Raw genomic sequence first — 45807 nt, forward strand, 5'->3', positions numbered from 1 at the left:
CTGACCCGAAATCGTGCCCCTGAATCGTGAGCAAGGTTGTGACACTGTTCGTGAGCAGAGCTATGACATCGTGTGTGAGCAAAGCTCTGACACATCACACTCACGCTTGGCGGTACCCGCGAGTGGCTCCTGCTGGATATCGGAGCAAAATGTTTTGGCCATGAAGCCAGCTTACCCACTACTGCCTGGTAGCCCCCTTCCCCGCCTTTGATAAGTGTTTTCTTTTCACAACAATGTGATTACAAGTGCCGTCACAGCTCGCAATCTGAGGTGGATAACATTAACTTGGAGTTTATGACATTCCTTCCCCATCGCACTACCGTTTCGGCCGTGGCCGTAACCGTTACCTGTGCGCTGGCACTGGGCGCATGCACTTCCAACCAACCAGTCTTCTCAGGTGACACCAAGCTTGCCACCGCCGGCAATTCCGGAACTAAAACCCCAGATGTAGGACCCACGTCTTTTGATGACGCCGACGTGGAGAGAAAGACGCAGCGCGCACAAGCCCCCTCGCAGCTTCTAGTCACCAGTGTCCGGGTGGAAGAGCAAGAGGCCCTTGAACGTGTGATCTTCGATTTTGTGGGCACTGGCACCCCGGGGTGGTTTATTGATTACACCGAAAACCCCTCTCAACAGGGTTCTGGTAACTCCATAGAGTTTCACGGGGACGTAGCCCTCAACGTCAACATTGACGGCACGGTGCTACCCTTTGAACTCAACGAGCCCGAACCGAACATTGGTACCGTAGAAGGCTTGGGAGGCCTAGTCAAGGAAGTCATTTCCTCCGGCACCTTCGAAGGGCGCTCCCAGTTCATCATCGGCCTGGACAGCTCCCGCCCTTACTCCGTGCAGTTTCAGACCAACCCCTCGCGTTTGGTGATAGATATCCTCAACACCACTCAGAAGTAGGCGGCTTCCACCGCCCATCCCCCTGCGCTCCACTGAAGCAACCATGCTCGCTGAACCTGTTCTCCCGGTGCCTGTCCCACCAGTTGCATTCGCGCCACACGAGGCTGCAGTGAATTTTCCTCCCACCAGCGCTCATCCACCGGCCAGGGACCTGCCCACCCCGCCACCAGGTAAGTATGCGCCCCCCACTTAATGGCGTAGGGCTCCCCGCTAAGCAGTGCTTCCGCATTTACCTTCACCGGAGTACCATCTCTGTCCACCACATGGATCCGGGATGCGGGGTGTCCCAAGCCGCCACCCAACCGCGCCGGCAACGGTGCTGGGATACGCCCCGGCCAGCTGCCTTCCGGAACCGGGTCACGCTGTTCGCCAAAGGGGACTAACTCTATTCTTTCTTCAACCCCCCGGCCACCGGCGGACCGCGGGGCCACCACCTTTTCCATGCCTAGCTGGGATTGCACGCGGGCAATAACCCGGCGCGCCTGTTCCTCATTCGCGCCGTTGTCCCACAGCCCGGCCGCACCTGGTGGGCTGATCTCCACCGGAATTAGTTGCAGTTCCGCGATGGCGCTGCCCTCCCCCGCATGGGCTTGCGCGCGTGATAGCCAACCATCCAGCTGCCAGCGCACCCGGTCAGCCGTGGCGTGCTCACTCAGTGCCTCCCGGGTGCGCCAGGTGCGCTCAATCTGAGTACCGTCGACTAATTCTGCGGCCACGGTCAGCCTTAAACAGACCATTCCTGCGGCGGCTAACGTGGCGTGCAGCTGGGCGGCTAGCTGGCGCGCTGCGAACGCGGCCGCGTCCACCCGTTCAATAGGGTCTTCGGGCCGCAACGCCACCGCAAACTGGGTCCCGGGAAGCTCCGGCGCCACCCGCCTATCTGGGGCGGCAGTAGCTATCCGGTGCGCTAGCATGCCCGGCGCGCCAAAGCGGGTGGTCACCTGGGCTGCGGGCAACACCGCTAAGTCTCCCAAGCTCCGTATGCCTAACCGGAAACACTGCTCCACAAACTCCTGCGGGCACCCCAATGCTGTTTCTGCCGCCAGCACGCTGACAGGGCAGCTGGAGAGAAATTCCGGTGATTTCCCGGCCGGTACCAGGTTGCCGTGCCCCTGCCGCGCCGCAATGATCGCGGTGGCCAACTCATCTGCAGCGCCTATTTGTACGTCCACCCCGGCACGGGCGGTGGCGTCCATCATCATTTCCAGCGCTTTGTGCTCACTGCCGTGAAAGCGGCCGGCCGCACCCGCGTCAACCACGGCTAGCCCGGGACGCAACACTTCCACCGATGAGGCTACGTCATCTAAGGATTCTGAAAGAGCGGAAAACACCGCCCCGTCACGGTCCGGGTTATGGTCCATAATCTCCATATCCGGGCACACGGCTTGAGCTTGCCTAATCCGCATACCCCTGCGGACCCCTTGCGCACGCGCCTGCGCGCTGCACGCCACCACTCGATAAGAGTGCACCACGGCAACAGCGTCAGGCTCTTGCCCGCCGCCGTCTCCGCGGCCTTCCAACCACACGGCCTGCACCGGCCAATCGGGAAACCACAAGGCGGCGATTGTCATGCCAACTCCAGCCGGCGGGTAGTGCCCAGGGTGAGTGTTCCTTGCTGCGGCTGGCCGGATTTGGTACGAACCCCCACCGCAATATCGATGCCCTTAATACGCCCTGTCCCGCGTCCAATCCCCCGGTAGGTAGTAACCTCCCCGGACACCTTGACCGCTGTACCCGGCAGGTGCGGACCCACCGTGACCAAGGCGGCGTTGCCACCGCGCAGTTTAGCCATCACTGGGCGGGCCTTAGTGGGGCTCAGCGTATTTGCCGCCCCATGGTGGATGACCAGGTCCATGCCTTCCAGCAATACGCAGGTGATATCCCAGGGGCGCGCGCCGGGATCTGGAACCGCCACCACTTTTGACAGATCCCCTTCTTCCGCCACGTGTGCCAGTGATAGCTCTACCCACCCCACCACGGCCACGTACCCGCCAGCCGCGCTGATCTTGGCAACCAGGTCTGCCGCCAGCGCCGGACAGTCTGAAAGTTCGGTAACCTGACGGCGGGCCAGTCCCCCGCCGGGAAGCAACCGGCCAAGCGTGCCGGGCAACTCCACCACGTCCACTTCCGGGGCAGGCGGGGCGCTATCCGCAGGAGAAGCGCCTTCTACCTGCGCGATTTGCGCACGCAAAGCAGCGACGCGGCCAGCCACATCACTTTGAAGAACGCTTGTTTGATTCACATCTCTATTATCAACCCCAGGAGGACATTAGGCAAACACACGTTCTAAACCCCCAAGAGGGGGTGACCCGGAAAGCGTCAGCTCCCCCCGCCGAAAAGATCCCGGCCAACCGTCCCGACAGGGGTGTATTCTTTTAAATAAAGAATTATTACATAGACCTTCTACCAACCTAGCTCCTGGAAATTGGAAACCGTAACGCATGACCGTTAATAAAAAAATTATAGCAATGGCCCTTTCGGCAGTACTAGCACTCGGTGCGTGCGGCAAGTCAGACGAGTTCACTTTCAACCACGGTGACACCCTCACTGTCACGGCTGACAACCTGGAGGATAGCATCACGGCCTCCGGCCAGGTGGTTGCCAAACAAGAGGTGACATTAACCGCCACACTCAACGGCCCCATCTCCCACCTGGATGCCAAGGTGGGTCAGCGCGTGCAGGCCGGCCAACATCTAGCCACCATTGATGTCAGCGCCACCCAGCGCGACCTGGAGGCACAAAAGGCCGCGAACGCCGCCCAAGAGGTAGGCACCTTGAACCAGGTTGAGGCCGGCAACCAGCAGCTTAGTTATCTACGGGAGCAGCTCAACAGGGGGCTACACCCGGGGATAAACGGAGCACAGGCTGGTTTGCGCCAAGCACAGGACGCATTTGACGCCGCCCAGGCAGAGACCAACTTCGGTGGTGATGAGGAAATCACCCAAGCCCGCGCCGCGCTTGAGCAGGCGCGTGCCGAAGTTGACCGAGCTAACTCCGCTGCACTGCAGAGCGGAATTACTACCTTAAATTCCACCGCCACACCCGGAGTTGACCCGTCTACTTATGCGGTGTCCTTGTTGCAGTGGTCCGACTCCCAGCAAGGTGTCCACAAGGCGTGGGAGGGCGTTGAAAAAGCCGAAGCCGCGCTGCACCGAGCCATACTGCGCCAAGACAAGGCGGCCGCTGACAAAGAGCGCGCAGCCCAGGCAGCGTGGGCTAACTTGGCAGATGCCAAGCGCAATCTCGAGGCCGCAGAACTAGCAGCCAACCAGGAAGTTAACACGCTAGCCAAGTCCGTTCAAGACACCCTGGAGCAGGCGGCAGCCACCCGCGTCAGTGAAGAATCCGCGCAACGCCGGTTGGAGCTGGAGATGGGCAACGCAGAGATCCACAGTCCCATCAGCGGGCTGATTACCAGCGTAGAAGCCAAACAAGGCCAGGCCGCCACCGGCACCATCGCTACGATTGCCGACGACTCCCAGAAACTTATCAAAGTCCTAGTGCGGGAATCTGACCTACACAAAGTTCAGCTGGGAAATGACGTCATCTTCACTTCCGAAACCGCGCCAGGTAAGGAATTTAACGGCAAAGTGGAATTCATCAGCCCGGTCGCCGCTGCGCCGCCAAAGCAGGACCAATTTCAATCAGCGCCTACCAAAACGGAATTTAGCGTAGATATTTTGGTTACCGGGCCGTCCGAGGAACTTCGTTTGGGCTCTAGCGCCAAAGCAAAAATCATCACCTCCAGGGCGGAAAATGCGTTGACCGTTCCGCACTCAGCTATCTACGACCAGGACGGTAAATCCTACGTACTGATAGTTGACAAGGGCGTAATCACGCAACGGGAAATCACCAAGGGCCAAACCACGGAATTTTATGTCGAGGTTGCCACGGGCATTGAGCCCGGGAACGAAGTAATCGTGCAGGCAGATGCTCACCGCCACAACATAGGCCAGAAAGTTACCGTAGCGCCTCAACCAGGATCATTTGAGGGGGAACAGTGACCTTGATTGAGATGCGCGGGATCGTTAAAAAGTTCGGCCCCGTCACCGTCCTGCCAGGCAGCGACCTGGAAGTGGAGGAAGGTGAGTTTCTAGCCATTGAGGGCCAGTCCGGCTCCGGAAAGTCCACGTTGATGAATATCATTGGATTACTAGACCGGCCAACATCCGGCAGCTATTTCCTGGGAGGGGAAGACATGCTGGAGTCTAGTGATGATGAGCTGGCACGGCTGCGCGCAGACAACATTGGGTTTGTGTTTCAAAACTTCAATCTGATTGGTCGCATCACGGCGCAGAAAAACGTAGAGATGCCCATGATTTACGCTGGCGTCTCCGCGTCCGAACGCTCCCGGCGTGCCGCCGAACTACTAGAGATGATGGGGCTTAGTTCACACCGGGACCACCTCCCTAACGAACTTTCGGGCGGCCAAAAGCAGCGCGTGGCCATCGCGCGCGCACTGGCCAACTCCCCGGAAATCATCCTGGCGGATGAACCCACCGGCGCTTTGGACTCTACTACCGGGCGTGTGGTGATGGATCTGTTCCACTCGCTAAACCGCGATCATGGAAAGACCGTAGTGTTTATTACCCACAACCCGAACCTGGCTGCCGAGTGTTCACGCAAAGTAGTCATGGTAGATGGGGCAATCCTATGAGCATTAATGAATCCATCCGCATGGCCCTCGGCTCACTGTATACCAACAAAATGCGCTCCTTACTCACGCTCTTGGGCGTCATCATAGGTATTGCCGCCGTAATTTCCATTTTGACGCTGGGTCATGCTGTGCGCGGCTCCATTCAGGAAGACCTCAATAGGTTAGGGGCGAATAACTTCAACGTCAGCGTGGTCAACCGGCCCAATAGCCTGGAAGAACAAGACGATTTCACGTACATGGGCGGCCCCGGGCCCTTAGATGAGGCCGATATGATCACCCCAGAAATGCTGGATGGGGTCAAAGCGGTATTAGGGCCCCAAATAAGTGGTGTGATAATTGGCGGGGAGAGTATTCACCCAGTAAAAATTGATGGTTCCAGGGCTTTCGTGCAACCAACCAACCCGGATTTTGTGACCTTGTCCGAGTATTCGATCGAGGCCGGACGCAGCCTCTCCGAGGAAGACATTAAGGCCAGACGCCATGTGGCGCTGCTCCCCGTGTCTTTGGCGGTAGAGCTTTTCTCCTCCCCTGGGGACGCTATCTCCAAGGTTATTACCATTGAACCAGAAAGCACTGGCGCGGTGGACCTACAAATCATTGGCGTTTTTGAAAAGGTTAAATCTTCAGCCCTCACAGGAAACTACGAAACCACCGAACTCCTGGTTCCTTACTCGCTCGAAGCTATTCTCTCCGATGAATCCGGTTCCGGCAACGCTTTTCGCTCTGTAAGCATCAGTGCTAACTCCGACTACGATAAGCAATCCGTGGGCACCGTTTTGCAGAAAACCTTTGACGCCATTTACCAAGACAACCCCGATTTCGAGATCAAGATCGATGACTACTCCCGGGAGCTGGCAACTTTCAACGAAACCGTAACGGTGATCTCCGCCGTTGTCGCCGCAATCGGCGGTATCTCCCTCCTGGTGGGCGGAATCGGCGTTATGAACATCATGCTCATCACTGTGTCGGAACGCACCCGTGAAATCGGTGTGCGCAAAGCTCTGGGGGCTAGGCGCCGGGATATCCGCCTCCAGTTCATCGTCGAGGCCGTGGTGGTATGCATGGTGGGCGGGATCATCGGCGTCATCCTGGGCTCGGCCGGCGGTATGGTTGGCGCGGTCCTAGCCGGCGGCTTCGTCTTCCCACCGTGGTACGCAATCGTCATCGCCATGGGTTTCTCACTGGTTATTGGCGTATCCTTTGGCTACTACCCTGCCGGCAAGGCGGCCAAGCTGGACCCGATTGAAGCTTTGCGCTACGAGTAAGAATTGCACTCCGAGTAAACATCACAATTGGACTCCAGATTCACGGCACCTGATGCCTGCAAAGAAAAGCCGCCCGCACCTTATCTTCAGGCGCGGGCGGCTTTTTACACGGTGGAATTTACTCCCACTCAATGGTTCCAGGTGGCTTGGAGGTAACATCCAGCACCACGCGGTTGACGTCTTTAACCTCATTGGTAATGCGGGTGGAGATCTTCTCCAGCACGTCATAGGGCAGGCGGGTCCAGTCAGCGGTCATGGCGTCCTCGGAAGACACTGGACGCAGCACGATGGGATGGCCGTAGGTGCGGCCATCGCCCTGCACGCCCACGGAGCGCACGTCCGCCAGCAAGACCACCGGGCACTGCCAGATGTCCTGGTCCAGGCCGGCATTGGTCAGCTCGGTGCGGGCAATAAGATCTGCCTGGCGCAGGATGTCCAGGCGCTCGGCGGTTACCTCACCGATAATGCGGATGCCCAGGCCGGGGCCCGGGAAGGGCTGGCGTCCCACGATTTCCTCGGGCAAGCCCAGCTCGCGGCCCACAGCGCGGACCTCGTCCTTAAACAGCAGGCGCAGGGGCTCAACCAGCTCGAACTCCACGTCATCCGGCAAGCCACCCACGTTGTGGTGGGACTTAATGTTGGCAGCGCCATCACCGCCACCGGATTCCACCACGTCCGGATACAAGGTGCCTTGCACCAGGAAGGCAGCGTCTTCACCGTCAAGGGCCTGGTCCACGGCGCGCTCAAAGGAGCGGATGAACTCCGCGCCAATGGCCTTGCGCTTGGCCTCTGGGTCAGTCACGCCGGCTAGCTTGGCCAGGAAGGCCTCGCGTTCATCGGCAGTAATGAGCTTGGCACCAGTAGATGCCACAAAATCCTGCTCCACCTGCTCGCGCTCACCGGCGCGCAGCAGACCATGATCCACGAACACGCACGTGAGGCGGTCGCCGATAGCGCGCTGCACCAGTGCGGCGGCCACAGCGGAATCCACGCCACCGGACAGGCCGCAGATGGCGCGGCCGTCTTCACCAATCTGCTGGCGAACATCTTCGATGAGCTGCTCCGCGATGTTATCAGCGGTCCAGTTCTGCTCCAGCCCGGCAACCTCGGTAAGGAAACGGGTGAGCACCTCCTGGCCGTGCGGGGAATGCAGAACCTCCGGGTGGTACTGCACGCCGGCCATGCGCTTTTCCACGCACTCCATGGCGGCCACGGGGGCACCGGCGGTAGACGCGGTCACCTCAAAGCCTTCCGGGGCCTTGGCCACGGAATCACCATGCGACATCCACACCTTGTGGGTGTCCGCAAAGCCCTTGTGCAGCACGCCGCCAGAGACCTTAAGATCAGTGCGGCCGTACTCACGCTCACCGGTTTCCGCCACGGTGCCACCAAGCACGTGGTTCATGGCCTGGAAACCATAACAGATGCCAAAAACGGGAATGCCCAGCTCAAGCAGCTCCGGCTTGAGCGTAGGGGCGCCATCGGCATAGACGGAAGAAGGGCCGCCGGAGAGCACTAGCGCTGCCGGGTTCTTGGCCTTGATATCCTCCACAGTAGCGGAGTTGGGGACAACCTCGGAGTAGATGTTGGCCTCACGCACGCGACGCGCGATGAGCTGGGCGTACTGGGCACCAAAGTCCACAACCAGGACTGGACGGGGATGGGTATTGTTTTGACTAGTCACGCGCTACAGTTTAACGCATGAAACGCCTTTTTCCCCTCCTTGCCCTCCCCCTGGTAGCCTGCACTGGTCCGCAAGCCGTATCCAGCTCCCAAATGGTGGCAACTTTAGACGAGCACGCACGCACCGAGGTCTCTACCACCGTGGATGAATTCTTGGGCGAAGGCTGGGAGGAAGTCCGTATTGATTGCACAGACGGAGCCAACGGCTTTGAAGCCAAAGGGGAGCAAGGCAAGATTCAGGAGATGCCCATGGCCGCCTGGCAGATGGACGTATGCACGCACGAGCTTCCGCAAGGCTGGTTAGACGCAAACACCCGCCTGCTCTTTAAAAAGAACGGCGGGTGGGAGCTGGTGGAGGTTATTGAACGCTAAGCCCGACCTTCTGGAAGGCCTTCAAGTTGGTATAGCCGCACTTGGCCATGGCACGTTTCAATGCACCCACCAGGTTGAGCTGACCGAAGGACTCCGTGGAGGGACCAAACAGCACCTGCTCAAGCGGAACTTGTTGCTCCCTAGCAACGTGCTCAAAGTGCCCGCGCGGGAAACGCGGGTGCGCAGCCACGGAGGGCCAGAACCAGCCCTTGCCGCCAGCTTCTTCAGCAGACGCTAGCAGCAGACCGACCATGACGGCGTCGGCACCGCAGGCAATTGCCTTGATGATATCGGCAGAGAAATCGAAAGCGGCATCCGCGATAACGTGCACGTAACGCCCGCCGGTCTCATCGAGGTAGTCACGGCGCGCGGCGGCCACGTCAGCAATAGCTGTGGCCAGCGGAGTGTCAATACCCACGGTGACCTCGTTGGTAGTGAAACCGGAGCCAACGATAACCCCGGCTGCGCCCGCGCGCATGAGGTGCAGCGCGGTGGTGTAATCCGTCACGCCACCGGCAATCACCGGGACTTCCAAGGAGCCAATGAAATCTTTCAGATTCAGGGGTTCACCGTCCGCAGAGACATACTCAGCCGAAAGGAGCGTGCCCTGGATAAACAGGATCTCCGCGCCGGCTTTGATGACAACCGGAGCAAGATCACGGGCGTGCTGCGGGGACACCCGCACGGCCACGGTGCACCCGGAGTCGCGGACCTGGGCTATGCGCTCAGAAAGTAGTTCGTGATCAAGCTCAGCGGCGTGCAGCTTCTGCAGGACGGAGAGGTCCTCCGGATCCGCGTAGACCTTCTCCAGTGCGCCCTCAAGATCCGCATGCCGGCCCCACAGACCCTCCGCATTAATGACTCCCAGGCCACCCTGCTTGCCCATCTCAATCACAAACTCCGGCGTAGCCAGGGCGTCGGTGGGGTGAGAGGCCAGTGGGATATCAAAGCTATAGGCGTCAATATTCCAGGTGGTGTCCACATCTTTTGAGGAACGGGTACGGCGGTTAGGAACCAGGGAGATTTCCCGCAGCCCATAACCACGGCGGGCCTCACGGCCGATTCCGATTTCAACGTAGTCGCGCATAATTTTCCTTAAGCTTTAGTTAGCGGTAGTTAGGTGCTTCAACAATCTGCTGCAAGTGGTGCGGGTGGGACTCCTTGAGCCCCGCCGCAGTAATCTGCACGAAACGCTTGGTCTTAAGCTCAGCCAGGTTGGCCGCGCCGGTGTAGCCCATGGACGCACGCAGGCCGCCCACAATCTGGTGAGTAATTTTGTCCAAGTCCCCACGGAAAGGCACGCGGCCTTCCACGCCTTCTGGAACCAACTTTTCCTCACTGCGAACATCCGCCTGGAAATAGCGGTCCTTAGAATAAGAACGCTTCTCCCCTGACAGCCCGCGGCCTTGCATGGCCCCCATAGACCCCATGCCACGGTAGCGCTTGTACTGCTTGCCCTGGACCACCACGGTTTCACCGGGGGATTCGGTGGTGCCGGCAAACATGGAGCCCAACATGACGGAGTCAGCGCCGGCAGCCAAAGCCTTTGCCACGTCACCGGAGTACTGCATACCGCCGTCTGCGATGATGGGAACGCCCGCCGGTCCAGCCACGGCTGCGGCCTCCATGATGGCGGTGATCTGCGGAGCGCCCACGCCGGCCACCACACGGGTAGTGCAAATGGAGCCGGGGCCAATACCTACCTTGATGGCGTCCGCGCCGGCTTCAATCATGGCACGCGCGGCCTCACGGGTGGCCAAGTTGCCGCCCACCACGTCTACGTCGAATGCCTTCTTCACGCGGCTGACCATCTCCAGCACCCGGTTGTTGTGTGCGTGCGCGGAGTCCACGACCAGCACATCTACGCCGGCGTCAACCAACTGGCCGGCGCGTGCAAAGGACTCATCCCCGGTACCAATACCAGCGGCAACCAACAACCGGCCCTTGTCATCTTTGGACGCGTCCGGGAACTGCTTAGTCTTAACAAAATCCTTGACGGTAATCAGGCCCACCAATTTGTTGTTGGCGTCAACGATGGGAAGCTTTTCCACCTTGTTGGTGCTCAGCAGCTCCAGCGCCTCATCCTTAGACACGCCCTCACGGGCCACGACCAGGGGCATGGGAGTCATAATCTCGGATACCTTCCGGGAGTAGTCCTCTTCAAAGCGCATATCGCGGTTAGTGCAAATACCCAACAGCGTGCCGTCGTCCGCCACGATAGGCAGGCCCGAAATCCGGAAACGTGCGCACAGCCCGTCCACCTCCGCAATGGTCATATCCGGGCGCGCGGTCACGGGGTCGTGAACCATCCCGGATTCAGAGCGCTTGACAATTTCCACCTGCTGCGCCTGGTCATCGGCGGAGAGGTTACGGTGCAACACACCAATACCTCCCTGACGCGCCATGGCAACCGCCATGCGGGCCTCCGTGACCGTGTCCATAGCTGCGGATACCAGGGGCATACCGAGGCGAATGTTGCGAGTGAACTGCGCAGAGGTGTCAACGTCAGAAGGAACAATGTTAGACTCAGCCGGCAGCAGCAGGACGTCATCAAACGTCAATCCCTGCAGCAGGACCTTGCTGGGGTCATCTCCACCGGTGAATACGCGATTATCGGGCTTGCTGTCGGTCATGGAAAAAATCTCCTTGGCGCTTTTGATTTATAAACGTGGGTGCTGGTAATGAACACAACCTTAGCCCTTTTTCCGCGCATTCGGGAATTGCTTAAAACCCGCATTCCCCCTACTGTCTATAACGTGGATTTCTTCGCTAATATGCCCCGCGATCCTTTCGCCGATGATCCGAACGACCCCGCCTCTTTCCTGGAGGAAGATGAGCAGGCCGTTCCGCTTACCCCGGAAGAACGCGCATCTATGGAAGCCGAGCTGCGCTTGGTAGGCGAATTTGCCCGCGCCCTCAAACCCCGCGGGATTGACGGAATCTTTTTCCTCTGCGACGACTGCGAGGAAGAACACTTCTACGAGTGGGAGATTTTGGGCAACAACATGCGCGCAGCCCTCAACAATGAGCTGGCCCCAGTGCATGAGCCCGGGGCCCACCCAGACCCCACCCGCTACGTTCCTTGGGACTACGCCCTGGGCTACCTAGACGGCATGGAAAGCCGTTAGAACCACCTTTAAAATCCTACGCCCGATTGTGCCTAGGTCTCCCGAGCTGCGCTCTGGTGCGCTTTGAGCGCAAACGTGACTAACCAATGGGTGGACATGAAATCCCCCTCCACAATCTCTGCCTCCGCAGCACCTATGAGCCGGGGTATGCACGCGTAAATCCGCTCCCTGCGCTCCGGCTCCACTGCCGGCGCCAACTCCCCCAGCATCCAGGCGCGGGAGAGCATGAGGCCAAAAAGGTGGACCAGCGTGCCGTCGGTGCGGTCCCGCGCGGCGGGGACGTTGAGCAAAGGGTCACCGGCCAAGCCTAGGCCGGGCAGGAACTCTAGCAGCCACTCCCCGAACTCGGGCTTCGTAAGCACGCGTTTCATCAACAGCGCTTCACAAAGGCCTCCGGAAAGAAAATCCGTACCCGAGGGTTCCCAGCCCACGGGATAGTTGCGGTCCGCGAGGAACCACCGCCGCGCGCAGCGGGTTACTTCCTCCAGCACGTCCGGGCGCCCGAGCTCCCGTGCGGAATCTGTAATGAGCGCCAGGCCAAAGGCTGTGTTGGTGTGCAACCCATAGCGCACGGGATAGGAAAGGCGGGGCAACCAGTCCACAAGGCTGGCCTCCACCGTGTCCAGTAACGGCTCTAGGCGCGCGGCCAAGGGCGCGGTCGCAGCAGTTGTGGTGCATTGCGCGGCTAACTGAAACAACCACGCCCAACCATAGGGCCGCTCAAAGCCGGGGTGGCGGCGCAGGTAATCTGCTTCCACCGCAATATTTTCAGCGGATAACCTACCCGAAATCACGCGTTGTAGCTGCACCTTGGTGGACTCATCGACACCGGGATGAGCGGCGAGCACAAGACCGGACCACATCATGTGAACTGCGGAGTGCCAGTCCAGGCACCCCCAAAAAGCCGGGTGCAGGCGGGAGGGCGTGACATCACAATCCCCAGGCCCGGTTGACATGTGGCCAGTCACCGCCGGGAATTCCCGGCTCAAACCGGCCAGTACCGCCTCAGCCCACGGCTGCGGTTGAAACATGGACACTTATCTACTCCCTGGGGTTAGAGAGGCGCTAGTCTTGCTCACCTGGGGAGGTGGCAGCCGGGACACTAGCCGGCGCGGGCGCCACCGCCACCGGGCTGGAAGGCACGGTCTGCGGGGTGGCTGCGTATTCGGTACCGCTGCCCACAGCGGCTCCCACTAGCGTTTCAACAACGGAAGGCACAACCCCCGACGCAGGGGGTTCTGGCGCGCTGACCTCTGGAACGGTACTTTCGGGTGCCGCAGGAGCTGGCGGTTCCGGTGCCGGCACTGGCGGTTCTGAAAGCTGCTCGGGGGCAAAGTTGAGGGTCGGAGCGGGAATTTCCACTGCGGGATTTTGCGGCTGCGGGGCCGGCGCTGAAGCGCTGGGAGGCAACTGTCCAGCCGTTACCGTCACGGTCACCGTTGTGGTGGTGGTACGCAGCTGGGTGACCGTTTCCTCAGCCTGCTGCAACCGAGCAATATCCCTAGGGGTTGCGGCGCTTAGTTGCTTGCGGGCTTGTGAGATCAGTTTACGGGCACCATCAATATCCCCTTTAGCGGTGCGGTCTTCCAGCTCTTCCAACGTGCTGGCCAACTCCACCACGCGGTGGTCATCAGAGCCAAACACGGCGTTGCGGACCGGGTAGAGAGGGGACTGCGGGCCAGCGGAATTGACCACTGCGCCGGCACCGGCAACCAGCACCACACCGGCGGCCACTCCAACCAGCCCGGAAACCAGCGGGCTAAGCCCACGGTGTGTGCGCCTGCCGGCCACGTTTATGGAAAATACTGGTGCTGCGCCGGCCGCAGGTTCTTGGCCTTCTTGCTCCGCGTCTACAACCAGTGGTGCCGGTGGCATGGGGGCCTCTACTTCTTCACGAAGCTCTAGGAAAAGCTGGGCTAGCGGATCCTCACCATTACTGGGGTCGTGGCCACGCGAGAGTTCAGTGAGAAACGCGTCATCTTCGATGAGCGGGGCTAGGTGTTCGGCGCTGATCGCGGTGGTGGGTTCTTCCCGGTGTTTTCCCATGGTACTCACTCCTTTCCAGTTCTAGTTTGGTTTTTCCCAGTTACTGCTTTGCGCAGTTGGGCTAGCGCGCGGTGTTGGGCAACGCGGACAGCGCCCGGGGTTGAGCCCACAATCGCTGCTGTTTCCTCAGCACTTAGCCCGTTAAACACTCTCAGAATGACAATGTCACGGGCCTTATCGTTTAAATTATCGAGCAAAGCACGGACTTCGTTACTACCGGCTGCAATCACCGCCTGTTCCTCCGGCGTAGCCTCAGTATCCGGCGTCTCGGGCAAGTCCTCCGCAGGTGAGCTGTAGTCCCTTCCCATAGCCCGGTGGGCGTCTGTAACCTTGTTAAACGCTATGCCGTAGACGTAGGCCATAAACGGCCTACCGGTGTCTTTAAACCCGCCAATTGAGGTGGCAACCGCTAGGCAAATCTCCTGCGCCACGTCCTCGGGTGTGGGTTGGCGGTACCCGCCAATCCGCGCGCGCGAATAACGGAGAACCTGCGGGTGAATCAGCCGCATGATTTCCCCAATGGCGTGACTATCACCGTCCACGCCCCGTGGCACTAGCTCTGCTAGCTGCTTATCCAAGTCATTCACGAAAAGATTGGGTCCTTAACAAAAGTCTTACTTCCAACACGCCTGCTAGCGCATGCCGAAATTTTTTATTGTTCTATCCTTGCACACATCCCCCGCCATTCCCACTTTGCCATCCTAGCCCCACCGGGCGCCGCACGCGCCCCGGGAAAGTTCACCTACCGTTAATCTTGATGGGTTTGTGCAGTTCAACGCGAGGAATCGCTTTCTTCCAGGCCATCGTGGGGAAAAAATCAATCTGCCGTTAACCCACCGTTTATCTCAATCGGTGAAACTGTAAGGCGGTGTGAAAACATATGCAGCTGTTTATCCAAGTGAAAGAGAGCCTCCGTGTCCTTGCTTCATCTACTTCCCGGCCCCAATGCTGACGTGTGGGATTGGCAGCTCCAGGGAGCGTGTCGTGGAAAGGCGTCAGAAGTCTTTTACCATCCAGACGGTGAACGCGGCCGTGCCCGCGCCTTGCGCGAGCGCCGCGCGAAAGCCATCTGCCAAACGTGCCCAGTGATTGAAAGCTGCCGCGAACACGCACTCAACTCCGCTGAACCCTACGGCGTATGGGGCGGCATGAGCGAGTCCGAGCGCATGTTGGTGCTTCGCAGCAATAGCTACCGCCGCACCCAAATCACAGCAAGCGGGCAAACCGCGCACCAGCCTCAGCCAAAGCCCCAGACTGCGGCCAAAACCAAAGCCAAAGTTAACGCTTAACACGCTATCCCGGCCGGCAGTTTCCGCAGCCGGCAAAGGGGAACCAGGCTCCACAGGCCGCCACGGTCTGGGCCAATCCGGGCGCTAAGCCCACCGCGCACGGGAAACTCTCCGCAACGGCCCACAAAAATACTTCATCCCGCCCCTACCGGTTGGCAGAGGGCGGGACGCAGTGTGTGAGTTACTTAGTGAGCGTGACCGTGGCCGGCATGGCCAGCTTCTTCCTCAGCTGGCTTTTCCACCACGGAGGCTTCCGTGGTCAAAATCATGCGAGCAACGGAGGTGGCGTTAACCACCGCAGAGTGGGTCACCTTCACAGGGTCAATGATCCCCTGCTCAATCAAGTTGCCGTACTCCAAAGTGGCGGCGTTGAAGCCTTCACCGTTGGGAAGCTCAGCAATCTTGGACACCACTACGGCACCATCCAGGCCGGCGTTCTGGGCAATCCAGTAAGCCGGGCGGGTAAGGGCGCGGGCTACGGAAAGCACGCCAATCTTGGCTTCGCCTTCAAACTGCTCAGCAAATTCCTCGAGCTCGCGGGAAATCTGGACCAAGGCGGAGCCGCCACCGGCAATGACGCCTTCCTCAACAGCGGCACGCGCCGCGTTGATGGCGTCTTCTACGCGCAGCTTGCGCTCGTTGACCTCAGTTTCCGTGGCCGCGCCAACGCGGATAACCGCAACGCCACCCGAAAGCTTAGCCAAGCGTTCCTCAAGCTTTTCCCTGTCCCAGGTGGAGTCGGTGCGCTCGATATCGCGGCGGATCTGGTTGCGGCGTTCTTCGACGGCTTCGGCGGTGCCGGCGCCGTCTACCAACACGGTGTCATCCTTGGTCACGGTCACGCGGCGGGCGGAACCTAGAACCTCAAGGCCGGACTCGTTAAGATTGACGCCTACCTCTGGGTCAATGACAGTAGCGCCTGTGACCACGGCCAGGTCATCCATGAAACCCTTACGGCGTTCGCCAAAGTACGGGGACTTCACGGCTACAACCTTCAGGGTCTTGCGGATGGCGTTGACTACCAAAGCCTGCAGGGGTTCGCCTTCAATGTCTTCAGCAATAATCAGCGTTGGCTTCCCGGATTCCGCAATCTTTTCCAACAGCGGCAAGAAGTCAGGCAGGGAGGAAATTTTGTTGCGAACCAGCAGGATGGAGGGATTGTCCAAGACCGCGTGGTTGGTTTCCTCTTCAGTAGCGAAGTACGGCGAAAGGTAGCCCTTTTCAAAGGAAATACCCTCAGTGACATCAACGGTGGAGTCAATGGACTGGGACTCCTCCACGGTGACTACGCCGTCTTTGCCAACCTTGTCCATGGCGCCGGCAACCATGTCACCAACCTCTGGATCACGGGAGGAGACGGTAGCAACCTGCGCGATGTCACGGTTGGACGCCACCGGCTTGGCGCGGTTTTTCAGTTCCTCCACGGCCTTTTCAGCGGCGGCGGCAATGCCGCGATTGAGCTCTACCGGGTTAGCGCCGGCCGCCACGTTGCGCAGTCCCTCGAATACCAGGGCCTGTGCCAGCAGCGTGGCGGTGGTGGTGCCGTCACCGGCAATGTCATTGGTCTTGACTGCCACGGACTTGACCAGCTGGGCACCCAGGTTTTCAAAAGGGTCTTCCAGGTCAATTTCGCGGGCAATGGTTACGCCGTCGTTAGTAACGGCGGGAGCGCCGTAGGGCTTGTCAAGCACCACGTTGCGGCCACGTGGGCCCAGGGTGACCTTGACCGCGTCAGCCAGCATATCTACGCCACACTGAATGCCCTCACGGGCTTCTTGGTCGAATGCAATGAGTTTTGCCATTGGTGGCTAATCTCCCTTACTTTTCAACGACTGCAAGTAGGTCACGCGCGGACAGCAGTAGGTACTCCTGGCCGTCGTACTTCAGCTCGGTGCCGCCGTACTTGGAAAAGACCACGGTGTCACCTTCTTTGACGCCTACTGGGGTGGTCTCACCTTTGTCGTTGGTGCGGCCGGGGCCCACAGCAATAACCTTGGCTTCCTGCGGCTTTTCCTTGGCGGAGTCAGGAATTACCAGGCCGGAGGCGGTGGTGGTTTCTGCTTCCACGATCTGAACTAGAACCTTGTCTTCAAGTGGCTTGATTGTTGCCATTGGAATACTCCTCATGAATTGTTTCGAGTTGAATGTGCCGGTTGCTTCTTGAGCCAGCACAGCCGTCGTCGCGGGTGAACAACTGTGAGTTAAGACAACCTGCCTAGCACTCTACCCGTGCGAGTGCTAATGACTCAACACCTGGTGTTCGCCTGTCGCGAACACCACGGCCAAGGCCTACTATTTTCCCACCGCCAGCTCTGTGAACGGCGGGTTTAGCCAACTTTGTCCGTGTTGAGCACGGCGGCGCGCCACAGCGTGTACTCCTCGGGGTTGTCCTCAATATAGTTGCCCACCGCCCGGATGGCGCGGTCCACCACGTCGATAATCTTCTGGAAGTCCGCCTCCTGGTCTGCCTGGGCGTGGACAAAAATGACCGGGCCGGCAATTGCCCGGATGGGGTCTTGCAGGAAGGCTGGGTTTCCCGTGTCCGCTTGGTTACGGGCGAGAGATGCCACCGGGTTGGGCTCCGCGCGCTCGGCGCGAGCGTTGGCGTTATACAGCGCGGCGTAAGTGGATCCGTCTTCCTGGAAGGCCACGGAAACGTGCCCTTCGGTGGTTCCGCCTAGGAATTGATTAGCCTGTTCAATCTCAAATTCGATTACGCGGTGGGTGAGGTCTGGATTGACCAGGTATCCGGTTGTCACGGGATAGGACCTTTCTAGAAGAGTGCAAAGAACACCCCTTAGTGTTATCCACGCGGTGGACTCCCGCACCCTGGGGAGCTAAGAATTCACGCATCCTTTACCGGCGGTTCAGTTTGCCCCACCGGCGGGCGCTATTAGACCAGCGGAGTTTCCACTTCCAGGCTCGTGTCCGTGCCGGCGCGAAGGCTGGTGGCCGCGGCACCCTCGTGGATAAGCTGCGCGGCCACAGCAGCTATCATCACGCCGTTATCAGTACACAGCCGCAGCGGCGGCACGCGCAGTTCAATACCGGCGGCCTGGCAGCGCTTCGCGGCCAGCTCGCGAAGCCGGGAATTGGCGGCCACTCCGCCACCCAGTAGCAACACCTTGGCCCCGGTGTCCGCGCAGGCCATAACCGCTTTAGCGGTCAACACATCAGCCACCGCCTCCTGGAAGGAAGCGCACAAATCCGCCACGTCCACGCTGCGGCCTTCGCGCTCAGCTTTTTCCACGTAGCGGGCCACAGAGGTCTTCAATCCGGAGAAGGAAAAATCATAGCGGTGCGGACCCCGCAGGTCCTCTTTGCGGCTCATTCCCCGCGGAAAGTCGATAGTGGGTGTGCCTTTGGCCGCCATGCGGTCAATCACGGGCCCGCCGGGGTAGCCCAGGCCCAGCAACCGGGAGATTTTATCGTAGGCCTCACCGGCGGCGTCATCAAGGGTTGAGCCCAGCTCTTTCATGGGTTTGCCCACCGCGTGGACTTCAAGGAGCTGCGTGTGGCCGCCGGAGACCAGCAGCGCCACTGCGTGCGGTAGCGCCTGCCCCATCAAGTTGGCCACGGCCACATGCCCGCCCAGGTGATTCACGCCATAGAAGGGCACGCCCCACGCACTCGCAAAGGCTTTAGCTGCCGAAACCCCCACCAGTAGCGCCCCAGCCAAGCCCGGGCCGATTGTCACGGCCACTGCATCTGGCTTGCCGATACCGGCTTCCTGCAGCGCGGCCGCCATTACCTGCGGCATGGCCTCCAAATGTGCGCGGGAGGCGATTTCTGGAACCACGCCGCCAAAGCGGGCGTGCTGCTCCATGGAGGAAGCCACCTGGTTGGCCAGGACCTCCATGTTGCCTTCCGCGTCTAGTTCGATGATGCCCACTGCGGTTTCATCGCAAGAAGACTCAATACCTAGAACAATCATGATTTTCCTTCCCGTTTCATCACGTGGGCGTCAGCCCCGGAGGGCTGGTAGTAATTGCGGCGCAGGCCAATTTTTTCAAAGCCGTAGGCCTCGTACATTTTTATAGCGGGACTGTTTCCCACCCGAACTTCGAGGAATACTGGTGCCTTCTTGATATCCGCGATATGGCAGATGTTATCCATCATGGCGCGGCCCACCCCCTGGCGCTGGGCCGCTGGATCCACCCCAATGGTAAGTATTTCAAACTCCGGGTCCGCCGCAGGGCCCATCATGGCCAGGCCCGCGTAGCCCACAAGCTGGCCGTCTTTTTCATAGCCAAAGTAAAAAGTGTGCGGCTGGGGGAAATCCGCCAGGAATACTTCCTCGCTCCACGGGGTCTCCCCCGGAAAGAGCACCTTCTCGAGCTCCGCGCAGCGCGCCGCGTCTTTGGCTCCAAGCTCGCGCAGCATTTACTTGTCCCACGTCAGCGCGGGAGATACCGGCTTGGCCTTGGGCGGCACGGCGTCCGGGCGGCGCAGATACAGCGGCACCAGTGGCTCCGGCTGTTGGTCCAGGGCGGCGCAGGCCACCAACCCCGCTGCGCGCGGGCTAATCTCGGTGCGGGGAAGCCCCGCCAGGTGCTCCGGCGGCTCAATGTGCGCGGGGAAGACCACAGCTTGGGCCTGTTGCTTCAACTCCGCCGGTTTGGTGACATCCGGACCGGAAACGCGCCGGCCGTCGCGGTAGGTTGCCCAGTAGACCTCTTTGCGGCGGGCGTCGGTGGCCACCAGCAACTCCCCCTGGCTGCCGTGCGCAATGGCGTCCAGTGAACACACCCCATGGACTGGGATCTCCAGTGCCACGCCCAACGCCTGCGCGGTGGACATGCCCACCCGCAAACCCGTGAACGGGCCCGGGCCGCAACCAACCACTACCGCGTCAAGCGCGGCGTAGTTCAGCCCGGCCACTGCAAGGAGTTCCTCGATGGTGGGGATAAGCAGCTCATTGTGGGCGCGCGTTCCCACAATGACCTTGTCTACCGTGTCATCCGGGCCAACCAGACCGGTGACCAGGTCTTGAGTGGAGGTGTCAATGGCCAGAACGTGCATTAGCCTGCCAGTACCCAGCCGCCGTCTTCGGTCTTGAGCAGCGGAATCATCTGCCGGCTGTCAAAGCTTGGGACCGGCTGGCCGGAGCAAAGATCCAGCTCGTGGCGGTCGAAGTGCTCAGCATACGTCTGACCGGCATCTTTACGCACCAACAGGTAGTTATCATTGTCCTCGACGGTGCCTTCAATGCCCAGATCCGCGGCGTTAATAGACAGCGCCTGGGAGATGTCATCAGCTTCTACGCCCGGGCAGACAATAAAAGCGGTAGACCATTCATCGCCATAGACATCAGCTGGGGAAATTGCGGTAGCACGCAGGTTCTGCGTGGAGATTGTCTCCAATTTGGCCAGCAGGGAGCCGTTGACTGGGTTAGCGGCGCGGCCGGAGGCCACAGCCACCATGCCGGCCAAAGCTAAGGCGAAGGCAACGATGACGACGGTGGTGATGAGTTTACCGATTTTATTCACGGGTTTTTCTGCTCCTTGTTGAGTGCGGAAAGAAATAAGTCTTTTGGGGTTTGACAGTTAAGACTGTACCCTCCCCGCCAGCTAGAAACACTTTGCGGTGCTACTGTTGTCAGTTTCGGTGATTAAAGCTCCACGCAAACACCCGGGCGTCCGCGCAGCTTCCGGCTTCCCTATCTATGCGCACCAGCAGGTAATCCTGCTCTAACTGTTCTGCCAAGCCGGCCCCCCATTCCGCCACCACCACGGCCTGGTCAAGCTCCGTGTCCAGATCCAGCGCATCCAACTCCCCCAGGGGGTCCGTGCCGCTATCTAGCAGCCGGTAGGCGTCCATGTGGATAAGCGCCGGGCCGCCCACGGTGGAGCGGTGTTCCCGGGCAATGATAAACGTAGGCGATGTCACCCGGCCTTTGACCTGCATTCCGCGGGCTATCCCCTGGGTGAAGGTGGTCTTGCCCGCGCCCAGCGGGCCGTCCAGGATGACTACGTCACCGGTTTCTAGCGCGCGGCCTAACTCCTCCCCCAGCTGGTGCGTGGCGGGAAGGTCAGGGCACTCGCGCTGCCCGGCGCGGGGGAAGGTATCAAGCACGGCTGTCTCCTATATATTTCCGTTGGGTTCGCCCGGTGGGGCGGCAGACAATTTCATAATTAATGGTTCCGGATACGTTGGCAAGTTCGGTGGCGCTCATGCCACCTTTCCCGAAGATGACGGCGGTATCGAAGGCGCGCACGGCGTGCGGGTTGGTGCCCAGGTCCACCACTATCTGGTCCATGCACACCCGGCCTACCTGTTCATAGAGCTTTCCGCCGATGCCCACTTTCAGCGCCCCCTGCACCCCCCGCGGCAGGCCGTCGGCGTAACCCACTGGCACGTTGGCCACAAAACCGTCCGCAGCGGCGCAGTGGGTGAGCCCGTAAGAAGTGCCTTCCCCTGCCTTGAGGGGCTTGACGGCCACCACGCGCGAGCGCCAGGTCATGGCTGGTTCCAACCCGTGTTCTAGCCCCTCAATGGGTTCCAGCCCGTAGCAGCCAAGCCCCACCCGCACCATCTGGAAGTGCAGATCCGGGCGGGTGAGGGTGGCAGCGGTGTTAGCCAGGTGGTTTATCGCGCAGTTCAGCCCGGCTGCGCGTGCGCTTTCAACCGCCGCCGCAAACTCCCGGGCCTGCACGTCGTTGTGCGGGTTACCCGGCTCATCTGCGCAGGCCAAATGGCTCATGATTCCCAGCACCGCCACGTTCGGGGCGTCGCGGAGGAGACCGAATACTTCCGGCCACTCCTCCCGGTCCAACCCGGCGCGGTGCATGCCGGTTTCTACCTTGATGTAGACGCGAATCGGGAAACCGGTGCGGGAGACGGCCTTAGCCTGCGCCAGCGAGGACACGGCCAGGTCTATACCGGGTGTGAGTTCTTCCTCCGGGGACCAGATCCATGCCAGGACCGGCAGGCTGGTGCGCCCGGATTCCTTCACAGCGCGGGCTTCTGCCAGCGTGGCCACTCCCAAGGCGTCTGCGCCGGCGGCCTCCATTACTGGCACCAGTTCCCTCACACCGTGCCCGTAGGCGTCCGCCTTCACCACGCACATCAGCTGTGTGCCAGGCGAAAGGCTAGCCTTGATAGCCGCCACGTTGCGGGCGACGGCAGAGGTGTCAATAACGGTTTCGAGCATGTCCTTATTCTGCCACGGAGACCAGTCCAGGGGCTTAAACTTTCTGTGCTAAGGACGCAACATGTGTTGCTAGGTGCTCGACTTCTAGGATCTTGATCCCGAGGTTGGCCCAGGGGCTTTGATAGGTGGACAGTAGTTCCAGGTTGTGCTCTAAGGTGTGCGCCGGGTCCTGCGCCGGGGTGGTAAGCACCACGGGCACGTCTTTAGAAATCACCAGACGGGCCTTTGCAACTTTTAGTTCCGCACCATCTTCCCGAAATTCTTGCATCCGGTAAGTGAATACCTGAAGACTCTCGGAAAGCTGGCTACGGCTTTGAGTATCTAGGGACAGCACGCGGTTGAGGTCCAGGACTTGGTCTTCTTTCACCACGCCCACATCAAATTTCTGCTCGGCCCAATCGCTGAGGATTAATCTAGGCTCGGAGACCAGAAATTGCCGAAGCCTAGCCTCGCCGCGATAGCAGTTCTTAACGGTCGCCCTCACGCGTTCGGGTTGCGCCCTGCTTTCCCCGGGGAAGATCAACTTGTCAAAAAGGAAGTCAGCCGCTTCTTCCAAACTGTTTGCCGAGACTACATTCGGAGGGTCAATGAGAACCAGGTTATTCCACCGTTCGACGGCCAGGTTGAGAAGCTCGCGAGGTGAAGGCTTAATCTGCAAATCCAGGGTGGGCTCTTCATTAGCGGCGTCCTGCAGCATTTTTTTTAATTGAGCGATTTGAATTTGTGCACCCCGACTACTGGGAAACGTTCGCAGCTTGGCACCCAGCGTGTTCAGGAATCTGAATCCGAAGCTGTTGTTCTCACTGTCTCCGACGATTACGCCTACACCCAGGCGCGTCACCGACGCGGGAGTTGGCTTAACCCGGACTGTCCAATAGTTAAATTTCACCGTTCACCCCTCCTTTCCGAATCCAGTTCGAGTTGTTCAAGCTGACCAATTGCGTACTCTTTTCGTCCAAGCACATAATCCGCGATCTCATCGGGGATTGTAGTCCCTATGTCCCAGGCCCTTGGCATTCTCGCACGGATGGCGGCAGCTAGATGCTCATCCAACCGCGCAACTGACTCGATAGCTCCTGACCAATTCCCCGCGATGGAGCCGGGCTTAAGGAATGGCACTTCCGGCCTTCCAAAACTGTATTTAAAATCTCCGAATCCCCAGGGAGCTTCCTGGGAGCCAAACCAGAATGCATGGTCAACCGAATAGATAGAGAAATCGTTCATCTGGTCATAAAAGAATTGAATATCCTCGGCGTTACACAGGAACCACAACGCAAAAAGCAGAGGAATACGCTCAAAGTTTCTATCATCCTCCGTATGCCGGAGAATTCCGGGGCTTTCTAAAACCTCAATGTCTACAACTTCGCTGCGCGAGGCGAACACCGGTTGGTCATCGAGCAGATAACCACCTTTATCAAGGTATATGCCCTGCAAGTCCTCACTGACTGTGAGTACTGACCATTTGGGTATTGGAGCACCGAGTGCGTCTCCTACGACACCTGCAGCGACCTCACAGGCCGCCGCGTCAGCCCCCTGCGGACCATTGGGATGCTTGCACCAGTAATCATGGCCATCCGTTGCGGAAGCAAAGAAAGGCTTAGCCCCTGTGTTTGCCACGTGCAGAACCACACGAACTTCTGGATTATCAAGACTTTCCACCATGCGCCACCACCCGCTCCGCTTAGTGCGGCCCGCCCCAAGATGGCGGGCCACGTTTTAAAACAGCTTAGGCTAAACCGTGTGGTGCGGCCCGATAAAGCCGAAAATCTAGAACTATTCCACGGTCACGGACTTGGCCAGGTTGCGCGGCTGATCCACGTCATAGCCTTTAGTCTCAGCCATTACGCAGGCGAAAATCTGCAAAGGCACGGTGGCTAGCAGCGGCTGCATGAGAGTGGGGGCTTGTGGAATACGGATGACGTGGTTGGCGTAGTCCTCCACGGCCGTGTCGCCCTCCTCCGCGATGACCAAGGTGATGGCGCCACGCGCGCGGACCTCCTGGATGTTGGAGACCACCTTGGAGTGCAAGGAGTCGCGGCCGCGTGGGGAGGGCACGATGACAAAGACCGGCTGACCCTCCTCCACCAACGCGATAGGACCATGCTTGAGCTCCCCGGCGGCGAACCCTTCCGCGTGCAAGTAGGCAATCTCCTTCAGCTTCAGCGCGCCCTCCAACGCTACCGGGAAGCCCACGTGGCGGCCTAAAAACAACACCGAGGTGGCGTCCTGCATGGACTTAGCCAGCTCCGCGACCTGTGCCTTGTTGTCAATGACCGCCTCGATCTTCTCCGGCATCTGGCGAAGCTCCGAAATCACCATCTGGACCTCATCGGTGAACATGTTGCCGCGCAGCTGCGCCAGGTAGAGCCCCAGCAGATAGGTGGCCGTAATTTGTGCCAGGAAAGCCTTGGTGGATGCAACCGCAATCTCTGGGCCGGCGTGGGTGTACAAGGCGGCATCGGCCTCACGCGGAATGGATGAGCCCTGGGTGTTGCAGATGGCTATGACCTTGGCACCCTGCTCGCGTGCGTGGCGCACCGCCATGAGGGTATCCATGGTCTCCCCGGACTGCGACAGCGCCACCACCAGTGTTCTTGGCGTGACGATTGGGTCGCGGTAACGGAATTCATGGGCCAGCTCCACCTCAGTGGGAATCCGGCACCAGTGCTCAATGGCGTAGCGCGCCACATGACCTGCATAAGCCGCCGTGCCACACGCAATCACAATGATTTTATCAACCGACTTCAGTAGCGATTCCTCAATATGAACCTCATCAAGGGTCAACCGGCCCTGCTCATCAAAACGCCCAAACAACGTGTCACGCACGGCCGCCGGCTGATCATGGATTTCCTTTTCCATGAAAGAGCCAAAACCATCCTTCTTGGCCGCCGCCGCGTCCCACTCAATATGGAAAGACTTACCCTCTGCCGGGTTTCCCTCATAGTCAGTGATTGCAATGTCATCGGCCGTAATCGTTACAACTTGGTCATTGCCCATTTCCACCGCCTGCTTGGTGTAGTCAATGAATCCGGAAACATCAGAACCCAAAAAGTTCTCCCCCTCCCCGAGGCCAATAACCAAAGGGGAGTCCCGGCGGGCCGCCACAATACGGTCCGGTTGATCCGCGTGGATACCCAAAAGGGTGAACGCCCCCTCAAAGCGCTGGCATACCTTACGCATAGCGCGAGTTAAGTCCCGCTCCTGCTCGAAAGCGTGGGCCAGCGCAGTAGCAGCTACCTCCGTGTCCGTCTCCGAAACAAAGTTGTACCCAAGCTCTGTTAGCTCCGTTTTGAGCTCCGCAAAGTTTTCAATAATCCCGTTGTGCACCACGGCCAACTTGCCCCCGGCCACCACGTGCGGATGAGAGTTAATATCCGAAGGACCGCCGTGAGTAGCCCAGCGAGTATGGCCAATTCCCAGAACGGAGTCCGCTAGGGGACGCTGCGCAATCTCTTCCTCAAGCTTGGCCACCTTGCCGGCTTTCTTGCGCCAATCAATTGCACCATCCGCATATACGGCGACGCCCGCGGAGTCATAGCCACGGTATTCCAAGCGGCGCAGACCTTCCAGAACCACGTCGAGGGCAAAGTATTCCCTTGAGGCTTCCCCGCTATTTTCAGGCTTAGCAATGTATCCAACAATTCCACACATGGGGCACAGAGTACCGGAGGAAAAGCGACGCCAGAGAATCAAAAATTAAGAAGTCTCAAGGTCAGACATCAGCTGTTCACCCCGCCCCGGGACCGCGGAATTCCATAGCTCCGGGTCACGGCAAAGAACATTTTGGCCACAAACCCGGCCGTTACACCCCCATTAGCCCACACACAGTTAAATATCCTCTATCCTAAAAAGCGTGTCTGCGAATCTAAAGAAGCATCTGGCAACCCTGTCCAAGCGTGGCCCCCACCGCGTGCTCGTAGGAGATCTCTCCTACGCCGGCATTGACGGCAAGGTCTATACCCCCGCCGAAGGCAAAGGCCTTCCCGCCGTAGCGTTTGGCCACGACTGGCGAAAGAAAGTCAAGGACTACCACGCCACCCTGCGCCACCTGGCCAGCTGGGGAATTGTGGTAGCCGCACCAGATACGGAAACCGGCATTATCCCCAACCACCGCAACCTAGCAGCAGATATGGAATCCGCGCTCCAAATCACCGCCGGCGTCAAGCTAGGCAACGGCAACATCACCGTGGCTCCCGGCAAGCTGGGCATGATCGGCCACGGCATGGGCGGCGGTGCCGCCGTGCTAGCTGCGGTTGACAATGAAAAGGTCAAGGCAATCGCCTCCATCTACCCCGCCTCCACTTCCCCCTCCGCCACCACGGCCGCCCGCCGGGTGGAAATCCCCGGCCTTATCATTGGCTCCGAAGATGATGACATCTTCCGCGCCGGCAACCCCGCCAAACTTGCCTATAACTGGAAAGGCGACGCAGTATACCGCGAAATTGACGGCGGCACCCAGTCCGGTTTCAGCGAGGACCGCTGGTACAAACTGCTCGTTGGAACTGACGCCTTCCAGGGCGGTGCCACCGAAATTGCCCGTGGCCTAGTCACCGGCTTCTTGCTATCTACCCTGGGCAAGGAAGACAAGTACGACGACTTCGCGGAAGTAGACGCTACCGCCAAGAAAGTCTCTTCCCCCACCGGTGAGGACCTGGCCGACAAGGCCGGCGTGAGCAAGGACGATTAGTCCCGCCGCAACACCGACCTTATCTGCCCCGGCATACCACCGTATGCCGGGGCTTGTGCATGAGCGCTTCCTTGGCTTTGCCCCCGCAGGGTGTGCTGCCCGGTGCCATAGCCAGTCCCCGGTGTACGGTGTTCCCCACCCATCTGGTTTCGGGCATTCTCCGCCGCCTTTTCCACATCAGACTGCGCCTTGGCCAGCGTTCTTTCAAAATCCACCATTCGCTGGGCGGTACGGTCACGAAACGCGCGAGCGAATTCATCAAAGTCAACTTGGTATGCCATTACCACTGCCCTGCCTTCCGCGGACGAACTGAACTATCTGCTGCACCTTTACCTTGTTCCTGATGGTTCTGCTCAGGGGCGGCTGGCTTAGGGTCAGCCTGCCCATTCGCAGCCAGATGTTCCGCCTGCCCAGCCTGCGGGGATACGTTCTGGCCTGCCATCATGGCAACCTTCTCCGCCGGCGGCTCCGGCTCCGGGACCTGGGAAAGATCAACTGGCTGCTGTGGCACAACCGGCGGCTCCGGCTGCGGCACTTCTACTTCCGGAGCACCGGTCTCACAATCTATTGGCAGCTGGGAGAGGTCAATGGGCATCTCAGCCAAACATTCCAGTGCCCCGGCTATCAGCACTCCCAGTCCGATGAGAACAATTCCGGCACCCGCTGCCCCCAGGAGCCCCACGCAGGAGCACTCCACCGTGCAAGCCTGCGCGGCAGCTCCCTGGGCCTCAGTACCTGGGGGCTCGATTTGCCCGGTGCCATCAGGAGTCTGCTCATGGTTGCACTTGGGTTCCTCCGTTGCTGGTGAGTCTTCTCCACACTCCACAGGCGTTGGTTTTTGCTGCGGTTTGGTGGGCTCCGGCTCCCCACCATCCACGCCGGGAGCAGGACAAGCAGGCTTCCCCGTTGGACCCGAGCAGGCGGGATCCTGTGCGGGCGGGTTCTGTGCGGGTGGGTTCTGTGCGGGATTTGTCCCTGCAGGGGATGTCTCCACCGCATCCGGTGGGCACGGTTGAGCGGTATCTGGCTGCACCGGTTGCTGGTGCGGTGGGCACACGCCTTGTGGTGTGGTGGGCGCAGCTGGCTCAACGGGCTGCTGCGGCTCCACCGGTTGGGTTGGCGGCACCAGTGGTTTTCCAGGAGGTTGGACACCCGGAGGGCACTGCTTGGGCGCTGGTTCCGGTTCTTTCACCTCCGGCGGCTGCTTCGGGCATTCCTGCGGGGTGGTAGGCAGCTCAGGTTCCACCTTTTCCGGCGGATCCTCCGGGGGCACGCATTCACCAATCTTCGGGGTGGCTTTGGGTTCGGGTGCCGCGCACGCGGCTTCGCAACACTTTTCCAGTTCCTCAAAGCAAATCTCAATGAGGGTGTCGCGGTCGCGGCATTGCTCCGCAATCCAGTTGTGAGCGTCCTCGATCAGCTTGTCCCCCACCGCCACAATAGCTGGGGTGATAGTTCGCATGAGCGGATGGTGGCTGCGTAAAAGCAGGCCGGTGAGAAAATCCAGCATGCGAGCAGTGGCGTGGAGGATCTCCGCGATAGCCGTGCCGGAAATATGGACCACGTCATCAAGCGTCTGCGCACACTTCTCCGTGTTTTTAACCAGCTCATCACGGTCATCAGCTTCTTGGTCGTGGTCATCTTGGAACCCCAGCAGGAATTCCGAAAGCATGCCGGCAGCCAGCTCCATGCCGAAATCCCGCGCAAAGTCACCAAAGCTAGAAAAGCCTCCCCGGGGGCCACTAGTACGGTGTTTACCCGCTGCTTTAACGGAGGCCTCCACCAATTGCGAGGTATCCAGGCCATCTGCGTTGCCCACCAGCTTGCGGAGCATGTCAACGGACATCGAAGGACCAGGGTAGCTTCCCGCCGCCGCCCCCTGGAAGCGGTGAACTGTCTGGGTATAGTCCGCCAACGGCAATGAACCTAACGAGCTCATCTGCTACTCCCCCGTATGGGAGAGTTGCTGGGAAAATTGCCCATCGGTCTCAGCGAGCGCCGCGAACTGCTGCGCGGCTGCCTCCGCAGTGGACGCGATAGCGGTAATGCGCGCGTCCCCGCGCCGGTGGACAATGTCAAAGGCCCGCTGCAAACGGCGCCCGTATTCTGTAAACCCCCGGCCCGCGGCGCTGGCCGGGAAATGGGGTACACCGGTAGCGTGTGCTTGCTGTTGTTGTGCGGCCTCATTGGCTACTTCTCGCATAAAGTGCCCTGCGCGCGGTTCATCAATCCTAATGTCAGCCATGGTTCCCCCTGGTAGGTGTCTTGGTATTTAAATTCTCACCCCCATTGGACTGACTACAACAACCAAAGGTTCCCGGGCAGTGAAAATTTTTACCCAGGAACCTAAAATCCACGAAATGGCAGCTCTAGACTGAAGCCACCACTCCGGCTAGACGCCCGGCAACTTTGCTAGCTTGGTCTTTGTCTGCGGCCTCGACCATCACGCGGAAAATTTCCTCGGTGCCGGAGGGGCGCAAAAGTACCCGGCCGGACTCTCCCAGTTCCTGCTCCGCAACGGTGATAGCTTCCTTCACCTCGGCGTTGTCCATTATGACAGCCTTATTAGAAACCGGGACGTTAATGAGCACCTGTGGCAAGACAGTCATCACGGAAGCCAGCTCCTTTAGTGACTTGCCAGTCTTGGCCATCCGGGCCATGAGAGACAGCCCAGTCAAGGTACCGTCACCCGTGGTGCACGCGGAAGGCAGCACCACGTGGCCGGACTGCTCACCACCCAGGGAGAACCCTCCCTTGTCCAGCTCTTCGAGCACATAGCGGTCACCCACATTGGCTTCCACCACCGTGATGCCCTCGCGCTTCATGGCAATCTTTAGCCCCAAATTGGACATCACCGTTGCCACCAACGTGTTGTACCGGAGATCATTGTCATCTTTCATGGCTACTGCCAAAATGGCCATAATCTGGTCACCGTCAATGACGTTTCCCTCCGCATCAACAGCTAGGCAGCGGTCCGCGTCCCCGTCGTGTGCCAGACCCAAATCAGCGCCGTGTTCTAGGACGGCCTGCTGAGCCTGTTCAATATGGGTAGAGCCGCACTTATCGTTGATGTTTAGAGCGTCCGGCTCGTTGTGAATTGGGATGACGGTAGCCCCTGCAGCGGCGTATGCCTGCGGTGCGACCTTGGATGCCGCGCCATTGGCGGTGTCTACAACCACCGTAATTCCCGACAAATCGGTGCTGACACCTGACTTGAGGTGCTTGAGGTAGCGCTCGCGGCCCACGGTGGCCTCCGTGATGATACGGCCCAACTTGGTGCCGGTGGGACCGCCGTCGCGGATGTTATCCATGGTTTTTTGGATTCTGTCCTCCACTGCGTCGGGGAGTTTCTTGCCGCCAGCGCTGAAGAACTTGATGCCGTTATCTGGCATGGGGTTGTGTGAGGCGGAGATCATTACGCCCAGTTCCGCGCCGTAGTCATCAGTCAGAAATGCTACAGCCGGGGTGGGCAACACTCCCACCCGTAGGACGTCCACACCGCGGGAGGCCAATCCGGCCGCGATGGCTGCGTCAAGCATCTCACCAGAAACGCGTGGGTCACGGCCAATGATAGCCAGCGGCCGGCGCCCGAAGGACTCTCTATCTCCTGTGAGTACTTCAGCTGCCGCCTGCCCAAGCCGCAACGCCAAAATTGGAGTGAGCTTTTTATTAGCCAGGCCACGGACACCATCTGTTCCAAAAAGTCGAGTCATAGTTTCAATTATGCCTTGAACCTAGCTGCTTTGAAGAAAACCGAGCAAAAGTGTGCCCCAATCATTAGAAAACTACTCTCAGTTAGCCCCTGAACTGCGGCGGATGAGCAGGCTTAAAAATCCTCGTCTACTAGACCGCGCTTGCTTTAAGAAAGAGCCTTCCGTCACAAAGTGCTCAAAAGCTCATGAGGATAATTCCGAAGATGCGCTAGAGCATCTTGTTGAATCTGCTCCTTGGACTCAATCCTTGGCTGCAGCCGGGAAGCCCACGTCCGCCCTGGGTGCAGAGTATCCCAGCGCGGACACACTCCCATGTACCTCCCCTTACCGGGGTCGTGGTTGCCTAGACCATCAACGATAACGTTCCATACTGGGTGATTTAACCGGATAGCAACAATCTCGGCCAGCGGGACCCAAGTGGGAACAACGGTCAAAGCCCGGTAGTGAAAATCTCCGATATCCAAGTTGGTGCTTGCAGCGATGGATTGCGCGTGTTTCCTCATGCGGTTATAAAGTTTGGGCCCTACCTCGCCCTCCAGCTGTACCGGGTTGCCCTTTCGAGCGTTTTCAGCTTCCGCTTTTCCTACATAGATGGCCCATGAGCCTGGAAGCTTTTGGTTTACCAGGGCTAGCGGATGATAAGCCGGATGATCCCCGGAGTAGTAGAGCGCGTAGATTCCCGCACCGTCAAACTTCTTTAATTCTCCAAGCGCCCGGACCGGTTGATCTTCCAACGCCCTGGCTATAGAGGCCCCAAGGTTTTCGTAGCTTAGGGGATCAAAAAAGGTTGCCATCAGAGCCGCTCCAATTCACGGTAATTATCGAATAGATTTCCACCTAGATTGATACAGCGGTCTTGCTCCAGGTGTTCGATCACGCTCGAAACCACGGTGTGTGCGAGTTTTACCGGAACCGCGTTACCGAGCTGACGCATGGTTTCTGACCAGGCTCCGTGGAGCTGGTAGCGGTCTGGGAATGTCTGTATACGCGCGGCTTCGCGAATGGAGAAGTACCGTACGCTCCCGTCTGGAAAACGGATCATGTTTTCCCCACCAGGTACCCCGTGGACACCGGCTTTGAGAGCCTTAGCTGGTTCATCGATGGGCGACCCAGTGTGACCGGGATAAGTTTTAGCCCCGGGCTGAAGGCGGTGGTCCAGCCATTGCTCCGACTTTTTTGTACCTGGCTCCGGCAGGTCCAACAGGGCCTCCCTCACAGTCACCCACGGCAGTTTGGAGACGTCACCGCGGGCACCAAGCCTAATCAATTGCTGATCCTTCTTCGCGATTGAGTACCGTTGCCAATATTCGCCGGAGAGTTGCTGTTGCCTCAACGCCGCCGCTGAATGTGTGGGGGCGGGGAAACTCCAGCCCGCGTCAACATCGGACCGAAACCCAACGAGAAAGACCCTGTGGCGGCGCTGCGGAACGCCGTAGTCCGCAGCATCAACGACCGTGGTGACCAGGTTATACCGTAGCCCGGTGGTAATGGACGTGTGCTCGCGCTGGAGGCGGGCGAAGTGTTCAATCCAAGACTCTTGAGGCTTGGCTCGCAGCTCGGGGTGTTGCAGCCGGAGCTTCACGAATTCAAAATACTCGGAAAATCTAGCACGGGTTAAACCCTTGACATTTTCAAGCACAAAGGCCTTGGGCTGTAACTTGGCAATCACGGCAGTAGCAGCTGGAAACATATCCCTGGGATCATCCGCACTTTGGGCCACACCGCCCAATGAAAACGGCTGGCAGGGCGGACCCCCGGTAACCAAGTCTACTGAGGAACATCCCACTTGATGTTCCCAATCTACCCCTCTGACGTCACCCTCAATGACATTTAGCCCCCGCACCAAAGGGTAATCAGCGTCCCGGTTTTTACGAAGGGTCTCACATGCCCACTTATCCCATTCCGCTGCAGCTAGGTGCTCTACGCCCGCCATCGCAGACCCCAGGAGGAGACCTCCTCCACCTGCAAAAAGTTCAATTCCCGTGATACTCACGTGCCCGCTCACCTCAGCTCTCTTCCCAGCAATCCTACTACCAACGCTAAACTGCGCTCAATCATAAACCAGGGTGGTGACATACCCATCTGTTCGAGACAAAACGGCGAAACCGCCCCTAGCTTCACACGAGGTAAAGCGAAGGGCGGAGTCGAAGAAAAGCGAAGATTAACGCTTGGAGAACTGAGGTGCACGACGTGCTTTGTGCAGACCAGCCTTCTTACGCTCAACGGCACGAGCGTCACGGGTCAGCAGACCAGCCTTCTTCAGGGCGTCGCGGTCGCCTGGGTTGTACACGTTGAGTGCACGGGCGATAGCCAGACGCAGGGCGCCTGCCTGACCGGTAGGGCCGCCACCGTTAACGGTGACCTTGATGTCAAACTGGCCTTCGCGCTCAAGGAGCGTCAGTGGCAGCAAGATGTCTTGCTGGTGCAGCTTGTTGGGGAAGTAGTTGTCAAAGGTACGACCGTTGACAACAATCTCACCGGAGCCTGGGACCATGCGTACGCGGGCAACGGCCTGCTTACGACGACCAACGGTCTGGATTGGGCCCTCGTGGATTGCAGGCGCTTCAGAAACTTCCTGAGTTTCCTCAGCGGAGCTAGCAATTGCGTCACCGATGGTGTTGGTGAATTCCTCAGTTGCCGTGGTTGCTGCTGCAATGTCAGCGGCATCCGCAGAAGCCTGTGCTGCGCTGTTGTCGATGTTTTGCTCAGCCATTACTGTGCCACCTGCTTAAACTCGAAGGTTTCCGGCTTCTGGCCGGCGTATGGGTGCTCCTCGCCTGCAAACACGTGCAGCTTCTTGAAGGAGGCGTCGGACAGCTTGTTGTGGGGCATCATGCCCTTAACTGCTTCTTCAACAACGCGTACTGGGTTGGCGTCCAGGGACTGGCCCAGAGTCATTGACTTCAAACCACCCGGGTAACCGGAGTGGCGGTAGCGCATTTCGCGCTCGCGCTTGTTGGAAGAAACGTGAACTTTGTCAGCGTTGATGATGATGATGTGGTCGCCGCAATCAACGTTGGGCGTGAACTGTGGCTTGTGCTTGCCGCGCAGCAGGTCAGCTGCAGTGGATGCAAGCTTGCCAAGAACCACGTCAGTAGCGTCGATGACGAACCACTTACGAGTGATGTCACCGCTCTTTGGGTGGAATGTAGACAAGATGACTCCTTTAAAAGTCTCTTAGATAACTGCCGGCCAGCGCCATGTGTCCTAGCGCAAGAGATACAGCGGCCGGTGGAGACCTGCACCCTCGCGCGCCCAGCCCTAAAGCCGAACAAGACACATAGACCGCAAATCTTATTACGGTATGGTCAAAAACTCAAAACGCGTACTTCCAGCTCACAACCAACCGGTGTTGCCTTCAGGCTCTCCCCCAAGAGCTAGAAATAATGGTTGGTTGAAACGGAAGTACGCGCGATGAATGATGACATTCAACTTACAGAGTTTGCGTGGCTCACCAGGACTATTAGCGGGTTGTAGGGCAACGTTACTGTAGGCAACGCTACTGTATGACAGCGTTACTTTATGACAACGCTGTAGTGCGGTGGTTTAAGTCTGCCCCCTTTACTTCTTCGCGGCATCCCCCCGGGTGCTGCGTTTAGGTTGTGGTTGCCGCACCACAGTCCGCTGTTTTCAATTGTCCTGAGCTCTCAGGCCACGCGGTGCTGGATTTTAGCCCCAGCTGGCTGCCGCCCGGCGGTTGATGTCCGCCATTCTGTCATTTCCCTCCCCCACGGTCGAAGAGATGGTGGCTAGGACGGTGTTGAGCTCTTGCGCCGCGCGATCCCACTTGGCCTGGGCCTCAGCGTAGGCGGCGGCGGATTCACCCTCCCAGGTGCTGGTCATAGGAGCAATGACGGACTTAAGGTCCCCCAGGAGTCCGTTTATCCGCGATGATGTCTGATTGATATCAGCGGCCGCCGCAGAGATGGCTCCAAACTCGTACTTAATTGTGGACATATAAGAGACTTCTTTCTTTGTTGTGAGGTGGTCCTCTTGGAGTTTTGCTGTTATTTAATGCAACGGGGAGCGGCTACAGGCTCAAACCGCCGCCCACGCGGGAGAGTGCCTGCGCGTTGGATGCCTCCACGTTGTCAAAGTTGCTGGCGTTGGACCGGATGTTTTCTGAAATGGAAGTCAACGCCTCCCGCAGCTGCGCTGCGGAGGAGTTATAACGCTCCATCAGGTTGTCAAAAGACACCTGCGCTTGGCCTGCCCAGTTACTGCGCACGGAATCTACTACGCCGCGCAAGCGGCCTAGCTCCCCCTGTACTTCGTCGTTCGTGGAATCAACCCGCCCGGCGGTGGCCACCATGACTTCGGCTTCGGTCTTAAATAGCTGTGACATCTACTGCTTTGTCCTTTCTCTTCTGCTGCCCGCCAGAGGTGAAGCCCGTGTGGTCAACTGACTATTACTGGCCGTGCCCTCTGTGAGGCTGCGATTGTGTGAAAGCTCGTTTGCGCTTCCTGGTTTCATTTGACTGCGCTTTTCCCACAAAGGTTCCGGCCTACGGAAAAAATTCTTGGCAACCACCCCACACTGCGGAGTTAGCCCTGTACAGACAGGCTTTCTGCGGCCATCCGGCACGCGGCACGGTGGACCACGGTGGGCGCTTGCTTACTGTGACAGCCCACGGACATCAGGTGCGGCCCGCTGACCCAGCTGCGCCATTCCACGTGAGAGCCGTCACCGGGCAGCTCCAGGTAGCTCAGGGTGCCGCCGGTTTCGCTTGGTTGAGAAAGCGCGTCATCACTATCAATGTTGTGGCGCAGCTCCTTGAGTAGTTCCTCCTCCGGTACGGCGTAGGTGGGATCAGCTACCAATAGGATCCGTAAGTGCGGATCTTGGCCCACCGCGGTGATTACACCGTCTTGCTCGGTCCAGGAAAACCCGCGGGGCAGGTCAAACTCCATTCCGGCGGCGCGGATATGTTCCCGTTCATCCTCAGCTTCGCGGGAGGAGCCCGCTGTGAAGCCTCCCTCTGGGCCCGAGCCCGCAGGCGTTGATGCCCTGGCTGAAGTGGAGGAACCCGCGCTTGTGTTGCCGGTTTCTTCTACTCCCACGGGGTTAGCAAGTAGCACTTCCGGGGATTCGCCACGCGGGATTAACAACCACGCCAGCCCCGCAATGAGGAGTACTCCCACTACGGCCGCCGCCAGCGGGAGGACCGGCCAGCCACGCCCGCCGCGCGGTGGGGCGTGCCTGGGCTGCCTGGGATCTGCACTTGCGGGAACTGCGGTGCCCGGCGCGGGATCTACGGGTCCTGGCTGCGCGGAGGCCCCCGGACTGCTGACTGCTTGGTGGGGTAGCCCCCCAGTACCAGCGGTCGTTGCTTTCACGCCCACCAGGCGCAGCTGCCGGGCGATGATAGATACCGCCTCCTCGCTTAGGCTGGTGCTGGTTAGGTCAGTAACTACCTCCACCTCTACGTCAGGCCAGGCGGGCCCCACGCTCTTGCGCGCCTGGTCCATGACGCCGGCCAGTGCCCAGCCGTCCACCACCCCGCTTCCGGGGAGGTCGTAGCGGAAGATTGACTCCACCCCTTCAAAAATTGTGGCGGTGTCTAGCACCGTGATGGTCAAACGTGAGGTGTCATCACTCATGGATATTTTGTCCTTCTGCTGTGTCCGCAGTGACTAAACCTGCGGATGTGGGTGCGGATGTGGATACAGGCACGGACATAGATGCGTCCATGTGCGTAGCCACCTGGATTAGCTGTGGGGGCTTGCCCCGCTGGCTGAGGTGCCCGCGCCCGGGCGGCTGCGGGGTGGGTTTGATGCCAAAGATGGGGCCCTCATCTTTGTCGGCATCCAGCAGGAGCACGCTGGGCTGCTGGTCGCGCAGCGCCGCCAGGAAACCGCTAAATAGTGCCCGGGAGATTCCCCCGGACTTCCGGGCCACCACCAGGTGCAGGCCAATATCGGCGGCGTGGGGAAGTAGTTCAATAAGCGGGTGTACGGCCATATCTGCTACTACGTCGAGGTCATCTATCACCACGAACAGCTCCGGGCCTTGCCACCAATCGCGGCGCGCTAGTTGTTCCGGGGTGATCTCCGGGCCGGGGAGCCTTTCGCGCAAAGTGGTGGCGGCTTGCCGCAGTGCCTGCTCCGCGGCGCTGGTTTGTCCGGCGTAGGAGGCCACCATATCCGCCGGAATCTTTCCTAGGTGGGCGCGCCTTTGGTCAACTATGACTAGCCGCGCTTTGTTCCGCCCAAGCTGACAAATCCCGGCCATTAGCGTGGCCAGGGCTTGGGATTTGCCCGCAGAGTTGGAGCCTATGCACACAAAGTGCTGGTTGTGCCGGGGATCCCAGTCCACCTGTTCAAGCCGCTTGCCACCAGTACCCACCGGCACAACGCCGGCGCGGTGGACCAGCTCGTGCAAGGAGAGGTGGTTGGCCAGCATGCGCAGCGGGGGCGCCGGCGCTACGCCTTGGTCTTCCCAAACGGAGACTATGTGGGCCAGGTCTTGGTTGGAGCTGCGCGCAATGAGCATGGGCTCAGCGGCCTGGTTGAGCCCACGCCCGGGCAGGCCGGGGAGCTTTTCCTGTGCCTTGCGGTCGATGAGCGAATCCATGGACTCGCCTAGTTTCAGCTCCAGCCGGTGGGCTATCAGGTCCCTAATTGCCGGGCGCATGGTGGTCCACCGCGCGGTGCTGACCACCAGGTGGATTCCCGCCGAGGCCCCGTCCGCTGCCAGGTGCGTAACCGGATCCGCGAGGTCTTCAAAGTCCGCCCCCGCAGTGCCAATGTGGTGCCAGCCGTCAATGATCACAAAGGTCTGCCACTGCTGCCCTGCCCCAGCCCCAGACTCAGCCTCAGCGCCAGCGCCAAACCCAGCCTCAGCACCAGACCCAACACCAGCCTCAGCGCCAAGCCCAGCCTCAACCTCCGGTCCCATTGCGGTTCCCGTCGCGGTTCCGGTGGCCGCTTCCTCTTCCGCGTCGTGCAGGATGGTGGTTACCTCATCGATTATCCGTCGGACTTTCTCCGGCTGCCCGCGCCCGGCCACGCCGGCCACGTGCGGGAGTCGCTCCAAGGTAAACAGCTGCCCGCCGCCCAGGTCAACGATGTAAAAGCGCACCTTCTGTGGGCTGTGGCCGGCGGCCAAGGAACACACCAGGGTGCGCACCGCCGTGGATTTTCCGGACTGCGGCCCGCCGCATAGTGCCAGGTGCCCGCCTTTGGTCCCCAGGTCCACAGTCAGCGGATCCTGGCGCTGTTGGTAGGGCCGGTCCACCAAACCCAGGGCTACTTGGAGGTCCGGCGCGGTTGCCGGAGAATCGGCAACAGCGGCCGGGAGGACGTCGGGCAGCTCTACTACCTGCGGCAGGGGCGGCAGCCACAGTTTGTGAGCGGACTGCCCCCGCTTGGTAGCTTCTGCCCTAGCTATATCCACCACGCTATCCAGCAGCGTGGTAGAGGTATCAATAATAATTTCATCTTCGTGTTCCGGAACTTGCGGGTCATGCCAGATGAATTCCTGCACGCACCCGCCGGGTGCGGCCCCCGGCGCGCCCACTTGGCGGCGCAGCGGGCCGGAGACATACGAGGCCTGTAGGCGCACTAGGTTATCGCTGCCGGCTTTGAGGAATCCCGCGCCGGGTTTCGAGGGCAGGCTGTAGGCGTCGGTTATGCCTAGCACCTGGCGCGATTCCGCAGCGGAGAAGGTCTTGAGTCCAAAGCGGTAGGACAGGTGGGAGTCCAGTCCGCGCAGGCGTCCTTCTTCCAGGCGTTGGGAGGCCAACAACAGGTGTACGTGCAGGGATCTACCCAACCGGCCCACTGCCACGAACAGGTCCGCGAAATCGGGGTGTTGGCCTAGCAGCTCGGAGAATTCATCGATGACTATGACCAGCGCCGGCATGGGCGGCCATACTTCTTTGTCCCGCCCGGCCTCATAATCGGTGACGTTGGCAAAGTTACCGGCCTTGCGTAGTACTGACTGCCGCCGGTTGAGCTCCCCCGAAATCGCGTCGAACATGCGGTCTACTAGGACGGATTCTTCCTCCAGGTTGGTGATAACCGCGGAGGTATGCGGCAGAGTCTCACAGCCCAGGAAGGTGGCACCGCCTTTGAAGTCCACCAGCACAAAGTTCAGCTCATCGGGGCTGTGTGTGGCGGCTAGGGAGATTACCAGGGTGCGCAGCAACTCGGATTTTCCGCTGCCGGTGGCCCCAATGCATAGCCCGTGGGGCCCGGCGCCGCCTTGGGCGGATTCTTTAATGTCTAGGTTGACTGGCAGGCCGTCGGCGTCTACGCCCACCGGTACGTTTAGTCGCGCGGCCCCGGTGCGCCCCGGCCACAGCTTGCTGGCTAACTCTTGGGTGTCCCGGACCCCCAGCAGTCCCAGCAGGTCACCGTCGCGGTTGCGGGAGGCCACCGCCCCGGCCGGCCTAACAAACGGCGCCAGCCGCCGGGCTAGGGTGAGTGTCTCCACCGCCCCCAAACAATCGGCTTCCCCCAGCTTTTCCTCCCCCTGCTGGGTGAGCACGCTCACGTCCTGGTCAACTACCAGGAACAGCCCTTCGTGTTCCGCCCTTATTCCCAACGCCGTGGTGCGCAGCGCGCCCACATCGATGATGGTGGAATAGGCCGGATCATCAACAAACTCCTCCAAACCCGTGGTGGCCAGGGAATCCACAATCAGCACGTGGTAGCGGGCGGCCTCCGGTGCCCGGGTGTGCGGCAGCCACTTTAGCCACTCCCATTCGCTGCCGATGACCGTAAACCCCACCGTTTCCGGCCCGTGCGCCACCGCCAGGTGGATGACCATCGCGCGCGCCAGATCCCGCGCGCGTGGCCCGCCCAGCGCTAAAAACCTGAAGGCTTGCAGCTGGATTACCACCGGCATGTCCGGCAGTTGCCCCACGGCGTGGATCATGTGCCTCACGCTGACTGCGCACACCGGGTCTAGGTCCTCGGGCGCGCCTGATTCCGGTACCTCGATGGGGGTGGCCAAGGACACGGTGCCGGTGCCAATCCTTACCTCCATGGCGTCCGGGTCCCCGGCGGCGCGCTCCCACAGCCGGCGGGAAGAGATTATGGCGGGCAGGTGGATGAGCAGCGGGTGGCGGTGCAGTTCGTGGGCGCGCTGGGAACGCCCGTGGTCCCGGGCCTTATTTCCTAATTCCCGCAGGTGCCGCAGGTAGGTCCGGCGTACTTCATCCGGCTCCTCCCCGCCGGCTTGTCCGCCAAACATGGTGGCCACGGACATCAGCATCATCAGCGGGAACATCATCATCATGGGGTTGAACTGGCGCTGTCCGCCTCCGATGACCATCAGCGCCACCATTCCCAGCACGGCCACTACCATGACAATGGGCATGGCCAGGCGGATAAGCGGCACCGGTTTGGGCCTTTGCGCCTCCGGGATTTTTTCCGCGAACAGGCTCCCGGTGGGCAGCGGTGGTGCCGGCTCTCTGGTCTTTGCGGTCACCGGTTCCACGACAAAATTGGTCATTGAAAATGATTCCTCCCCGAAAAATTCCCCCGAATTTTTCTATCCCCCTATGTCCTAGCCCCGTGCCCCCGTTGGGCACCAGCACTAGACATATCCAGATAAGTAAGCCACAATATGGACTATCACGCAAGGGTGAACATTAAATCGGGGGGTTTATTTCCATGACACTTGCTTTACAACCAACCGGTACGGTGCGGTTAACCATTCGCGCATCAGCCGGGCATTTCCGCCGGGAGATGGACTTTTCCATCCCCACCAACGTCAGCTTGGATGAGGTGATGGGCGAACTCACTGATCTTATGGACGCGCCTACTATCTCCAAGCCGTGGCGGGCCAGCACCGCCGCTGGGCGCACAATCAACCATGCGGTGCCCTTGGCGCAGACCACGCTTGCCGATGGCTCTCTAGTCTTACTGCGCCCACACACCCCACCGCCCGCACCCGTTATTCGCGACGCCGCAGAGTCCCTAGCTGCCGCCGAAGCCCACTTGGACAACCAGGCCGCCATCACCGCGTGGTCGCTGATAGGCGTGGCACTAGCCGCCACGGTCCTAAGCTTTTTCACGGGCTGGCCACTAGCCTTAGCAGGTGCCGGCGTCTTGTCTTTGGGCTTAGCCCTTGGCAGCCACATCACGGGCCGCAGCGTGGAAACGGGCCCCAAAAACAGCCACGGCCGGCAAACAGCCGCGTTTGCCAGCAGCACTCTAACCACCGGCGCGCTGTCCGCCGCCGGCTTTGTAGCTGATCTTCAACTGGGGCTTTTTGCCGCCAGCGCCGCCCTGACTTTCATCGGCCTACTACTTCACATCACCGCGCTAGCCACCGCGCGTCTGAAGGGCACGGCCGCCACCCTGGCCATCCTCTGCGCACTAGCTGCCACCGGTGCCTACCTCCCCGGATTGCAACCACCGCCCGCAACCGGCCCCACGCTACCTCCGGCGCTGGAAGTGCTCTCAGCTCACACGCACTTGGCCATCGCCGCTGTGACTATCGCGGCCGCCCTCATCCTGATTACCGCCGCGCCGGCTGTGACCACCCGGTTAGCCGGGCTATCCATCCCGCAACTTCCCACCGCCGGTGAGGACCTGGGCGTATCTGATATTGACTACACCGCCATAGAGTCCCAAACCCGGCGCGCCCGCCACCTCTACGAGGGCTGCTTGCTGGGCAGTGCCATTGCTACTACCCCTGCCTTCGCCGTGCTGGCTCTTTTCCCCGGGGCCACCGGCTACCTCCAAGCGCTCTGTGTCACGGCACTGGTAGCCTGCCTGCTCCACGCCTCCCGCCAGGTCACTGCGTTGGGGATGTGGGCACTGCTGGCTATTACCGCGCAAGCCGCCACCGCTGCCAGCGTCCTGGCCGGCCTGCACCCCCACTGGGCAACTATCAGCACCGCCGCAATCATCATCGCGGCCATGACCACCAGTACTCTGTGGCACAAATTCCTCCGTAACTTAGAACCCACCACCATGGTCTGGATAGAGCGCGCGGAGGCTCTAGCAGTGGTAGCCATCATCCCGCTATGTATGCACCTAAGCGGGGTGTTCGTATGGATCCGCGCCCTGGGCTAACACCATCACCGGCAAGCAACGCACGCAACCCCACCACCACACGCAACCTGACCGCCACACACAACCTGACCGCCACACTGTCCGCAATCCTTCTCCCACTTTTATTTTCAGCAATTACCGGCACTACCAGCGCGCCCGCACAGGAACCTGTTACTCCTTGCGCGCAACCGGTAGATGCCGCAGCACCCGTGGCCACCCGTGCACAGGAAAAGTACCGTTCCCATCTGCACAGCCTGGCCACCGGCGCAGGGATAAAGGTGGCGGTCATAGATACCGGAGTCTCCCCGCACCCGCAGCTACCAAACCTTGAGGCCGGCCCTGACTTTGTAGCACCCGATAACCCAGACTCCCTCTTCGACTGTGATTTCCACGGCACCGTAGTTGCCGGGGTTATAGCCAGCACCACCACCGGCATAGCGCCCGGTGCCACCATTGTGAGCATCCGCCAATCAAGTGCTCATTACCGCAGCAGCCGCGCGGACCTCACCGCCCCGGATGACTCAGCGCATAACGGTCATCAGGGACCTAACAACAATGGCCAACAAGATCCCAATAACTCCGGCGAAACCACAGGTGCCGGCACCCTGGCCTCACTGGCCAGCGCCATTGAGGCGGCCGTTGACGCCAACGCTCAGGTCATCAACATCTCCGTAGTCTCCTGCGTGGATCCGCAAACAGCTCAAAGAATTGACACCACTGTTTTGGACGACGCCCTCTCCCGCGCTGAACACTCTGGCGCGGTGGTCGTAGCTTCCGGCGGAAACAGCAGCAACAGCTGCCATCCGGGGGATGTTGTCTACCCCTTACACGTTCCCACGGTGGTATCTGTGGCGGCGGTATCTAGCTCCCACGATATTGCGCCATACTCTCTTGCCGGAGCCGTTTCCGCCCCGGGGCTAATTCCTCTTAACCCTGCCCCCGGCGGGGGTTGGGCCAGCGGAAGCTGGAACAACAACACCGCCAACCCGATAGCCGGCACGTCCTTTGCCGCGCCAGCCATTTCCGCCACCGCAGCTTTACTCATGCAGCGCCACCCGGGCACCACCCCGGAACAAATCCGCGGAATGCTCACCGCTGCGGCTCACCCTGGCACCGGCTACGTGGACCCCCTAGAAGCCCTGGCCCAGTACCCCGCGCCGGACACCGCGGCCCCCGCCCCGGCACGCCTGGTCAACATCAACCGTCCCGAGGCAGCGGACCACAGCGCCAACGACCGTCTTTATCTCCTCCTTGGCATCTTTGCAGCAGCAGCCACCGTAACCGGCCTAGCGGCTGGGTTACGGCAGTCGGTTCGCCGGAATACGTGATTACTAGAATCAAAGGGTGAGATGTACGAACATCACAAGACGCAGTGCCTGTCTTCTACCGCAGTCACTTAGCCGCAGTGAGACTTGCTGAAGTCATCTCTTTCAAAGCGGAGGCACGGGATAGCTCCGCACCGCTTGGCAGCAAGCGGACTATCTTCCAAGGGACCTCCGCAGCCTCAGCCAATCCCAGCGCGCGCCAATCTTTTTCATCTGTCACCAAGTGACGGGTGCCGGTAGCAGACACAACCAGTCGACCGTGCCCGGTGTCAACGGCCACCCCGCCAGCAGAAAGCCCACCAAAGTGGGTTATGGGAGACGAACCCACTAGAGGAAAGGCTCCAGGTATTTCACTGGCATGAGTAGCTCGGCCGTCTGTGGAACACAACCATCCTGCGTCTGCGTTCAAAAATTCAAATTTCCGGGAGGGGAGTTCAACCGGAGACTTGATTAGCGGAAGGTTGGAAGCGTCTACTGCGGCAACCGTTGCTTCCTGCGCACCCAACATGATTAAAATCCGCGCCTGTAAGGAAGTAATTGGCGCAACACCTTCACCTGTTCGCACCAATAGGCCCTGACCCGTGTCCCAGACAGCTGGCAGTTCAGGTGCAACGGCAAAGTCTGGAAGTTGCTCGAAAGAAGAAATAAACTCGTCGGTTACATGCCACCGGGGTACAGCCGGAGAGATCTCAAGCCCCTTTTTCACTGCATCCCCCAAAGTCCCGCCGGGCATCCGGGTAACCCCTTCAGATTGCAAGAGCCACAGGACGCCATCATTTTCCAGCAATGCGTATCCCGCCAGGGGGTCTGCATCAAGGTCTGCATGAACAACGAGGGGCCGGGTACCGCTGGTCTGACTAATTTGAGAAATGAATTCAGGTTCATCTACCTTCTCAGTGGTGCACAATGTCCAGGGAGTTTGTGCTGGAACAGGATTGAGAAATCCTGGGGCACCCGGGATTCCCACAGGTGTACCCAACTTTCCAAGCTCAGCCACTTTTACTGGGTTATCGGGTTGTCCCACAATAAGTTGTGCAGAAACTAGATTCGGAACCGGATAGAACGTCTCATCAAGGTGAGCGAAAAGCTGCCCCTGTTCAGTTCGCACAATTGTTGCTCCGTCCGCCGTAGGGTGAGGCGAGAGCCATGCGATGATACCGGCACCCGCCGCCATGACAATGCTCATGACTATTCCGGCAACCAACGCTCTGCGCCTTCGGCCTAGCGGGTCATGGAGCATCCGAATATCGCCCATCACTAGCCCGTGCTCCACCCTGCGGCGTAAAAACCGGTGGCCGGAAATTTGGGCTTTCGTTGTTGGCCGAAGCGCTGCCATAATAATCCCCCCGAATTAAAAAATTGGCATAAAGTACCTAATCCACAATAGCTGAAGTGAAGATGAATTGTAAGGGCTACAAGGTGCGCCTACCCCGGGTCTCCACCGCCCTATCGGCAAGGCTCGTGTCATCCGGATAATCCACCCGGACTAGGGTGAGCCCCTTGGCCGGAGCCACCGGGCACTGCGAAGACCGATTACGCTGACCAAGCAGCTCCAGTGGGAAGGAAATCGCCTTGCGTCCCTCCCCCACAGCTAGGCAAGCACCGACAAGGGAGCGAACCATGGACCAACAAAAGGCGTCGGCAGAGATGTGGGCCTCGAAAAGTTCCGGTTCCTCCTTAGTTGAGACATCATGCCAAGCGAAAGATTGCACGTCCCTAATAGTGGTCGCGTGCGGTTTGTGTTTACAAAATGCCGCAAAGTCATGGAGCCCCACCAGATGATTGGCGGTTTCCTGCATGAGATCCACATCCACCTCCTTGAGCCAAGTTGCGGTGTCGCGTGCACGCAAAGGTAACGCTCCGGCAGCGTTAGTGGTCACGCGGTAGACATAATGCCTACGCAGCGCAGAAAACCGAGCGTCAAACCCTGCGGGAGCAAGAGAAACATCTTGAATACGGATATCCTCAGGCAGCAATTTGGCTAATCTCCCGACCAGACGCGCGGGATCCCCCGCGACGCTACGGTGCGACAGAACACTGCAGGGAACATCCACATGCGCCACCTGCCCAGTAGCGTGCACGCCCGCATCGGTCCGGCCAGCCACCGTCAACTCAACGGGGGCCTGGGCGATAAGCGCCAGCTTGGCTTCAATAACCCCTTGTACGGTACGTAGGCCGCCCGACTGCTTGGCCCAACCGTGAAAGTCAGTGCCGTCATAAGCTAGGTCTAAGCGCAAGCGAGTTATGGTCATATCGAAAATGATACTGCATCCGCACCGTGTATCTTTTCCCCCACTTCTAGCCGGCCTAGGACAAGGATTGGTGGAATGTATGCTTTAAAATTTGAGGTGCCGTGCACACAATCAAAAACCACAAAAGACACCCTCCACCATCAGCTATGGATGGTGGAGGGTGCCTTGAGGTCCCGAGTTGGCTCATTTTAGTCAGGTTTCGAGATCTTTTGGATGAGGCCGGCTAAGTCTGGCGACTGCGGCGTTAGGCCTACATTTTTTGCTCCTCGATTTGAGATTCTATTGCACATTCCCTCTTTATGGCTCTGACTAGGTGTT

The 45807-nt window shown here is 59.6% G+C and carries 44 protein-coding genes; 10 read left to right on the plus strand and 34 right to left on the minus strand.

The window, feature by feature from the left end; all coding sequences use genetic code 11:
• Positions 1–294 precede the first annotated feature (294 nt).
• Positions 295–909, plus strand: coding sequence for an AMIN-like domain-containing (lipo)protein (locus F4V58_RS09540; RefSeq protein ID WP_075736681.1), 615 nt, complete (start codon positions 295–297; stop codon positions 907–909).
• Here F4V58_RS09540 and F4V58_RS09545 read toward each other — a convergent pair.
• The gene (locus F4V58_RS09545) at positions 900–2480 is read right to left on the minus strand and encodes a Y-family DNA polymerase (protein ID WP_075735461.1); all 1581 of its coding nucleotides are present in this window, start codon (positions 2478–2480) and stop codon (positions 900–902) included. The two genes, F4V58_RS09540 and F4V58_RS09545, sit on opposite strands and share 10 nt — an antisense overlap.
• Positions 2477–3121, minus strand: a complete 645-nt coding sequence (locus F4V58_RS09550; RefSeq protein WP_249041144.1) for a hypothetical protein — start codon at positions 3119–3121, stop codon at positions 2477–2479. The genes F4V58_RS09545 and F4V58_RS09550 overlap by 4 nt, the downstream gene beginning before the upstream one ends.
• 256 nt (positions 3122–3377) lie before the next feature.
• Here F4V58_RS09550 and F4V58_RS09555 point away from each other — a divergent pair, with 256 nt between their 5' ends.
• The 3 genes from F4V58_RS09555 to F4V58_RS09565 are packed head-to-tail and all read left to right on the plus strand — an operon-like array spanning position 3378 to position 6831.
• Positions 3378–4913, plus strand: coding sequence for an efflux RND transporter periplasmic adaptor subunit (locus F4V58_RS09555; RefSeq protein WP_169833322.1), 1536 nt, complete (start codon positions 3378–3380; stop codon positions 4911–4913).
• A gap of 11 nt (positions 4914–4924) precedes the next feature.
• Entirely contained in the window at positions 4925–5566 is a 642-nt protein-coding gene (locus tag F4V58_RS09560; RefSeq protein ID WP_075736683.1) for an ABC transporter ATP-binding protein, read from the plus strand.
• Entirely contained in the window at positions 5563–6831 is a 1269-nt protein-coding gene (locus F4V58_RS09565; protein WP_075735467.1) for an ABC transporter permease, read from the plus strand. Before F4V58_RS09560 ends, F4V58_RS09565 begins: the two co-directional genes overlap by 4 nt.
• Positions 6832–6949: 118 nt before the next feature.
• Here F4V58_RS09565 and guaA read toward each other — a convergent pair whose 3' ends face one another.
• Positions 6950–8515, minus strand: a complete 1566-nt coding sequence (guaA, locus tag F4V58_RS09570; protein WP_211272746.1) for a glutamine-hydrolyzing GMP synthase — start codon at positions 8513–8515, stop codon at positions 6950–6952.
• Between the two features lie 17 nt (positions 8516–8532).
• Between guaA and F4V58_RS09575 the strand changes: the two genes are divergently transcribed.
• Positions 8533–8886: a hypothetical protein gene (locus F4V58_RS09575; RefSeq protein WP_075735469.1), complete on the plus strand. Its 354-nt coding sequence runs from the start codon at positions 8533–8535 to the stop codon at positions 8884–8886.
• Here F4V58_RS09575 and F4V58_RS09580 read toward each other — a convergent pair.
• A complete protein-coding gene (locus tag F4V58_RS09580; protein ID WP_075735471.1) occupies positions 8873–9973 on the minus strand; it encodes a GuaB3 family IMP dehydrogenase-related protein in 1101 nt (366 codons plus the stop codon). The two genes, F4V58_RS09575 and F4V58_RS09580, sit on opposite strands and share 14 nt — an antisense overlap.
• A 19-nt stretch (positions 9974–9992) precedes the next feature.
• On the minus strand, positions 9993–11519 hold the full coding sequence (gene guaB, locus F4V58_RS09585; protein ID WP_075735473.1) for an IMP dehydrogenase: 1527 nt from the start codon (positions 11517–11519) through the stop codon (positions 9993–9995).
• 123 nt (positions 11520–11642) lie between these two features.
• On the opposite strand from guaB, the gene F4V58_RS09590 reads away from it, so the two are divergent.
• Complete coding sequence (locus tag F4V58_RS09590) at positions 11643–12014, plus strand: DUF5319 domain-containing protein (RefSeq protein ID WP_075736687.1); 372 nt, start codon at positions 11643–11645, stop codon at positions 12012–12014.
• Between the two features lie 32 nt (positions 12015–12046).
• On the opposite strand, the gene F4V58_RS09595 is transcribed toward F4V58_RS09590, so the two are convergent.
• From F4V58_RS09595 to F4V58_RS09605, 3 genes are read right to left on the minus strand one after another with little or no spacing between them, the layout of a single operon-like run.
• Positions 12047–13045, minus strand: a complete 999-nt coding sequence (locus F4V58_RS09595; RefSeq protein ID WP_150385788.1) for a DUF2891 family protein — start codon at positions 13043–13045, stop codon at positions 12047–12049.
• 34 nt (positions 13046–13079) lie between these two features.
• Positions 13080–14060, minus strand: a complete 981-nt coding sequence (locus F4V58_RS09600) for a hypothetical protein (RefSeq protein ID WP_075735477.1) — start codon at positions 14058–14060, stop codon at positions 13080–13082.
• A 5-nt stretch (positions 14061–14065) separates the two neighbouring features.
• Positions 14066–14647: a sigma-70 family RNA polymerase sigma factor gene (locus tag F4V58_RS09605; protein ID WP_075735479.1), complete on the minus strand. Its 582-nt coding sequence runs from the start codon at positions 14645–14647 to the stop codon at positions 14066–14068.
• A gap of 327 nt (positions 14648–14974) precedes the next feature.
• Between F4V58_RS09605 and F4V58_RS09610 the strand changes: the two genes are divergently transcribed.
• Complete coding sequence (locus F4V58_RS09610; RefSeq protein WP_084559759.1) at positions 14975–15349, plus strand: WhiB family transcriptional regulator; 375 nt, start codon at positions 14975–14977, stop codon at positions 15347–15349.
• 185 nt (positions 15350–15534) lie between these two features.
• Here F4V58_RS09610 and groL read toward each other — a convergent pair whose 3' ends face one another.
• The 12 genes from groL to glmS form a co-directional block, all read right to left on the minus strand.
• Positions 15535–17151 carry a chaperonin GroEL gene (gene groL / locus F4V58_RS09615; protein WP_075735481.1) on the minus strand — a complete coding sequence of 539 codons (1617 nt, stop codon included), beginning with the start codon at positions 17149–17151 and terminating at the stop codon, positions 15535–15537.
• Between the two features lie 16 nt (positions 17152–17167).
• Positions 17168–17461, minus strand: coding sequence for a co-chaperone GroES (gene groES / locus F4V58_RS09620; RefSeq protein WP_075735483.1), 294 nt, complete (start codon positions 17459–17461; stop codon positions 17168–17170).
• A gap of 215 nt (positions 17462–17676) precedes the next feature.
• Entirely contained in the window at positions 17677–18108 is a 432-nt protein-coding gene (locus tag F4V58_RS09625; RefSeq protein ID WP_075735485.1) for a hypothetical protein, read from the minus strand.
• Between the two features lie 134 nt (positions 18109–18242).
• A complete protein-coding gene (gene tsaD / locus F4V58_RS09630; RefSeq protein ID WP_075735487.1) occupies positions 18243–19283 on the minus strand; it encodes a tRNA (adenosine(37)-N6)-threonylcarbamoyltransferase complex transferase subunit TsaD in 1041 nt (346 codons plus the stop codon).
• Positions 19280–19732 carry a ribosomal protein S18-alanine N-acetyltransferase gene (rimI, locus tag F4V58_RS09635; protein WP_075735489.1) on the minus strand — a complete coding sequence of 151 codons (453 nt, stop codon included), beginning with the start codon at positions 19730–19732 and terminating at the stop codon, positions 19280–19282. The genes tsaD and rimI overlap by 4 nt, the downstream gene beginning before the upstream one ends.
• Entirely contained in the window at positions 19733–20371 is a 639-nt protein-coding gene (gene tsaB, locus F4V58_RS09640; protein WP_075735491.1) for a tRNA (adenosine(37)-N6)-threonylcarbamoyltransferase complex dimerization subunit type 1 TsaB, read from the minus strand. It lies immediately after the preceding gene.
• Positions 20371–20838 carry a hypothetical protein gene (locus F4V58_RS09645; protein ID WP_075735493.1) on the minus strand — a complete coding sequence of 156 codons (468 nt, stop codon included), beginning with the start codon at positions 20836–20838 and terminating at the stop codon, positions 20371–20373. The genes tsaB and F4V58_RS09645 overlap by 1 nt, the downstream gene beginning before the upstream one ends.
• A gap of 109 nt (positions 20839–20947) precedes the next feature.
• Positions 20948–21424 (minus strand): tRNA (adenosine(37)-N6)-threonylcarbamoyltransferase complex ATPase subunit type 1 TsaE, encoded by a 477-nt coding sequence (tsaE, locus tag F4V58_RS09650; protein WP_075735495.1) that lies wholly within the window; start codon positions 21422–21424, stop codon positions 20948–20950.
• Positions 21417–22502 carry an alanine racemase gene (gene alr, locus F4V58_RS09655; protein WP_075735497.1) on the minus strand — a complete coding sequence of 362 codons (1086 nt, stop codon included), beginning with the start codon at positions 22500–22502 and terminating at the stop codon, positions 21417–21419. The genes tsaE and alr overlap by 8 nt, the downstream gene beginning before the upstream one ends.
• 34 nt (positions 22503–22536) lie before the next feature.
• A complete protein-coding gene (locus F4V58_RS09660; protein ID WP_075735499.1) occupies positions 22537–23391 on the minus strand; it encodes a DUF3037 domain-containing protein in 855 nt (284 codons plus the stop codon).
• The gene (locus F4V58_RS09665) at positions 23388–24215 is read right to left on the minus strand and encodes a HipA family kinase (RefSeq protein ID WP_150385785.1); all 828 of its coding nucleotides are present in this window, start codon (positions 24213–24215) and stop codon (positions 23388–23390) included. Before F4V58_RS09665 ends, F4V58_RS09660 begins: the two co-directional genes overlap by 4 nt.
• 60 nt (positions 24216–24275) lie before the next feature.
• On the minus strand, positions 24276–26153 hold the full coding sequence (gene glmS / locus F4V58_RS09670) for a glutamine--fructose-6-phosphate transaminase (isomerizing) (protein ID WP_075735503.1): 1878 nt from the start codon (positions 26151–26153) through the stop codon (positions 24276–24278).
• Positions 26154–26355: 202 nt separating this feature from the next.
• On the opposite strand from glmS, the gene F4V58_RS09675 reads away from it, so the two are divergent.
• Entirely contained in the window at positions 26356–27189 is an 834-nt protein-coding gene (locus F4V58_RS09675; protein ID WP_075735505.1) for a dienelactone hydrolase family protein, read from the plus strand.
• Here F4V58_RS09675 and F4V58_RS09680 read toward each other — a convergent pair.
• The 12 genes from F4V58_RS09680 to eccCa form a co-directional block, all read right to left on the minus strand.
• Positions 27186–27470: a hypothetical protein gene (locus tag F4V58_RS09680; protein ID WP_075735507.1), complete on the minus strand. Its 285-nt coding sequence runs from the start codon at positions 27468–27470 to the stop codon at positions 27186–27188. The two genes, F4V58_RS09675 and F4V58_RS09680, sit on opposite strands and share 4 nt — an antisense overlap.
• A complete protein-coding gene (locus tag F4V58_RS09685) occupies positions 27470–29128 on the minus strand; it encodes a hypothetical protein (protein ID WP_150385786.1) in 1659 nt (552 codons plus the stop codon). Before F4V58_RS09685 ends, F4V58_RS09680 begins: the two co-directional genes overlap by 1 nt.
• A gap of 3 nt (positions 29129–29131) precedes the next feature.
• Entirely contained in the window at positions 29132–29434 is a 303-nt protein-coding gene (locus F4V58_RS09690) for a hypothetical protein (RefSeq protein WP_075735511.1), read from the minus strand.
• 124 nt (positions 29435–29558) lie between these two features.
• Positions 29559–30902 carry a phosphoglucosamine mutase gene (gene glmM, locus F4V58_RS09695; RefSeq protein WP_075735513.1) on the minus strand — a complete coding sequence of 448 codons (1344 nt, stop codon included), beginning with the start codon at positions 30900–30902 and terminating at the stop codon, positions 29559–29561.
• A 164-nt stretch (positions 30903–31066) separates the two neighbouring features.
• Positions 31067–31696, minus strand: a complete 630-nt coding sequence (locus tag F4V58_RS09700) for an Eco29kI family restriction endonuclease (RefSeq protein WP_075735515.1) — start codon at positions 31694–31696, stop codon at positions 31067–31069.
• The gene (locus F4V58_RS09705) at positions 31696–32835 is read right to left on the minus strand and encodes a DNA cytosine methyltransferase (protein ID WP_425429761.1); all 1140 of its coding nucleotides are present in this window, start codon (positions 32833–32835) and stop codon (positions 31696–31698) included. The genes F4V58_RS09700 and F4V58_RS09705 overlap by 1 nt, the downstream gene beginning before the upstream one ends.
• 228 nt (positions 32836–33063) lie before the next feature.
• Complete coding sequence (gene rpsI / locus F4V58_RS09710) at positions 33064–33615, minus strand: 30S ribosomal protein S9 (RefSeq protein WP_075735519.1); 552 nt, start codon at positions 33613–33615, stop codon at positions 33064–33066.
• Positions 33615–34058, minus strand: coding sequence for a 50S ribosomal protein L13 (gene rplM, locus F4V58_RS09715; protein WP_075735521.1), 444 nt, complete (start codon positions 34056–34058; stop codon positions 33615–33617). Before rplM ends, rpsI begins: the two co-directional genes overlap by 1 nt.
• Before the next feature lie 513 nt (positions 34059–34571).
• On the minus strand, positions 34572–34859 hold the full coding sequence (locus tag F4V58_RS09720) for a WXG100 family type VII secretion target (protein ID WP_075735523.1): 288 nt from the start codon (positions 34857–34859) through the stop codon (positions 34572–34574).
• Positions 34860–34932: 73 nt separating this feature from the next.
• Positions 34933–35247, minus strand: a complete 315-nt coding sequence (locus tag F4V58_RS09725; protein WP_075735525.1) for a WXG100 family type VII secretion target — start codon at positions 35245–35247, stop codon at positions 34933–34935.
• Positions 35248–35447: 200 nt separating this feature from the next.
• Positions 35448–36503, minus strand: a complete 1056-nt coding sequence (locus F4V58_RS09730) for a type VII secretion-associated protein (protein ID WP_075735527.1) — start codon at positions 36501–36503, stop codon at positions 35448–35450.
• The gene (gene eccCa / locus F4V58_RS09735; protein WP_075735529.1) at positions 36496–40362 is read right to left on the minus strand and encodes a type VII secretion protein EccCa; all 3867 of its coding nucleotides are present in this window, start codon (positions 40360–40362) and stop codon (positions 36496–36498) included. The genes F4V58_RS09730 and eccCa overlap by 8 nt, the downstream gene beginning before the upstream one ends.
• Positions 40363–40523: 161 nt before the next feature.
• Between eccCa and eccD the strand changes: the two genes are divergently transcribed.
• Together eccD and F4V58_RS09745 are read left to right on the plus strand one after the other, a co-directional pair.
• Positions 40524–41933, plus strand: coding sequence for a type VII secretion integral membrane protein EccD (gene eccD, locus F4V58_RS09740; RefSeq protein WP_075735531.1), 1410 nt, complete (start codon positions 40524–40526; stop codon positions 41931–41933).
• Entirely contained in the window at positions 41912–43240 is a 1329-nt protein-coding gene (locus tag F4V58_RS09745; protein ID WP_084559760.1) for a S8 family serine peptidase, read from the plus strand. The genes eccD and F4V58_RS09745 overlap by 22 nt, the downstream gene beginning before the upstream one ends.
• A gap of 64 nt (positions 43241–43304) precedes the next feature.
• Here the strand turns inward: F4V58_RS09745 and eccB are convergent, their stop codons facing one another.
• Together eccB and truA are read right to left on the minus strand one after the other, a co-directional pair.
• Complete coding sequence (eccB, locus tag F4V58_RS09750) at positions 43305–44573, minus strand: type VII secretion protein EccB (protein ID WP_075735533.1); 1269 nt, start codon at positions 44571–44573, stop codon at positions 43305–43307.
• Between the two features lie 76 nt (positions 44574–44649).
• Positions 44650–45489, minus strand: coding sequence for a tRNA pseudouridine(38-40) synthase TruA (gene truA, locus F4V58_RS09755; protein WP_075735535.1), 840 nt, complete (start codon positions 45487–45489; stop codon positions 44650–44652).
• Between the last annotated feature and the right edge of the window lie 318 nt (positions 45490–45807).

Source organism: Corynebacterium phocae, assembly GCF_008693075.1.
In the GTDB taxonomy this organism is placed as follows: Bacteria; Actinomycetota; Actinomycetes; order Mycobacteriales; family Mycobacteriaceae; genus Corynebacterium; species Corynebacterium phocae.

Coding starts and splice junctions, on each gene's coding strand:
- tsaB (WP_075735491.1), bottom strand. CDS start 20,371: ATGCACGTTCTGGCCATTGACACCTCCACTCAAGACCTGGTCACCGGT.
- F4V58_RS09555 (WP_169833322.1), top strand. CDS start 3,378: ATGGCCCTTTCGGCAGTACTAGCACTCGGTGCGTGCGGCAAGTCAGAC.
- F4V58_RS09565 (WP_075735467.1), top strand. CDS start 5,563: ATGAGCATTAATGAATCCATCCGCATGGCCCTCGGCTCACTGTATACC.
- truA (WP_075735535.1), bottom strand. CDS start 45,489: ATGACCATAACTCGCTTGCGCTTAGACCTAGCTTATGACGGCACTGAC.
- groL (WP_075735481.1), bottom strand. CDS start 17,151: ATGGCAAAACTCATTGCATTCGACCAAGAAGCCCGTGAGGGCATTCAG.
- guaB (WP_075735473.1), bottom strand. CDS start 11,519: ATGACCGACAGCAAGCCCGATAATCGCGTATTCACCGGTGGAGATGAC.
- F4V58_RS09685 (WP_150385786.1), bottom strand. CDS start 29,128: ATGAGCTCGTTAGGTTCATTGCCGTTGGCGGACTATACCCAGACAGTT.
- eccD (WP_075735531.1), top strand. CDS start 40,524: ATGACACTTGCTTTACAACCAACCGGTACGGTGCGGTTAACCATTCGC.
- F4V58_RS09560 (WP_075736683.1), top strand. CDS start 4,925: ATGCGCGGGATCGTTAAAAAGTTCGGCCCCGTCACCGTCCTGCCAGGC.
- F4V58_RS09745 (WP_084559760.1), top strand. CDS start 41,912: ATGGATCCGCGCCCTGGGCTAACACCATCACCGGCAAGCAACGCACGC.
- F4V58_RS09720 (WP_075735523.1), bottom strand. CDS start 34,859: ATGTCCACAATTAAGTACGAGTTTGGAGCCATCTCTGCGGCGGCCGCT.
- F4V58_RS09545 (WP_075735461.1), bottom strand. CDS start 2,480: ATGACAATCGCCGCCTTGTGGTTTCCCGATTGGCCGGTGCAGGCCGTG.
- tsaD (WP_075735487.1), bottom strand. CDS start 19,283: ATGATTGTTCTAGGTATTGAGTCTTCTTGCGATGAAACCGCAGTGGGC.
- F4V58_RS09595 (WP_150385788.1), bottom strand. CDS start 13,045: ATGTTTCAACCGCAGCCGTGGGCTGAGGCGGTACTGGCCGGTTTGAGC.
- glmS (WP_075735503.1), bottom strand. CDS start 26,153: ATGTGTGGAATTGTTGGATACATTGCTAAGCCTGAAAATAGCGGGGAA.
- F4V58_RS09705 (WP_425429761.1), bottom strand. CDS start 32,835: ATGGCGGGCGTAGAGCACCTAGCTGCAGCGGAATGGGATAAGTGGGCA.
- F4V58_RS09575 (WP_075735469.1), top strand. CDS start 8,533: ATGAAACGCCTTTTTCCCCTCCTTGCCCTCCCCCTGGTAGCCTGCACT.
- F4V58_RS09725 (WP_075735525.1), bottom strand. CDS start 35,247: ATGTCACAGCTATTTAAGACCGAAGCCGAAGTCATGGTGGCCACCGCC.
- F4V58_RS09700 (WP_075735515.1), bottom strand. CDS start 31,696: ATGGCAACCTTTTTTGATCCCCTAAGCTACGAAAACCTTGGGGCCTCT.
- F4V58_RS09540 (WP_075736681.1), top strand. CDS start 295: ATGACATTCCTTCCCCATCGCACTACCGTTTCGGCCGTGGCCGTAACC.
- F4V58_RS09690 (WP_075735511.1), bottom strand. CDS start 29,434: ATGGCTGACATTAGGATTGATGAACCGCGCGCAGGGCACTTTATGCGA.
- F4V58_RS09730 (WP_075735527.1), bottom strand. CDS start 36,503: ATGAGTGATGACACCTCACGTTTGACCATCACGGTGCTAGACACCGCC.
- rimI (WP_075735489.1), bottom strand. CDS start 19,732: ATGCTGCGCGAGCTTGGAGCCAAAGACGCGGCGCGCTGCGCGGAGCTC.
- glmM (WP_075735513.1), bottom strand. CDS start 30,902: ATGACTCGACTTTTTGGAACAGATGGTGTCCGTGGCCTGGCTAATAAA.
- eccB (WP_075735533.1), bottom strand. CDS start 44,573: ATGGCAGCGCTTCGGCCAACAACGAAAGCCCAAATTTCCGGCCACCGG.
- alr (WP_075735497.1), bottom strand. CDS start 22,502: ATGCTCGAAACCGTTATTGACACCTCTGCCGTCGCCCGCAACGTGGCG.
- groES (WP_075735483.1), bottom strand. CDS start 17,461: ATGGCAACAATCAAGCCACTTGAAGACAAGGTTCTAGTTCAGATCGTG.
- F4V58_RS09600 (WP_075735477.1), bottom strand. CDS start 14,060: ATGGGAAAACACCGGGAAGAACCCACCACCGCGATCAGCGCCGAACAC.
- F4V58_RS09580 (WP_075735471.1), bottom strand. CDS start 9,973: ATGCGCGACTACGTTGAAATCGGAATCGGCCGTGAGGCCCGCCGTGGT.
- F4V58_RS09680 (WP_075735507.1), bottom strand. CDS start 27,470: ATGGCATACCAAGTTGACTTTGATGAATTCGCTCGCGCGTTTCGTGAC.
- rpsI (WP_075735519.1), bottom strand. CDS start 33,615: ATGGCTGAGCAAAACATCGACAACAGCGCAGCACAGGCTTCTGCGGAT.
- eccCa (WP_075735529.1), bottom strand. CDS start 40,362: ATGACCAATTTTGTCGTGGAACCGGTGACCGCAAAGACCAGAGAGCCG.